A 55,545-nucleotide genomic window follows, 5' to 3' on the forward strand; every position below is an offset into this window, starting at 1 on the left:
AGCTGGAGGGCGGCGAGCGCTCGCACCGGCAGATCGAGCTGCTGGTGGAGTCCGGCATCCCGGTGATGGCCCACATCGGCCTCACCCCGCAGTCCGTGAACGCCATGGGTTACCGCGTCCAGGGGCGCGGCGAGGAGGCGGCCCAGCAGCTGCTGCGGGACGCGAAGGCCGTGCAGGACGCGGGCGCGTTCGCGGTGGTCCTGGAGCTGGTTCCGGCGGAGCTGGCGGCGGAGGTGACGCGGGTGCTGCACATTCCGACGGTGGGGATCGGGGCCGGCCCGGAGACGGACGCGCAGGTGCTGGTGTGGACCGACATGCTGGGTCTGACGGGCGGGCGGGTGCCGAAGTTCGTGAAGCAGTACGCCAATCTGCGTGACGTCATGGGGAACGCGGCGAAGGCGTTTGCGGAGGATGTCGTCGGCGGAACGTTCCCTCTTGAGGAGCACTCCGTCCACTGAGCCGCTCGTCCATTGAGCCGCTCGTCCACTGAGCCATTGCGGCACCATGGCAGCCCCGCCGATCTTCCCCCGTCGGCGGGGCTGTCCCCCTTTTTGCGCCTAAACCGGCGCCGCTCTCGCGGAGGTGGTTGCTCGCCGTCGTGGTTCCTCAATTGATGGTTGCGGTGGTTTGTCGGGGGGATGTCGGCGCTGTCGGTCGTCTGTCGGTGGTTTGTCGGTCCGCCCTGACACCGTCGTCCTCATGACGCGAATCGACAAGAATCCCAACGGCGCGGGCAGCGCCGTCTCCGTGCGGGGGCTGGTCAAGCACTACGGCGAGACCAAGGCGCTGGACGGGGTCGACCTCGATGTCCGGGAGGGCACCGTGATGGGGGTGCTCGGGCCGAACGGGGCCGGGAAGACCACCCTCGTACGGATTCTGTCCACCCTGATCACTCCCGACGCGGGCCATGCCGTCGTGGCCGGCCGCGACGTCGTACGGCAGCCGCGGCAGCTGCGCCGGGTGATCGGGCTGACCGGGCAGTACGCCTCCGTGGACGAGAAGCTCCCGGGCTGGGAGAACCTCTACATGATCGGGCGGCTCCTCGACCTGCCGCGCAAGGACGCCCGCGCGCGGGCCGACGAGCTGCTGGAGCGGTTCTCGCTCACCGAGGCCGCCAAGCGGCCGGCGGCGACGTACTCGGGCGGTATGCGGCGGCGGCTCGATCTGGCCGCCTCGATGATCGGGCATCCCGTGGTCCTCTTCCTCGACGAGCCGACCACCGGACTGGACCCGCGCACCCGCAACGAGGTGTGGACCGAGGTCAAGCGGATGGTCGGCGACGGGGTCACCGTCCTGCTCACCACCCAGTACATGGAGGAGGCCGAACAGCTCGCCTCCGAGCTGACGGTCGTCGACCGCGGCAAGGTCATCGCGGGCGGCGCCATCGAGGAGCTGAAGGCGAAGGTCGGCGGACGCACCCTGCGCATCCGGCCGGCCGACCCGACGCAACTACGGCCGCTCGCCGCCACCTTGGACGACCTGGGCATCACCGGGCTCGCCACCACGACCGTGGACGCCGAGCGCGGCTGCCTCCTGGTCCCGATCCTCAGCGACGAACAACTGACCGCCGTGGTCGGCGCGGTCACCGCGCGCGGCATCACGCTCTCCTCCATCACCACCGAACTGCCCAGCCTGGACGAGGTGTTCCTGTCCCTCACCGGCCACCGTGCCAGTGCCCCGCAGGACGCCACGCCCGCCGACGACCGCCAGGAGGTCGCCGTATGAGCGCCGCCACCACCACCGCCGCCACCACCACCGCCCCCACCACGGACGACGCCCGTATTTCGCTGCGCGCGCACCTGCGGCACACCGGCGCGCTCGTCCGCCGCAATCTGCTGTGGATCCGGCAGGACCCGGAGTCGATGTTCGACGCCATCCTGATGCCGGTCGTCTTCACGCTGCTGTTCGTCTACGTCTTCGGCGGCTCGATCGGGCAGGCCCTCGGCGGCGGACAGGACGGGTATGTTCAGTACGTCATCCCCGGCATGCTGGCGATGACGAGCATGACCTTGTCCCAGGGCGTCGGAACCGGCTTCAACCAGGACTTCAACAGCGGTGTCATGGACCGCTTCCGCTCCCTGCCGATCGGGCGCGGCTCTGTGCTGTTCGCGAAGATCTCGGTGGAGCTGGCGCGGATGCTGTTCGCGACGGCCGTACTGATGATCGTCGCGACCGCGGTCGGTTTCGAGATCACCAGCTGGCCGGGGCTGTTCGCCACCGTGGGGCTCGCCGCGGTGTTCGCCTCGTCGGTCATGTGGGTGTTCCTCACCCTGGGCGTGATCATGAAGAACGCCCAGTCCGTGCAGGCGATGGGCTTCCTGGTGCTGTTCCCGCTCCAGTTCGGCTCGTCGATCTTCACGCCGACCGACACGATGCCGGGCTGGCTGCAGAACTTCACCGACTACAACCCGCTGTCCTCGCTCGCGGACGCGGCGCGCGGACTGATGGTGGGCGGCCCGGTCGCGCACGACGTGTGGGTGACCCTCGGCTGGTCGGTTGCCATCACGGCCGTGATGGCTCCGATCGCGATCCACAAGTTCCGCACCAAGAGCTGACCCGTGGGCCGGCCCCCGCCCGGTATGCGTCAGATCAGGGCGACGGCCTCTTCCAGGGAGAGGCCGCCGCCTTCGGCGTATGCCGCCTCGTACGCCTCCTCGCCGAGCGCGGCGCGCGTCCGCGCCACGGCCCGGCCGAGGATCTCGCGCTCCATGCCCGACTTGATGTGGCCGGGCGGCAGCAGGGTCTCGGCGGTGCCGAGGCACCGGGCGGCGTCGCGGGCGCGGCGCCCGCCGTCGAAGCCGGCGAGGGCCATCGCGGCGGTGACCAGGTAGGCGGAGCGCATCTGCGGTGCGATGGCCAGGGACAGCGGGTCGTCGGCCCGCTCCAGGGCCCGCCGGGTCTTGGCGAGGGCCTCCTCGTCCTGGCCGTCGAGTGCCTCCAGCCAGCCCTCCGCCCCGAGGATGAAGGCGTCGAAGACGGCGAAGTGGGCGATGGCGAACTCCTCGCGCAGCAGGCGGAGTTGTTCGCGCGCCTCCGCGACCCGGTCGGTCATGCCGAGCCAGCCCGCCAGGAAGAGCCGGGCGGCGGGCAATGCCTCGTGGGACGAGTTGTCCTTGCGGTCGATCACCTCGCGCAGCAGGCGCTCGCCGCGCTCGGCGTCACCCGCCTCCAGCAGCGCGCTGCCCAGACGGGCGGTGAGCACCTCCGTCTGGGCGCGGGCGCCGATGCGTTCGGCCTGTTCGATCGCCGACTCGTAGTCGGCGGCGGCGAGTGGGTACTCGCCCTGCCGCTCACGGGCCTCGCCGCGCGCGGAGAGCGCCTCGGCGGTGCCCCAGAGGTCTCCGAGGCGCCGGTAGATCTCCAGCGCCCCGTCGGCGTCGCGGGTCGCGTCGCCCGCCCAGTCGGTGCGGTTGGCGAGCAGGTTGGCGCGCATCTGCAGGGCGGCGGCGAGTTCCCACTCGTAGTCGGGCGCGCCGCGGCAGGTGTCGACGGTGGCGTCGATGATCTCGCGCACCCGCACCATGTCGCCGGTCATCATGACGGCGAAGAACCAGAAGGATCCGGGGATGCGGCAGGTCTGCGGCAGGCCGGGCTCGTAGGTCTCGGCGATGATGCGCAGTTTCTCCTTCGCCCGCGGGGTCTCCCACGCCTCCAACTCCGTGTCCATGCAGGCGAGATGGATGAGATGAACGCCGCGCCGGGCCTCTTCCAGGACCTCGCCGGTCCATGGCATCGGCATCTCGGTGCAGCGCTCCCACAGCGGGGTGGCGCGGCGCGCGGGCGGGGCGAAGGGGTCGGGGCCGAGGGCCTGTGCCTCGCGGGACCAGTGGCGGGCCACCAGGCGCAGATCGCGCATCTGCCAGTACCACCCCATCGACAGCACGAGGCACAGCGCTTCCTGCTCGTCGCGTGCCGTGACGGCGTGTTGCAGGGCGGCGCGGATGTTCTCGTTCTCGCGCTCCAGCCGCTCGATGGCGGCGAGTTGGCCAGAGCCGCGCAGCAACGGGTCGGTGGCGCGGGCGAGTTCGCGGTAGTACGTCAGGTGGGCGCGTTCGGTGCTCTCGCGCCGCCCCGCTTCGTCGAGCCGTTCGCCCGCGTACTCGGCGACGGTCTCCAGGAGCCGGTAGCGCATCTCCCCGCCGTCGCCCGAAGGCGCGGCCACCACCAGGGACTTGTCGACAAGCGAGCCGAGCGCCTCCAGGGCGACGGGTCCGCACACCGCCTCGGCGGCGGCGAGGTCACAGCCGCCGGCGAACACCGACAGCCGCCGCAGTACGTCCCGTTCGTCCTCGTCGAGCAGGTCCCAGGACCAGTCGACGACGGCCCGCAGGGTCTGCTGGCGGGGCAGGACGGTGCGGCTGCCGGAGGTGAGCAGACGGAAGCGGTCGTCGAGCCGGTCGGCGATCTGACGTGGGGTCAGCATCCGTAGCCGGGCGGCGGCGAGCTCGATGCCGAGGGGCAGTCCGTCGAGGCGCCGGCAGATCTCGGCGCAGGCCTCCGGATCGTCCTCGACCCGGAAGCCGGGCCTGGCCGCGGCCCCGCGCTCGGCGAGCAGCCGCAGGGCGACCGGCTCGGGCAACGGCTCCACCGGTCGCAGCAACTCCCCCGGTACGCCGAGGGGTTCACGGCTGGTGGCCAGCACTGTCAGACCGGGGCAGCGCTCCAGCAGCTCCTCGACGAGCCGGGCGGCGGCATCGACGACATGCTCACAGTTGTCGAGGACGATCAGCATGCGGCGCTTGGCACAGTGCTCGGCGAGCCGCTCGACGGGTTCGTCATGCCGGTCGCCGCCCACGACCCGGATCCCCTCGGCACCGGCGCCGTACAGCACGGTCTCACGGGCCCCTACGGCGGTGAGTACGGCCTCCGGTACGGCGTCGGGGTCGTCCACGGGCGCGAGCTCGGCCAGCCAGACCCCGTCCCGGACCACGTCCCGCACGGCCTGAGCGGCCTCCTGCGACAGCCGCGTCTTCCCGGCCCCACCGGGCCCGAACAAGGTGACGAGCCGGGCCGCCGCGAGGTCACCCCGGATCGCCTCGATGTCGGCCTCCCGGCCTACGAAGGAGGTGAGGCGGGCGCGGAGGTTGCTGGGGGGTGGGGGGTGGGGGTGGTTGGGGGGTGGGGGGTGGTTGGGGGTGAGGGATGCGGCGGGGGTGGGGGTTGTGGAGGGGGTGGGGGTTGCGGAGGGGGTGGGGGTTGCGGAGGGAGGGGTGCTGGACGTGGGGGTGCCGGGGGTGAGGGGGCCGGGGGCAGGGGTGCCGGAAGCGGGAGTGCCGGACGCGGGGGCACTGGGAACCGGAGTGCCGGACGCGGAGGTACCGGAAGCGGGAGTGCCAGACGCGGAGGTACCGGAAGCGGGAGTGCCAGACGCGGAGGTACCGGAAGCGGGGGTGCCGGAAGCGGGGGCACCGGAAGCGGGAGTGCCGGACGCGGAGGTACCGGAAGCGGGGGTGCCAGAAGTGGAGGCGTCCGCGCCGGGGACGGACGGGCCGTCGGCCTCGGGGCTGTCGCGGCCGGGGACACGACCGCCAGAGGCGCCGACGGCGGAAGCACCCGTCCCGTGGCCCGGCAGACCGTGGGAAGTTGACCCCGGACCGGCCGACGGCACAGAGGCGCCCCCGTCGGCGGCACCGGGCGACAGGACGGGCTCGCCCGCCGGGCCGCCGTGGGAAGTTGGCCCCGGACCAGCCGGCAGCACAGAGGCGTCCGCGCCGACCGACCCGGGCGGCGGGACGGGCTCGTCGCCCCGGTGAGTCGGCGCGGGCGAGCCCGTCGTCCGCGCGCCGAGGCCTCGGTGACCGCCGCTTCCGTCCGCCGGGCGGAGCAACTCCACGTGCAGTGCGCGCAGTTCCGGTCCCGGGTCTGCCCCGAGCCGGTCCGCCAGCAGCTGCCGTACGTCCTCGTAGGCGGCCAGCGCCTCAGCTGTGCGGCCCGCTTCGCGCAGGGCGCGCAGGCGCAGGGCCTGGAGGGGTTCGTCCAGGGGGTGGCTGTCGCACAGGGCGGTCAGCTCGGGCAGGGACTGGTCGGCGTGGCCGAGGGCGAGGGCGGCGGTGTGCCGGGCGCGCAGCACGTCGAGGCGCCGGGTGTCCCAGCGGGCCGCCTCGGCGGTGCGGTCGGGCAGGTCGACGAGGGCCGGGCCGCTCCACAGGGCGAGGGCGTCGTCGAACACGACGGCCGCCTTGGCGGGGTCGCCGTCGGCCAGCGCGCGCGTGCCCTCGCCGGCCAGCCGCTCGAAACGGTGCAGGTCGACGTCGTCGGGCGCGGCGGTCAGGCGGTAGCCGCCGTCCACCGAGGCGATCGCGTCCGCGCCGAGGGCCCGGCGCAGCCGGCCGACCAGAGCCTGGAGCGCGCCCGGCGCGTCGGCGGGCGGCGCACCGTCCCACACCTCGTCGACCAGGAGGCCCACGGGCACGGTACGGCCGGGCCGCAGGGCGAGCACGGTCAGCAGGGCGCGCAGCCGCGCCCCGCCGACGGGGAGGGGCGTGCCGTCGGCGTGGAAGGCCTGGGTGGTGCCGAGGATGCGGTAGCGCACGGGGTCCATTGTCTCCGGTGACGTCGAGGCCGGTCACGGGGTTCCGGCGGTGAGGCGCGAAGCGCTGTGACGCGGACATCACATAGTGGCGCCGAGTCCGGCACCGTCGGACACGAACGCCGCGCGGCCGAGCACCACCGCCGCGGAAAGGAGACACCGACGGAAATGCGAGGCCGACGGGCGCGGAAAGGCCGGAGGTCGACGCGGCACCGGTGGCTCATGACGCCGATCGGCCCGAATCCGCCGCGACGCCCTCAGCCACACCCGGCACCTCCAGCGTCACCACGCCCACCTTGTACGGAACCACTGACCGCACGCGAGACGTTCTCTCCCTGCGCCCGGTACCGTCGGGCAGTCCCACCCCGTGCCCGACCTCGTGCCCGACCGTCCAGGGAGCCCCATGACCACCGCCACCACCCGCCACAGCGACCGGCGGGTCAGCCCCGTCTTCGTCGGGATCGTCGCCGTCACGGCGGTGACGGGCTGGGCCACCTGGACCGGCTTCGCCGAGCAGCCCGGTGTGGCCGTGTTCCTGTTCGTGACGGCCGCGTGGATCGTCTCGCTGTGTCTGCACGAGTACGCGCACGCGCGCACCGCCCTGCACAGCGGCGACATCTCGATCGGCTCCAAGGGCTATCTCACGCTGAACCCGCTGAAGTACACGCACGCCCTGCTGAGCATCGTGCTCCCTGTGATCTTCGTGATCATGGGCGGGATCGGTCTGCCGGGCGGGGCCGTGTTCATCGAGCGCGGGCGGATCCGGGGGCGGTGGCGGCACAGTGTCATCTCGGCGGCCGGACCGTTGACCAACGTCCTGTTCGCCGTCGTCTGCACCGCCCCCTTCTGGCTGGACGCGCTGGACGGCGTGCCGCGGGACTTCCGGTTCGCGCTGGCCTTCCTCGCCCTGCTCCAGGTGACGGCCGCGCTCCTGAACTTCCTGCCGGTGCCCGGCCTGGACGGCTACGGGGTCATCGAGCCCTGGCTGTCGTACAACATCAAGCGCCAGGTGGAGCCGTTCGCGCCGTTCGGCCTGCTGTTCGTCTTCGCGCTGCTGTGGGTGCCGTCGATCAACACCGCGTTCTTCGACGTGATCGACTCGCTCCTGAGCAGCCTCGGGATCACCGACGTGGAGACGTACTGCGGTCAGGAACTGTTCCGCTTCTGGCAGGGCACGAACGAGTACTGCTCGATCAGCCCGTGACGGACCTGCGGGCCGCCCGGTCCCGGCGCAGGTAGTACCAGCTCATGTTGGACGACAGCCCCGCGACCAGGACCCACACGATCCCGATCCAGCTGCCCTGGAGAAACGAGAGCACCGCCGCGGCCACGGCGAGCACGCACGCGAAGAGGGCGAGGAGAGCGAGGCGGGGCATGGGGTCGGCTCCTGTCGGGGGACACTGCTTGCGGTGAACCAGTGTCCCCCATCGACTCATACGTCCGTGACGCGCAGCCCCGCGTGCGCCTTGTACCGGCGGTTCACGGAGATCAGGTTGGCGACCAGGGACTCGACCTGGTGGGCATTGCGCAGGCGCCCGGCGAAGATGCCGCGCATGCCGGGGATGCGGCCGGCCAGCGCCTGGACGATCTCCACATCGGCGCGCACCTCGCCGAGGACCATCACGTCGGTGTCGATCTCCTCGACCTCCGGGTCCTGGAGCAGGACCGCCGACAGGTGGTGGAAGGCGGCGGTGACCCGCGAGCCGGGCAGCAGGGCGGCGGCCTGTTCGGCGGCACTGCCCTCCTCGGGCTTCAGCGCGTACGCGCCCTTCTTGTCGAAACCGAGCGGGTTGACGCAGTCCACGACGAGCTTGCCGGCCAGCTCCTCGCGCAGGGATTCAAGGGTCTTGCCGTGGCCTTCCCAGGGCACGGCGACGATCACGATGTCGCTGCGGCGCGCGGTCTCGGCGTTGTCGGCGCCCTCGACGCCGTGGCCGAGTTCGTCGGCGGCGGCCTGCGCGCGGTCGGCGGCCCGCGAGCCGATGATCACCTTCTGACCGGCCCTGGCGAGCCGGTAGGCGAGGCCCTTGCCCTGCGGCCCGGTCCCGCCGAGCACGCCGACGACGAGCCCGGAGACGTCGGGAAGGTCCCAGGGATCCTTGGCGGGGGCCTTCTGCGCGCTGTCGGAACCAGTAGAACCAGAACCAGTAGCACCAGAACCAGTAGGACCAGGAGAACCAGTAGGAGCGGCGGCATCGGTAGAAGCGGTGGGATCGGTAGAGGGTGTGGGATCGGTAGAGGTCATGGGCCGACTTTACGTCCCGCCCCGCACGCCTCCCTCGCTCAGGTGAGACCCGTCACGGGTACCCGCCGGAAGACGATCCGCTCGTTCGCGCCGAAGTCGCCGGTCTCGTGGAGGAGTCCGACGGTGTCGGCGTCGACGCGGACGAGGTCGGAGTAGGCGGCGGGCAGGCCGTCGGCCGTGAAGACCGGGCGCCAGGTGCGGCCGCCGTCGGCGGAGGCGCGCAGGGTCATCAGGGCGCGCCCGCCGGGGAAGGCGGGGCCGGAGAAGAGGAGTACGTCGGGGTCGCGCAGTTGCAGGACGCTGCCCTGGCAGACGGGGCCGTCGAGGCCGGCCTGCGGGCGGAAGGGGATCGTGAGCGTCCTGCCGCCGTCCTCGGAGTGGGCGTCGGCGCGGTTGCCGGGGGACGGGGAGTCGTTGCGGGTGTTGAAGTAGACGCGGCCGTCGGGGAGTTCGGCGGCGGTGGTCTCGTTGACGTTGATGCGGCCGTCGGTGTTCTGGTCCAGGTAGCCGAGGTACCAGGTCTGGCCGCGGTCGTCGCTGAGCAGGCAGTGGCCGCTGTTGTACTTGGCCTCGGTGCCGGTGTCCGCGCCGGTCGGCGGCAGCGTGTGGTTGGCGGGGACGACGATCCGGCCGGTGCTCAGCTGGAGGGCGTGGCCGGGGGTGGTGGCGTACCAGCGCCAGCCGGGCTTCTTCACGGACTCGGTGATCTCTCTGGGGCTCGACCAGGTGACGCCGTCGTCGTCGCTGTGCTGGACCCAGACGCGGCGGCCGTCGGCGTCGGGCACCTTGCCGCGCAGGATGGCGTCCTCCGAGGCGGAAGCGGCGGAGCGGACGTGGACGAGCAGGATCCGGCCGGTGTCGAGGACGACCGGGGCGGGATTGCCCGCGAGATGGGGGCCGTTGGTAGCGGCGGCCTTCAGCGGGCCCCAGGTTCGGCCGCCGTCCGTCGAGCGCTTCACGACGATGTCGATATGTCCCCAGTCGCGCGCGGACTCGACGCGGCCCTCGCAGAAGGCGAGCAGGGTGCCCGCGGCGGTGACGACGACCGCCGGGATCCGGAAACTCGCGTAGCCCTCGCGGCCGGCGCGGAAGGGGACGGTGGCTGTCGGCATAGTGAACTCCTCGCTGGGCAGACCCTGGGTTCGACCGATTGCCCAAGTTGGGCGAATTCGGGGTGAACTGGGAGTCACGAACGACTGATTACGGCAGGATGCGGGCGTATGGATGCCGTTAGGGTCGCGTTGTTGCGCGAAGTGCTCGCCGGGACCGAGTGGTTGGGGGCCGCGCGCCGGTTCGCGGGAGCGTTGCGGGGGTCCGTGGTGTCGCACGGCGGCGGGCTGCTGCTCGTCGGCACGCCGGAGTACGAGCCGTGGCATCTCGCGGCGCATCTGGTGGACGAGGCGGCGTGGTCGGGGACGCCGGAGCTGGCCCCGACCCTCGTACGGCATGGGGCGCGCGCGTCGGATCCGGCGCATCTCGCGGTCGGCCTGGGGCGGCTCGCCGCGGCGCGACGGGGCGAGACGCTGCTCGTGGTGTCGCCGCGGGGACCGGGCGCCGGGCTGCTGGAGCGGGTGCACGACGCCCGGCGGGCCGGGGCGACGGTGCTGGCGCTCGGGGCGGACGGGGCGGACGGGGGCGAGCTGACGGCGATGGCGCACGAGTCGCTGGGCGTGCCGGAGGGTGCCGAACTGGACCTGGACACCGTGCAGCACCTGGTGAGCGCGGCGGCCGGGGAGAACGTGGTGCCGACGCCGCGGGGACGCCGGCGCCTGAGGGACAGGCTGTCCCAACTGATGGACGAACTGACGGCACCGCCGCCTGCCCCCTGGTGACGATCACCCACCGCGACAGGCAAGACTCGGCCGGTTTCCACGTCCGTCGAGCACGGCGTTCGTAAAGCAGTTGTTCGTCGGGGGTTCGCGACCGAACATGACCCCTCGTGACCGCCCCTCCCTCCGGCCTCCGCGCCCTCCTCCCCGACCTCGCTCCCTGGCGGGCGTCCGTCGACTTCCGCAGGCTCTGGCTGTCGGGGCTGATCACGAACTTCGGGAGTTTTCTGACCTTCGTCGCGCTGCCGGTGCAGATCAAGGAACTCACGGGATCCGCGGCGGCCGTAGGAGCGATCGGGGCCGTCGAACTCGTACCGCTGATCGTGTTCGGTCTGTACGGCGGTGCGCTCGCGGACGCCTGGGACAAGCGGAAGCTGATCGTGTGGACGGAGGCCGGGCAGGGCGTGCTGGCCGTGGTGCTGTTGGTCAACGCACTGCTGCCGAGCCCGGCTCTCTGGCCGCTCTACCTGGTCGCCGCCTGCTCCTCCGCCCTCGGCTCGGTGCAACGGCCCGCACTGGACTCGCTGATGCCCCGCATCGTGGCCCACGAGCACCTGCCGGCCGCGGCCTCGCTCAACTCGCTGCGCTGGCAGGTCGGCGGCGTCGCGGGCCCGGCGCTGGCGGGCGTGGTCGTCGCGTACGCGGGGCTCGGCTGGGCCTACGCCGTGGACCTGGTCACCTTCGCCGTCTCGGTGGTGTTCTGCGTTCGCCTGTCGCCCTCCCCCGCCTCGCACGAGGCGCGAAAGCCCTCGCTCAGGTCCATCCTCGAAGGCGGCCGGTACGCCTGGAGCCGCAAGGAACTCCTCGGCACGTACGTCATCGACATCGCGGCGATGTTCTTCGCGATGCCGCTCGCCGTGCTGCCCTTCCTCGCGGACGAGCTGGACGCGGAGTGGTCGCTCGGCCTGATGTACGCGTCCATCCCGGCCGGGGCGCTGCTGGTGAGCCTGACCAGCGGCTGGACCTCGCGGATGCACCGGCACGGGCGGATCGTGGTCGTGTCGGCCGCGCTGTGGGGCCTGGCGATCGCCGCCGCCGGGGTCTGCGGGAACGTATGGCTGGTGCTGCTGTTCCTGGTCGTCGGCGGCGGCTGCGACATGGTCAGCGGGATCTTCCGGGGTGCCATGTGGAACCAGACGATCCCGGACGAGCTGCGCGGCCGGCTCGCCGGGATCGAGTTGCTGTCCTACTCGGTGGGGCCGCAGCTCGGTCAGGTGTGGGTGGGCGGCATGGCCGCCTGGCGCGGTGTGCGGACGTCCGTCTGGTCGGGCGGGCTGTTGTGCGTGGGCGCGGTGGGGCTGATGGCTCTGTGCCTGCCGAAGCTGATGACGTACGACGTGCGGACGAACGAGCACGCGGTGCGGCTGCGCGACCAGCGGACGGCAGCCGCACAAGCACAGACAGAGGCACAGACAGAGGGAGAGGCACAGACAGAGGGAGAGGCACAGACACAGACACGGACACAGACAGAGACCGCCTGATCAGTCGTCGTTCCCGTCCCGGCCCGCCGCCTGGGCGTCGTGCCACTTCGGGTCGTTCTCCCACTCGAGGTTGCGCTCGCGGGCCGTCTCCATGGCGTGCTCGGCCTCCTTGCGGGTGGCGTACGGCCCGAAGCGGTCCTTCGCCGGGCACTCCGGGCCCTCCTCGACCTTCTTGTGCTCCAGGCAGTAGTACCACTCGCCCGGTTTCCCGACGGTCCGCTTCTTGAACAGGGGCATGACCGGCTCCTCTCGCCAGGGACATGTTCCCCCATGGCCGCTGGTTAGACTCGCTGGCATGTCTGGCCAGTCGCTGCTTGTACCAGGGGAGCTGTCTCCCGTCCGTTCCGTGCCCGGAAACATCCGCCGTCCCGAATACGTCGGCAAACCCGCGCCGACGCCGTACACCGGGCCGGAGGTGCAGAGCCCCGAGACGATCGAGGCGATGCGGATCGCCGGGCGGATCGCCGCGCGGGCGATGGAGGAGGCCGCGAAGCTGATCGCGCCGGGGGTCACCACCGACGAGCTGGACAAGGCGGCGCACGACTACATGTGCGACCACGGCGCCTACCCCTCGACGCTCGGCTACCGCGGCTTTCCGAAGTCGCTGTGCACGTCCGTCAACGAGGTCATCTGCCACGGGATTCCCGACTCCACCGTGTTGCGCGACGGCGACATCGTCAACCTGGACGTGACGGCGTACATCGGCGGCGTGCACGGCGACAACAACGCGACGTACCTCGTCGGGGACGTCGACGAGGAGAGCCGGCTGCTGGTCGAGCGGACCCGGGAGTCCCTCAACCGCGCGATCAAGGCGGTCCGGCCGGGCCGGCAGATCAACATCATCGGGCGGGTCATCGAGTCGTACGCGAAGAGGTTCGGGTACGGGGTGGTGCGGGACTTCACGGGACACGGGATCAACTCGTCGTTCCACTCCGGGCTGATCATCCCGCACTACGACAGCCCGCAGGCGACGACCGTCATCCAGCCCGGGATGACCTTCACGATCGAGCCGATGCTGACGCTCGGCACGCACGAGTACGACATGTGGGACGACGGCTGGACGGTCGTGACGAAGGACCGGAAGCGGACGGCCCAGTTCGAGCACACGCTGGTGGTGACGGAGACGGGGGCGGAGATCCTGACGCTGCCGTAGCCCGCCGGCCCGGTTGTTCGCGGTTGTTCCCGGTTTTTCTGGTGGCCCGCTCTCCTCGGAGGGCGGGCCTTTCGTATGTGGGTTCGGTGGAGTTTCGGGGTAACGTTTTTACCGACAGAGGGTCGGCAAAAGCGTTGACTTAGGTAAGCCTAACCATAGAGAATCTGGGCTCATGGACTCCTTCTCGGCACTGATCCGTACCGCCTCTCACGAGCAGCACGTGGAGGCGAACTCCTCGACGTTCATGAGCGACATGCTCGGCGGCAGGCTCGGCGTCGACGCGTACGCGCGCTACACCGAGCAGCTGTGGTTCGTGTACGAGGCACTGGAGGCCGGTGCCGAGCGGCTGGCGTCGGACCCGGTGGCCGGCCCCTTCATCCGGCCGGAGCTGTTCCGCGGCGCCTCGCTGGAGCGGGACCTGGCGCATCTGCGCGGCTCGGACTGGCGCGCGGGCGCCGCCGCACTGCCCGCCACCCGGGCGTACACGGCGCGGATCGAGGAGTGCGCGCGGACCTGGCCGGCCGGTTACGTCGCCCACCACTACACCCGCTACCTCGGCGACCTCTCCGGCGGCCAGGTCCTCCGGGACACCGCCGAGAAGACGTGGGGCTTCGCCAAGAAGGGCGACGGGGTCCGGTTCTACGTGTTCGAGGAGATCTCCAACCCGGCCGCGTTCAAGCGGGTTTACCGGTCGCTGCTGGACGAGATCCGGGCGGACGACCTGGAGAAGCAGCGGATGGTGGCGGAGTGCAAGCGGGCGTTCGCCTCGAACATCGAGATCCTGCACGCCCTGGGCGAGGAGTTCTCCGTGCCGGCGTGAGCGCCTCCTCGCCTCACCGTTCTCACCGTTCGAGAAACACCCGGCCGCCGACCTCCACCCAGTCCCCCGGCTGGGGAGCCGTGAGGATCTGGGAGCCCGCGCCCTGTGTGATGTTGAGGGCGCGGCCCAGTTGGTGGGTGAGCAGCAGTGCCGCCGCGCCCGTCGCCTCGTCCTCCTCGATGCCGTCGTCGCGCCCGGGGAAGGCGCGGGCACGCACGCGGCCCGCGGCCTCGTCCTCCCAGGCCCAGGCGTAGATCCACTCCCCCGGCGGCGGGACGGCCAGATCGTCGACCTCGGCGGCCGTGGCGTACCGGCGCAGCGTGCGCGGCGGGACCCATTCCGCTCGCGCCTCGATCCAGCTGAACTCGCCGTCCAGGCGGGTGCCCACCACCCCGGCGGGGATGATCAGTTCGGGCACGTCGAGCAGCCAGGCCGTGCCGACGCAGGGGTGGCCGGCGAAGGGCAGGCGCAGGGTCGGCGTGTAGATGTCGATGACGCCGCGCTCGGGGTCGTCCACGAACACGGTCTCGCTGAAACCGAGTTTCGCGGCGAACGCCTGCCGTTCGTCCGGGTCGGGCAGCACGGAGCCCTCACGGACGACGCCGAGCTCGTTGCCGTATCCGCCGTTGCCTCCGCAGAAGACGCGGAGTACGTCGTAGTCAGTCACGCGGGCATTCAAGCATCACACGGGCGGCGAGGTCCTCGCGGATTGGTAAGGCTAACCTAAGCCAGGGTGGTATCGAGGGGGAGGCGCAATGACCGTACTGGAGAAGGCCGCAGCGAGGACCGCGGCCGAAGTCCCGCCCCACAGACGGCGTTCCGCCCCCTGGCTGCTGACCGTCGGGCTCGTCGTCGCGCTGCTCGTGCTCGTGCCGGTCGCGGCCGGGATCGGCGCCTATCCGGTGCCGGTCGCGGACGTGCTCGCCTCCGTGCGGCACAGAGTCGGGCTCGGGGGCGGGGAGTTGGACCGGGTCGCCGAGTCGGTGCTGTGGAACGTCCGCTTCCCGCGGATCGTGCTCGCGCTGCTCATCGGCGCCTCGCTGGGCTGCGCGGGGGCGCTGATGCAGGGGGTGTTCGGCAATCCGCTGGCCGAGCCGGGCGTCATCGGCGTCTCCTCGGGCGCGGCGGTCGGCGCGGTCGCCGCGATCGCGTTCGGCGTCGACTTCCTCGGCACGTGGACGGTTTCGGTCTTCGCCTTCGGGGCCGGGCTCGCCACCGTCTTCCTGGTGTACGCGATGTCGCGCGACGGCGGCCGTACGGAAGTGGTGACGCTGATCCTCACCGGCATCGCGGTGAACGCCTTCGCGGGCGCGGTGATCGGGCTGTTCCTGTTCTTCGCGGACACCGCCGCCGTCCAGCAGATCACCTTCTGGCAGCTCGGTTCGCTCGCCCAGGCGACCTGGCCGAAGGTGCTCGCGGTGCTGCCGTGCGCGGCGGTCGGGCTGCTCGTCGCGCCGCTGTACAGCCGCCGCCTCGACCTGCTGGCGCTCGGTGAACGGCCGGCGAGGCATCTGGGCGTGGACGTGGAGCGGCTGCGGATCCTGCTGGTCCTCGTCATCGCGCTGCTGACGGCGGCCGCGGTGAGCGTCGCCGGGATCATCAGCTTCGTCGGGCTGGTCGTACCGCACCTGCTGCGGATGGCGGCCGGCCCCGGGCACCGGTTCCTGGTGCCGGGCAGCGCGCTGCTCGGCGCGCTGGTGCTGCTCGCGGCGGATCTGGCGGCCCGCACGATCGCCGCGCCCGCCGAACTGCCGCTCGGTGTGTTGACCGCCCTGCTGGGCAGTCCGTTCTTCTTCTGGCTGCTGCGCAGGACGCGGCGCAGGCAAGGGGGTTGGGCATGAGGGTCCTGCGGGACATGAGGGTCCTGCGGGACATGAGGGTCTTGCGGGACATGAGGTTCCTGCGCAACCGTCCGACACCGCCGCCTCCGGCGCGGCCCGGTGACGTACTCGCCCGCGCCGAGGCGCTGAGTGTGCGCCTGGGCACCCGCGAGGTGCTCCACCGCGTCGACGTGACCGTCCGCGCCGGCGAGGTGCTCGCCCTCGTCGGCCCCAACGGGGCGGGCAAGTCGACCCTGCTCGGCGCCCTCGCCGCCGATCTGCCGCCCGCCGCCGGGGTCGTACGCATCCACGGCCGCCCGGCGACCGAGTGGTCCGCGCCCGAACTCGCCCTGCGCCGCGCGGTCCTCCCCCAGTCCGCCACGCTCTCCTTCCCCTTCCCGGTCGAGGAGGTCGTCCGGATGGGCCGGGCGCCCTGGGCCGCCCTCGGCCCGACGGACGACGACCCGACGGACGACGACCCGGCGGACAACGACCCGACGGACCACGACCTGGCCGTGGCCGAGGCGATGGCCGCGACCGAGGTGACCGCCTTCGCCCTACGGCCGTTCTCCTCGCTCAGCGGCGGCGAGCGGGCCCGGGTCGCGCTCGCCCGGGTGCTCGCCCAGCGCGCCCCCCTGCTGCTGCTCGACGAGCCGACGGCGGCCCTCGACCTCAAGCACCAGGAACTGGTGCTGCGGGTGTGCCGGGAGCGGGCGCGGGCCGGGGACGCGGTGGTCGTCGTCCTGCACGACCTCGGCCTCGCGGCGGCCTACGCGCACCGGGTCGCGATCCTGCACGCCGGCCGGGTCGTCGCCGACGGCCCGCCGGCCGAGGTCTTCTCCGACCGGCTGCTGACGGAGGTCTACGACCAGCCCGTCGAGGTGCTTCCCCATCCACGGACCGGAGAGGTTCTGGTGACGCCGCGCCGGGATGCTTGACGGACCCTTGACTCTCCCATGGGGTCCGTTTTAGGCCACCGTGACCGCGGCGTGCTCATACGGCGTCCATGAGAGCTGAATCACCGCATGCGTGGTTATCGCACAGGTAATCCTTAGCTACATTAGGCGAGCCTCACCTTACGTGAGGTGCGTCACGCGTACTTTCGGCCATTCCCTGGAGCCCGCATGCGAGCCGTCAGACTCTCCGTTCTCACCGCTGCCGCCACCGCGGCGGCGCTGGCCGTCGTCACCGGCTGCACCGAGAAAAGCAGCTCCGAAAGCGGCGACGGCGTCGTCAACGTGACGGCGACGGACGACAAGTGCGAGGTGTCCAAGAAGGAGTTCCCGGCCGGGCACGTGGAGCTCGCCATCGAGAACAAGGGCTCCAAGGTCACCGAGGTCTACATCCTCTTCCCGGACGACCGGATCGTCACCGAGCGCGAGAACATAGGCCCCGGCACCAAGCAGAAGGTCACCGCCGAGGTGAAGGCCGGCGACTACACGATCGCCTGCAAGCCCGGCATGAAGGGCGACGGCATCCGCCAGGACGTCAAGGCCACCGGCGGCACGGTCGCCAAGCGCGACCCGCGCCTGGACAAGGCCGTCGCCGCCTACCGCGCGTACGTGCAGACGCAGGCCGACGAGACGTTGCCGCTCGCCGAGACCTTCGCCAAGGCGGTCGAGGACGGCGACATCGAGGCCGCCAAGAAGGCCTACGCGCCCTCCCGCATCGGCTGGGAGCGCACCGAGCCGGTCGCGGAGTCCTTCGGAGACATCGACCCGAAGGTCGACGTCCGCGCGGACGGCCTGGAGGACGGCCAGAAGTTCACCGGCTGGCACCGCCTGGAGAAGGCCCTCTGGCAGGACAAGAAGATCGGCGCCGAGGAGAAGACCCTCGCCGGCCTGCTGATCACCGACCTGAAGGACTGGCAGAAGCGGGTCGGCAAGGCCGACATCACCCCGACCTCCATGGCCAACGGCGCCAAGGAACTCCTCGACGAGGTCGCCACCGGCAAGGTCACCGGCGAGGAGGAGCGTTACTCGCACACCGACCTCGTGGACTTCAAGGCCAACGTCGAGGGCGCCGAGAAGTCGTACGAGCTGCTGAAGCCGGTGGCGCAGGAGAACGACGCGGCGCTGGTCACCGAGCTGGACAAGCAGTTCGCCGCGCTGAACACGCTGCTGGACAAGTACCGGGCGGACAAGACGTCATACGACTTCACCTCGTACGACAAGGTCAGCAAGGCCGAGCAGAAGCAGCTGTCGGACGGCGTCAACGCGCTCGCGGAGCCGCTGTCCAAGCTCGCCGCCGCCGTCGTCGCGAAGTGAAGCGGGAGCACGGTCATGACGGACAACTCCAAGGAAACGGACAACTCCGAGGAAGCCGAGGCCGCCACGCCCTCCCGGCGCGCGCTGATCGGCTGGGGCGGTGCCGGGCTGGCGCTCGGTGCCGTCGCGGCAGGCGGCACGGTGGCGATGACCCGGACCGGTGACGATGCCGCCCCGGCCGGCGCCGAGACCGGTGCCGCGGTCGCCTTCCACGGCGACCAGCAGGCGGGCATCGCCACCCCGGTGCAGGACCGGCTGCACTTCGCCGCGTTCGACGTGACGACCGACGACCGTGCCGCCTTCGTGCGGATGCTGAAGGACTGGACGGAAGCCGCACGGAAGTTGACCGCCGGACGCGCGGTCGGCGAGGGCGCCTACGGCGGGCTCGCCGAGGCGCCGCCGGACGACACCGGCGAGGCGCTGGGCCTCAAGCCGTCGCGGCTGACGCTGACGATCGGGTTCGGGCCGTCGCTGTTCGGGAAGTTCGATCTCGCGGGCGAGCGTCCCGAAGCGCTGGTCGACCTGCCCAAGTTCGCCGGTGACAACCTCGACAAGAACCGCAGCGGCGGCGATCTGTGCATCCAGGCCTGCGCGGACGACCCCCAGGTCGCGGTGCACGCGATCCGCAACCTGGCCCGGATCGGCTTCGGCAAGGTCGTCATCCGCTGGTCGCAGCTCGGCTTCGGCAAGACGTCGTCGACCACGCCGGACGCGCAGACCCCGCGCAACCTGATGGGCTTCAAGGACGGCACCCGCAACATCGCGGGCACGGAGAGCGACCGGCTGAAGAAGTTCGTGTGGGTCGACGAGAAGGACGGTCCCGACTGGATGGCGGGCGGCTCCTACCTCGTCGCCCGCCGCATCCGCATGCACATCGAGACCTGGGACCGCACCTCGCTCCAGGAGCAGGAGGACATCTTCGGCCGCGACAAGGGCGAGGGCGCCCCGGTCGGCAAGGCCAGGGAGCGCGACGAGCCGTTCCTGCAGGCGATGAAGCCCGACGCGCACGTCCGGCTCGCACACCCGGACACCAACCACGGGGCGACGATCCTGCGCCGCGGCTACTCCTTCACCGACGGCACGGACGGCCTCGGCCGCCTGGACGCGGGCCTGTTCTTCCTGGCCTACCAGCGGGACGTCCGCAAGGGCTTCGTCCAGGTCCAGCGCAACCTGGCCACGGACGCGCTCAACGAGTACATCCAGCACGTGGGTTCGGCGGTGTTCGCCGTCCCGCCGGGCGTCCAGGACTCCGCCGACTGGTGGGGCAGCACGCTGTTCTCCAAGTCCTCCAAGTCGTCCGAGTCCTCCGAGTCCTCCGAGTCCTCCGAGTCCTCCGAGGAGGCGTAGTCCGTGTTCTCCAACTACCTGATCGGTCTGCGCGAAGGGCTGGAAGCCAGTCTCGTCGTCTGCATCCTCATCGCCTACCTGGTCAAGACGGACCGCCGGGACGCGCTGCGGCCCATCTGGATCGGCATCGGCGTCGCCATCGCCCTCGCTCTCGGCTTCGGCAGCGCCCTCGAATTCGGCTCCCAGGAGCTGACGTTCGAGGCGCAGGAGGCGCTCGGCGGCTCGCTGTCGATCGTCGCGGTCTGCCTGGTGACGTGGATGGTGTTCTGGATGCGGCGCACCGCCCGGCACCTGAAGACCGAGCTGCACGGCAAGCTGGACGCGGCCCTGGCGATGGGCACGGGCGCCCTGGTCGCCACCGCCTTCCTCGCGGTGGGCCGAGAAGGCCTGGAAACCGCCCTGTTCGTATGGGCGTCGGTGCACGCGGCGAGCGACGGCACCCCGCGCCCGCTGATCGGCGTCGCCCTGGGCATCCTGACGGCGGTGTTCCTGGGCTGGCTGTTCTACCGCGGCGCCCTGCGCATCAACCTCGCCAAGTTCTTCACCTGGACCGGCGGCATGCTGGTCGTCGTGGCCGCGGGCGTGCTGGCGTACGGCGTGCACGACCTTCAGGAGGCCGACCTGGTTCCGGGCCTGACCGACAAGGCCTTCGACATCAGCGACACCATCCCGCCGGACAGTTGGTACGGCACCCTTCTGAAGGGCATCTTCAACTTCCAGCCGGATCCGACGGTCCTCCAGGTCACGGTGTGGCTGCTGTACCTGATCCCGACGCTCGCGCTCTTTCTCGCCCCGGTAGGGTTCGCCTCCGGGAAGGGGAAGGTGAAGGAACCTGATGAGCAGGGATCGCGGCCCTCGAAGGCTCCGCAGGCTTGACCGGAGCGCACTGATAGCGGCCTCACTGACCGCTTTGTCGTTGACAGCGAGCGGTTGCATGGTGGTGCACGGAGAGCGGGAGGTGCTCCCCGCGACGACCCGCGCGGAGGCCGCCAAGGCGCTCCAGCAGTTCACCACCGCATACAACGCCGCCGACAAGGCGTACGACAGCTCGCTGGACGCCGACCATGTCACCGGCGCCCTCTCCGACATCGACAAGGCCCGGCTGAAGGCCGGCGCCGCGAACAGTCCGGACGGCAATCCGGCGCACACCCCGCTGGAGCTGTCGGACGCGAAGTACACGATTCCGAAGAAGGCGGGCTGGCCGCGCTGGTTCCTCGCCGACGCGGCCGGCAACAAGGGCGGCAGCGCCCGCTGGCTGCTGGTGTTCACCCGGGGCAGCCTGGACGAGCCGTGGGAAGTGGCGTATCTGACGCTGGTGGCTCCCGGCAACGTGCCGGAGTTCAAGCAGGACGCGGACGGCTGGGCCGAGCCCGTACCGGTGAACTCGACCCAACTGGCCGTCACGCCCAAGGACTTGAGCAAGGACTATTCGACGTACCTCAAGAGCGGCGGGGACACCTTCGCGCCCGGTACGCACACCAGCGACTGGCGTGCGCTGCGCCAGAAGGACTCCGAGCGGCCCGGCCTCGTCACGCAGTACATCGACGAGCCGCTGGCGAGCGGCGACTACGCGCCGCTCGCGCTGCGCACTGCGGACGGGGCGGCGCTGGTGTTCTTCACCACGCACCACTTCGAGAAGCAGACGGCCGCCCCGAGCACCTCGGTCCCCACCCCCACCAAGGACGTCCTCGCCCTGACGACCGGTGAGATCAAGCAGTCGCTCACCATGGAGTTCGTCTCCAACGAGGTGGCCCTGGACCCGGCGAAGGGCTCGGCCGACCAGCAGGTGACGGTCCTGGGCCGGATCCAGGGACTGACGGCGGCGCAGGGCGAGTAGGCAGTCGCGGGCTGGGCTTCGGAGGTCAGCCCAGCATGTCCTCGATGAGGTCGGCGGCCCGCGCGGTACCGCCCTCGGCCAGCGCGTCGGCCCTCAGGCGGGCCGAGCGACGGGCGACCTCCGCGTCGGCGACGAGTTCGGTCAGGGCCCTGCGCAGGGTCTCGGCGGTGGCGTCCGGGGTGTCGATACGGCGTGCCACGCCCAGCTCCACCAGCCGGTCGGCGTTGAGGAACTGTTCCGCGCCCTGCGGGACCGCGATCATCGGGACCCCGGCCAGCAGCCCTTCGCAACTGCTGCCCATGCCCGCGTGGGTGACGAAGGCGTCGGCCTGGTCCAGGATCGCCAACTGCGGTACCCAGGAGTGCACTTCGACGTTGGGCGGGATCTCGCCGAGTTCCTTCGGATCGGTGCGCTTGCCGATCTGGAGGACGACGTGCCAGCCGGGCAGGTTGCCGTACGCCGCCAGACACTGACGGTAGAACTCCGGTTGGTCGGTGTACGCCGAGCCCAGGGAGATCAGCAGGACGTGCTCCGCGCCGGCGGGACGTGTCCAGGTGTCCTCACTTCCCCGCGGGCGGGTACAGCGGCCGACGAAGGTCACGGTGTCGGTGTCGACCTGGTCCGCGTGCGGTTGCATCGCTCGCGGGATCAGGGCCAGAGTGTGCGCGGGGCGGCCGGAGAAGGCGTCCATGTCCGTGGTGGACGCGCCGCAGTCGGCGAGCCACCGCGCGAACCTCGCCCGGTAGGCGTCGGCGCCCGGCAGTCGCCAGATGTGTGCGGCGACGTCCTGGTCGTAGCCCTCCCAGGCCACGAAGGTCGGGGACAGCTGCATGAGCGGACGGCCCTGGGCCTCGGCGAGGGCGCGTCCGGCGTAGGCGCCGATGTCGTAGAGGTAGAGGTCCGCGGGGTCCTGGTCGTAGGTGGCGCGCAGGTGCGGGAGGACCTGTTCGGCCTCGTCGAGGAAGAGGGTCATCGCGGCGATGGGGTCCTCGGGCCAGTGGTTGTCGGAGACCGGCAACACCGTGGTGTACGGGACGAGTTCGGCGCCGGCGGCCGTGATCAGGTCGGCCCTGGCCGGGTCGTTGGCGTAGGTCACGCGGTGACCTCGGGCCACCAGCTCGCGGATGACCTCGATGCTGGGCAGGACGTGACTGACGGCGGGGACGCCGACCATCGTGATATGGGCACGGCGACGGGACACGGCAGGCATGCGAGAAATGGGAGAACACTCGTTTCAGGTCTACGGCACCAGGGCGCGGCCAACGGCGGCCGGGCATCTCGATTACGGCTGGCCGCTTACGGCTTACGGCTTACGGCGGAGGTCCGGGGCGGCGGCCTCCAGGTCCGCGATGCTGCCCGACATGATCGTGCGCACGTGCTCGGTGATATGCCCCACGGGCCAGTCCCACCAGGCCACCGCGAGGAGCCGGGCGATGTCCGGTTCGCGGAAGCGGGTGCGGATGAGCCGGGCCGGGTTGCCGCCGACGATGCCGTAGTCGGGCACGTCCGCGGTGACCACGGCGCCGGTGCCGATGATCGCGCCGTGTCCGATCCGGACGCCGGGCATGACGGTCGTGCCGTGGCCGAACCAGACGTCGTGGCCGACGACGGTGTCCCCGCGGTTCGGCAGACCGGTGAGCAGGTCGAAGTGGTCGGCCCAGGAGCCGCCCATGGTGGGGAAGGGGAAGGTGGAGGGGCCGTCCATGCGGTGGTTGGCGCCGTTCATGATGAACCGGACTCCCGTGCCCAGTGCGCAGAACCGGCCGATGACGAGCTTCTCCGGCCCGTAGTGGTAGAGCACGTTGCGCGTCTCGAACGCGGTGGGGTCGTCCGGATCGTCGTAGTAGGAGTACTCCCCCACCTCTATCAGCGGGGACTTCACCAGCGGCCTGAGCAGTACCACCCGGGGCTGCTCGGGCATCGGATGGAGCACGGTCGGGTCTGCGGGTAACGGCATGGCGAGCGATTCCTTGATGGGATGTGCCCAGGTCAGCGGCGCGAGGGCCAGGCCGCGCTCACGTGGTCGCGTCCCGGGTGCTCGCCGACGTGGCGGGCGCAGGCGTCAGTGAGGATTTCCAGGAGGGTCAGCGGGTCGGGCAGCGGGTGCTCGGGGCCGCGTACCCAGTGCACACTCTGGTCACCGGGGAGCCGGGCGGGCGGGACGAGGACGTAGGAGCCGCGGCAGTGCCAGCGCAGGCCCGGGTGCTCGTCCATCGTCTCGGGATGGCAGTCCAGCTCGCACGGCCACCACTCGTCCTCCTCCTCGGGGGTGCCGCGGGTGAGGGTGAAGAAGAGCAGGCGGCCGTCGTCGCTCTCGGCGACCGGGCCGACCTCGATGCCGGAGGCGAGCAGCCGCTCCAGCGCCTGGCGGCCGGCTTCGAGGGGGACGTCCAGGACGTCGTGCACCATGCCGGTCGCGGTGATGAAGTTGGCCTGCGGCTGGTGCCGGGCCCACCGCTCGATCTGGGCGCGGTCGGTGGTCGACTGGGTCTGCCAGGCGAACGACACCGGGTGCCGGGCGGGAGTGGGACAGCCGACGCGGTCGCAGGAACAGCGGTAGTCGGCGGCCGGGTAGGCGGCCGGCGCCAGCGGCAGGCCGGCTTCGGCGGAGGCGAGCAGCAGGGCCTCACGACCGCCGTCGCCGGCGGCCTCCTTGGGGCGGCGTCCGCGCAGCCACTGGGAGAGTTTGCCCTGCCGGCCGGTGCGATCGCCGAACTCCGCGCTCATCTATCCCCTCGCCTCGCTGTTGTGCGGAACAGCATGCCCTATGGTCCCACTATCCTGCGCTTCGGGGGGCCGGAGCCGGCAAGCGGGCCAGGTGGGACGGGGGTGCGGGGGGCGCTCAGCGGGGCGCGATGCCGTGGAGGGCGTAGTCGACGAGGGTGTCGGTGTACTCGTAGGAGATCGGGCCCGTGTACTGGAGCCAGCGCTGGGCCAGCGGTGAGATGAAGAACTCCAGGGCGATGCGCGGGTCGATGTCGGGGCGCACCTCACCGGCCTCCTGCGCGGCGCGCAGCCGGTCGACGTAGAGCTGGAGTGACGGTTCCATGAGCGTGGCCGCGCACCTGCGGCCGAGTTCTTCGTCGAGCAGCCCCTCGGCGGCCAGGGCCCGTGACGGCGCCGCGTACCGGGGGTCCTTCAACTGGTCGACGGTGGCCCGTAGTACGGCCTTGATGTCGGCGGCGAGGTCACCGGTGTCCGGGATGACGTACGGCTCCGCACCCGCCTCCCGCGATGCCTGTGCGAAGAGGTCGAGATACGCCTCCAGCAGGACGTCCGCCTTCGACGACCACCACCGGTAGATCGTCTGCTTGCCGACGCCGGCGCGGGCCGCGATGCCCTCGATGGTGGTCCGGGGGTAGCCGAGCTCGACGACGAGTTCGAGGGCGGCGTCGTAGATCGCGCGGCGGGACTTCTGGCTGCGGCGGGTGGTGTCCGGGGTGGACTTCTGGAGGGTCATGCGTCGAATTTAACAGGTTGACAAGACGGTGCGTCTCGCTCGACAGTGAGTCTCATGCAAGAGCGAGACGATACGTCTCGTCACTTCGATGGGCATCAATGGACATCAGGAGGAGGCTGTCATGGCCCGAGGCGGGGAAAACATGCTGGGCGTCGGCGGCACGCGGAGGAACCTCGGCCGCAAGGCCCTGCGGGGCAGCGCCCAGGACGGCCCGTTCGGCGGTGGAGTCGACCGCCAGGCCCAGAAGCAGGAGCTGCTGCGCAAGCTTCAGGAAGAACGCACGAGTAAGGGGAGCAAGGAGGAGCGTGCGAGTGAGGAGGGGCGTGCGAGTGACGAGTCGTCGTGACTAGGGCTGGCCCGCCGGCGGCCAGGCGTCGCCCCAGGCGGGTGGCTGCGACATAGGCGGGGCGTCTCGATGGTGGCGGGTGCGGGTCGTCGGGCGGGTTTTCTTCGCCACCGCCGCCCCTACCCGCCTCGGGCGGCGCGGACGTTTCGCATGCTCGTAGGCTCCCAGGGTGATTGAGACCATCGTGTTCGACATCGGCGAGACGATCACCCGCGACGATCGCTACTGGGCTTCGTGGGCCGACTGGTTGAACGTCCCCCGACACACCCTCTCCGCACTCGTCGGCGCTGTTGTCGCCCAGGGGCATGACAACGCCGAAGCCCTCCGGCTCGCACGTCCAGGCATCGATGTGGCCGCCGAGTACGACGCACGGGACGCCGCCGGCCGCGGCGAGCACCTCGATGAGAGCGACCTGTACGAGGACGTGCGCCCGGCCCTGCCCTCGCTGCGGGAAGCCGGTGTGCGCGTCATCATCGCCGGTAATCAGACACCGCGCGCGGCTGAGCTGCTGCGCGACCTCGACCTCCCGGCGGATCTCATCGTGACCTCGGGGGAATGGGGGGTGGCGAAGCCGCAGCCGGAGTTCTTCCGGCGGGTGCTGGAGGAGGCACAGGCCGCGCCGAGCGCGACGGTGTACGTCGGCGATCACCCGGCCAACGACATCTTCCCGGCGAAGGCGGCCGGGCTGCGTACCGCTCACATCCGGCGGGGCCCCTGGGGGCATTTGTGGGCGGATGCCCCCGAGGTCGTGGCGGCGGCGGACTGGCGGATCGACAGCCTCACACAGCTCACGACACTCATCGCGGACTGACCGTGGCGAAACGGCCCCATCAGTTTTGGCTGGTGGGGCCGTTCATGTACACGCTGCGTCTTGGCGCGGGTACGGTTCGGAGTCGACGCACCGAACTGGAGCCAGCATGCCCGCACTTCCTCATGGCGGGGTAGGCGCTCGGATCGCCTATTACCGCAGCGTCGTCCGTCCGAAGATGACGCAGAAGCAGCTGGCCGACGCAGCTTGCGTCGCGCTCGGCACCATTCGCAAGATCGAGCGCGGCGAGCGTGGCGTCACTGACGCCACCCTCGAAGCCGTCGCTGAAGCCCTCGGCGTCGACCCAACCCGTCTCCTGGCCGACCGCGGGCCGGCCCACACCCGCGTCCACGACGCCCTCCCCGCACTCTCTGCCGCGATCGCCGCCTACGACATCCCGGAGGACGGCCCGATCCGCCCCCTGAACGAACTCCGGGCAGCCGTCGACGAGGCCGTCACCTGGAGGCTCGCCGCCCAGTACACGCGCATCGTCCGCAAGCTCCCCGACCTGCTCACCGAGCTCGCGCGCGCCTACCACGAAGCAGCAACTCCCGAGCGCCGTGAGATGACTCAGCTTCTCGTCAGCGCATACCGATCAGCGGACGCCGTTGCCTTCAAGTTCGGTGCCCGCGACCTGTCCGCGCGCCTGGTCGAACTCATGAGATGGGTCAGCCCCGAGGCTCACGACCCGCTGCTGTCGGCGTCCGTTGCCTACGTACGGACGGAGACGTTCTTCGCGGCGCGCGCTCACGCCGCAGGGCTGCGCGCTCTGGAACAGGCACTGGATGCCGCACCCGCTCCCGACACGGTGCCCTTGATCGCAGCGCGGGGCGCACTTCACATGCGGGCCGCGGTCGTCGCCGGCCGGGCACGTAATGCTTCGGCAGCAGCTCTGCATCTGGACGAGGCTCGCACCCTCGCCGACCGGGTGCCGGAAGATGTGTACTGCGGCACCGCATTCGGCCCCGACTCCGTACGCATCCACGAGGTTTCGGTCGCCGTCAGTGTCGGAGACGAGCACGTCGGTCGTGCTCTCGACGTGGCTGGCGAGTGGAAGCCGCCAACGGACCTCCCGGCGGAGCGGCGCAGCAGCTTCTACATCGAACTTGCCCGCGCCCAGCTGTGGTCCGGGCTCGCGGATGACGCTTTCGAGTCCCTGAAGGTGGCCCGAAGGATCGCCCCGCAGCACACCCGCGAGCATCCGTGGGTACGAGAGGATGCCGCCACGCTCCGTCGGCTGAAGCGCGCCGACTCGGAGACCCTCACCAACTTCGCCGAATGGTGCGCTGCGACCTGATCAAAATCCCCAACTACCCCTTGCCGGGGTACTTGTGACTCTTGCCTGCCCCCACCATCTGTCGCACGCGTAGGAACCAGCAGATGGGAACCAGGGATGCCCGACGCACTCCCGCTCGCACCGACAGTCATTGACGGGCGCATGAGCATCGTTCGACTGCACGGTGAGGCCTGCTTCGACTGCGGTGCCGTCGGCAAGGCCCTACGCGCGGCTGGGCACGTGAGGCTGCGCGGCAGCACCCGTGTCTGGCTCATCGTCACGTGCGGATGCCGCAGTAGGGCAGCCGTCGCTTGAGCTCCGTAAAGACCAGCAGACCCCGGCGACCGCGGACACGGCCCCGGGGCGCGGCCAACCTGAGAGAGCAGGTCGACAATGAGAAACGCTACAGTCCCCGCAGGTCCCGCCACATCCCCACCCAGCCCGTCGCCCGGCGGCCCGATCGAAGGGTGGTTGGCCTCCGCCCACCCGTCACCCAGTGCGGTGCGGAACGAGTGGAGCAGCGCCGCGAAGCTCGCCCTCATCCCGCTGGGGAAGACCTTCGACACAGTCCGCATCCACGAGCCCGTCGTGCACAGCGCCGCTCAGAGCGACGAATCGTCCACCTTGGGCCCTTGGCTCGCTCGGCACCTGCGCGGTCCGGTCATCCACGACCCGGGATTCCGGCGCTACTACGTCCTCGTACCACCCGGCACAGCCCCCGCCTGGACGGCGCGGAACACAGAGTGCCTGAGCGATGGCACCTACCTGGGCGTTCCACGCACCGACCGCACCGAACTGGACGAGTACACGCGGGCCTCGTACTGGTCGGTGCCGATGGCCCGGCCGGGCGCCCTGTGCCAGGCCGCCGACGTACTGCAGGTCGTGCTCATGGGCCACGTCCTGACCGACGAGGACGAGTCGTGATCGCACCCGTGGCGGAGGCCCCACCCTCATCGGCGGAATGCACGCTCGCCCAGCGGCCCGAGTACAAGGATCTGCACGGCGACTGCCGCCAGACGAAGGACATCCCACTCCCCCACGCCTCCGGCATCCTGCTCCAGCGCCGCTGTGGCTGCGCCTGCCACAGCAACAACAGGCCCAGAGCCTGACCGCCCGCCCCGGTTGAGGGGCCCCATGGCGACCGCAGGGTCAGGGTCGCACCCCCAAGCGCCCGTACCGCCGAAGGACCGCAAGCCTCCCGCGGGACGGGTTCCAGACTCCCGCCCCGGCTCCCCCGAACCCTGGACAGGTCGAGCGGTCGGGGCGGGGGTCGGAGTTCGCCCCGCTGTCGGTGAACGGCAGCAGACCACGTAGGAAACCGGAAGAAGGAGAGCGCACCAGTGACGACAATCGCCCAAGGATTACCGGAACGCACCGTGACTGAGCTTCTGTGGCTGGACCTGACCCGGAAGTGCCAACTTGCCTGTACCCACTGCTACAACGAGTCGGGCCCGGACGGCACACACGGCAGCATGATCCGTGAGGACTGGCTCAGCGTTCTCGACCAGGCCGCCGCATGCGGCGTACGCGAAATCCAGTTCATCGGCGGCGAGCCGACCCTGCACCCTGACTTCGCGGACTTGGTCGACCACGCCCTGAACAACGGCCTCAACGTCGAGGTGTACAGCAACCTCGTCCATGTATCGGCCGAATGCTGGCAGTTGTTCGAGCGGAAGGGGCTCACCCTCGCTACGTCGTACTACTCCGACAGCAGCGCGGAGCACAACACGGTGACGGGCCGTCCCAGTCATGGCCGGACCCGGACGAACATCGCCGAAGCCGTACGGCGCGGCATCCCCCTGCGCGTCGGGATCATTGCGGGCAGCGAGGCACAGCGCGTCGGCGAGGCACGGCAGGACCTCGAATCTCTGGGCGTCAGCCGCGTACGCGTGGATCACGTCCGGCCATTCGGGCGCGGCGGGCAAGGGCAGGGGCAGGCGCCGGACATGGGCAGCCTGTGCGGCCGGTGTGGCACAGACCGAGCGGCGATCAGCCCCACGGGCGATGTCTCCCCGTGCGTCTTCTCGGCATGGCTGAGCGTCGGTAACGTCAGGGACGCCCCGCTGTACTCGATCCTCAACAGCCCCGCCATGGTCAAGACCAACGCATCCATCCGAAGCCGGCGCACCCCCCAGGGTTTCGACGCCTGCACGCCCGACACCGACGACGAATGCTCCCCGGGAACTCCGGGCAGTGAGTGCACCCCGAGGAACTGAAGGACGTATGAGCCTCTCCCTTCCCGCACCCGAGATTCAGGCACTGATCTATCCGCACACGGGGGAGCTGATCAGCCTTCAGCCCACCGAGCGTGGGTTCAGCTCGGATCTCACGGCCCTGGTCGACAGCGGGAAGGGAGGGTTCTTCGTCAAGGCCGTCCGCAATCGGCCCGGGGGGCGCCGCGACTCGCTCATCCGGGAGAGGCTGATCAATCAGTTCGTGCAACCGATCTCGCCTGCGTTGCGGTGGTATGCCGAAGACGAGCACTGGATCGCGTTGGGCTTCGAAGCAGTCGACGGGCGCTTGTCAGACTTCAGCCTGGGGTCTCCGGATCTGCACGGGATCGTCGAACTCGTGGACCGGATCGGGAGACTTAGTCTCCCCGAGGTAGCGCAGGGCTGGCGGGAAACCCGGTGGGACCGGTTCGCCCTCGACGAGACGGAAGCCGAGCTGTTCCGGGGTAACGCTCTGCTGCATACGGACATCAATCCGAGCAACCTGATCTTCGGCGAATGGAGCGTGTGGGCCGTCGACTGGGCCTGGCCAACTCGGGGGGCGGCGTTCATCGATCCGGCCCTGCTCGTCGTGCAACTCGTCGCGGCCGGGCACAGCATCGAGGACGCCGAATCGTGGGCATCGCACTGCACAGCGTGGACGAAGGCCGACCCGGAGGCAGTCGACGCGTTTGCCGCAGCCACCCTCCGCATGTATCGCGCGTTCGCTGATCGGAAACCCGATGCGCCATGGCTCAAAGCCATGGAGGCAGCGGCCCAGACATGGGCAGATCACCGGCGCGTGACAGTGGCGTGTTAGTGGCCTGCATGATCGGCCCCGCACGTCCGCTGCCCCCGTGGCGGATCGGCGGGACCTTCCGTTTCAGTCCACGAGGGCCGAGATCCGCTGCTCGTCTGGCGAGGATGCCGTACGCCGTCGATGCCGGGATTGGGCTGCATGCAAGCCTGAGGGCACCCAGCCGGTGGGAATCGGTCGGCGTCACGGCGGCCAGGCATCGCCCCAGTCCGCGTCGCGGGCCGCCTTGTACAGGTCGCCGTGGCGTTTGGTGATCGTGCGGCGGGTCAGGTGCTCGTCGGCCTCGCACAGGTCGAGGAGCACCTGGCCCTTGCGGATCTGCGGGCGCCGGATCACGCGGGCGGGGGCCGGTGCGACGGGGAGGCGGGTGGCGGCGACGTAGGCGAACTTCTCGTCCTCGTAGGCGAGGGAGCCGCCCTTGACCTGGCGGTGGAGGGAGGAGCGGCTGACCCTCGCCGAGAAGTGGCACCAGTCCTCGCCCGGGACGATGGGGCAGGCGGCGCTGTGCGGGCAGGGGGCCGCGATGCGGAATCCGGCGTCGATCAGGCGGTCGCGGGCCTCGATGACGCGGGTGTAGCCGTCGGGGGTGCCGGGCTCGACGATCACGACGGCCTGCGCGGCGGTCGCGGCGGCGTCGACGAGGGCGGCTCGGTCGGTGGCGGTGAGCTCGTTGAGGACGTAGGAGACGGTGACGAGATCAGTGCTCTCGATGGTGAGCGCCGCTCCGATCCGAGAGCGCTGCCAGCGGGCGCCGTGCAGCGCCGGGTTGGCGGCGGCGATCTCCCGGCCGAGGGCGAGCGCGGGCTCGGACCAGTCGAGCACGGTGACGCTGCGCTCGCCGGGCCAGGTGGCGGTGACGGCCCAGGTGGCGGCGCCGGTGCCGCCGCCGATGTCGATGTGGCCGGCGGGGGTCCAGTCGGGTACGGCCGTTGCGAATGCCTGCAGCGCCGAGTGGACCGCCTCGAAGGTCGCGGGCATGCGGTAGGCGGCGTATGCGGCCACGTCGGGGCGGTCGCGGAGGATCGGGGCGTTGGTAGGTGTGGTTCCCCGGTAGTTGGCGATCAGCCGGTCGACTGCCTGTGCGGCCTGCCGGGGCGGGAGGCCGTCGAGGATGGCGGCAAGGCTGCGGCGCAGGGTGTCCGCTGGGGAAACAGGGTCGTTCACGTGGCGATTGTATGTTTGCCGCCGTGTGCCGGTGCGGGCGTTGCTGGGGGCTCCGCCCCCAGACCCCCGGGCCTATGCCCACCCTGCCACCCGTCTCGGTTGGTCGAGAGGCGGAGCTTGTCCTGGGGGCTCGGTTGGTCGAGAGGTGGCCCCCGCTACGTCCCCCGCACCGCCCGCGCCACCCTCGTCCCCACCGCCGCCCGCGGGCGGCTGTCCGGGCCCCGCCTCCTCGGATGCACCGTATTCGCCAGCAGCACCACGAACGTGTCCGTCGCCTTGTCCAGGACCAGCGACGTGCCCGTGAAGCCCGTGTGGCCCGCCGCGCCCCGCCCCGCCAGCTTCCCCATGAACCACGGCTGGTCCACAGCGAAACCCACCCCCGGCGGGGTCAGCATCAGCTCCACGAGATCCGGGCCGAGGATGCGGGCGGGGCCGTAGGAGCCGCCCGCGAGGAGTGTGCGGCAGAAGATCGCCAGGTCGCGGCCCGTGGAGAACAGGCCCGCGTGGCCGGCCACGCCGCCCAGCGCCCAGGCGTTCTCGTCGTGGACCACGCCCCGCAGCATGCCCCGGTCCGCCTTGGCCCAGGGCCGTCGCTGGTCCTCCGTCGCCGCCGCGCCGGGGCACGGGCCGAAGCTGGTCGCCGTCATGCCCAGCGGGCGGGTGATGCCGTCGTGGACGAGGACGTCGAGGGTGCGGCCGGTGATGCGTTCCAGGAGGTGCTGGAGGAGGAGGGGGTTCAGGTCGGAGTAGGTGTGGGTGCCGGGTACGCCCACCGGGGGTTCCGAGCGGAGCCGCTCCAGGCGCTCCGCGTCGTCGGCGCAGTCGTACAGCGGGAGTTCGGGACGTAGTCCGGACGTGTGGGTGAGCAGCTCTCGTACGGTGATGCCGTGCTCGGCGGCCGCGCGGAAGTCCGGCAGGTACGCGCCCACGTGGGCGTCGATGCCCAGGGTGCCCCGCTCGACCTGCTGTACGGCGGCGACCGCCGTGAACAGCTTGGTGAGGGAGGCCAGGTCGAAGGGGGTGTCGACGGTCGCCGGGACGCGGGCCTCGGGCGGCAGTTCCACGCCCGCGTCCGCCTCGGGGTCGTAGGACGCGTAGCGGACGGCCCAGCCCGCCGCCTCCTCCACCGCGATCACCGGGCCGCGCCCGGCGACCACGACGGCGCCCGCCGCCCAGGGGCGCTCGCCGTCGGTGAGGTCGCGCACCTCCTGGACGAGGTGACGGAGTTCCTCGGGGTCGAGTCCGGCCCGTTCGGGCGTGTCGTTGCGCAGTCTCGGTGCGCTCAGCTCTCCGCTCCCTCCGATGTCGCACGTTTGTTCCAGGGACGGCACATTCCCATGAAGCAGGCGAGTGCCACCAGTGCGGCGGCCAATTGGACGACGGCCATCGGGACGGCGGTGTGCTCCCCGGCGATGCCGACGAGCGGGGAGGCGATGGCGCCGATGAGGAAGGAGGACGTACCGAGCAGGGCGGACGCGGAGCCCGCGGCGTGCTTGACACGCATGAGGGAGAGCGTCTGGGTGTTGGGCAGGGTGATGCCCATCGCCGACATCAGGACGAACAGCGCGACGGCCACGGGGGCGAGGCCGACCTCGCCGAAGACGTCCAGGGACATCAGCAGCAGGGCGGTCGCGGCGGCGATGACGATCGCGAGGCCCACGGCCAGGACGCGGTCCAGGCTCACCCGTCCGACCAGCACCTTGCCGTTGATCTGGCCGACGATCACCAGGCCGACCGAGTTGACCCCGAACAGCAGGCTGAAGGTCTGCGGGGAGGCGCCGTAGATCTCCTGGATCACGAACGGCGAGGCCGAGACGTAGGCGAAGAGGGCGGCGAAGGTGAAGCCGCCCGTGAGCATGTAGCCGGAGAAGGCGCCGTCGGCGAGCAGGCCGCGCATCGCGCGCAGGGCTTCGCCGACCCCGCCGGAGTGGCGTTCGGCGGGCGCGAGGGTCTCGGGGAGCTTCGCCCACACGACCCCGGCCAGCAGCAGCCCGACGACCGTGAGGACGACGAAGACGCCCCGCCAGTCCGTGATCCGCAGGATCTGCCCGCCGATGAGCGGCGCGACGATCGGGGCGACCCCGGAGATCAGCATGAGGGTGGAGACGAAGCGGGCCATGGCCATGCCGTCGTAGAGGTCGCGGACGACGGCCCGCGCGATCACTATTCCGGCCGCGCCCGCGAGGCCCTGGGCCAGCCGGAAGGCGACCAGGAACTCGACGGTGGGGGCGAGGGCGCACAGGGCGGTGGTGACGATGTAGACGGCGAGGCCGATGAGCAGAGGACGCCTGCGGCCCCACCGGTCGCTCATCGGGCCGACCACCAGCTGTCCGAACGCCATGCCGGCCAGGCAGGCGGTGAGGGTGAGCTGGGCGGTCGCGGCGGGGGCGGTGAAGGACCTGGTGACCTCCGGGAGGGCGGGGAGGTACATGTCCATCGCCAGCGGGGGCATGGCGGCGAGGCCGCCGAGGATCAGGGTGACGAGCAGGCCGGTGCGGCGCAGGGCGCGGGCGGCCGGTTCCGATCTCGGTACGGCCGCCCGCGTCGTGTCCGGTATGTCTGATGTTGCCGATGCCTTTGATGCTGCTGCTGTCGCCGGTGCCGCTGGTGCCGCCCGCGTTGCCCCGTGCTCGGGCATGCGCCCCTCCCTTTCCGAGTGATCCGCCACCTATGCTCTCAGTTCGTACAGAGTGCCGAGGGTCACGTGAGCGAGGGTGGGGCCGGAATGACGGAGCAGAGCGTGCGCTGGGGGATTCTGGCGACGGGCGGGATCGCCGCCGCCTTCACGGCGGATCTGGTCGATCTGCCGGACGCGGAGGTCGTGGCGGTGGCCTCGCGGACGCAGGAGTCGGCGAAGGTGTTCGCCGAGCGGTTCGGGATACCCCGGGCGTACGGCGACTGGGACGCGCTCGCACAGGACGAGGACATCGATGTCGTCTACGTCGCCACCCCGCACTCGGCGCACCGCACGGCCGCCGGTCTGTGTCTGGAGGCCGGGCGGAACGTGCTGTGCGAGAAGGCGTTCACGCTGAACGCGCGGGAGGCCGAGGAACTGGTCGCGCTTTCCCGGGCACGCGGGAGCTTCCTGATGGAGGCCATGTGGATGTACTGCAACCCGGTGATCCGGCGGCTCGTCCAGCTGGTGCGGGACGGCGCGATCGGTGAAGTGCGCCATGTGCAGGCCGACTTCGGGCTGGCCGGGCCCTTCCCGCCCGCGCACCGACTGCGGGATCCGGCGCAGGGCGGGGGCGCGCTGCTGGATCTGGGTGTGTACCCGGTGTCGTTCGCGCAGTTGCTGCTCGGGGAGCCGTCGGACATCGCGGCGAGAGCGGTGCTCTCCGACGAGGGCGTCGATCTCCAGACGGGAGCACTGTTCTCCTGGGAGAGCGGCGCTCTCGCTTCGGTGCACTGCTCCATCATCGGCGGCACCCCCACCATCGCCTCCGTCACCGGCTCCGAGGGCCGCATCGACATCCCGAACGGCTTCTTCCACCCGGACCGCTTCGTGCTGCACCGGGACGGCCGCGACCCGCAGGAGTTCGCGGCCGACCCGGCGGACGGTCCCCGGGCCAGCCTCAAGCACGAGGCCCGCGAGGTCATGCGGGCCCTGCGGGCCGGCGAGACCGAGTCCCCGCTCGTCCCCCTCGACGGCACGCTCGCCGTGATGCGGACGCTCGACACGGTCCGCGACCGCATCGGCGTCCGCTATCCCGGCGAGCCCTCTCAGGACGCGCTTACGCCGGCTTGAGCCCCTGCTCCCCCACCTCCGTCACGAAGGACGCGGCCGTCGCGATCGGCGCCCCGGGGGTGAGCACGTACGGCACCGTCTTGAAGTCGGCCCGTGCCCGCTCGCGGTCCAGCGCGACCGTCACATAGCCGCGCCGTCCGTTGTAGAACTTCAGGTGCGGGTTGGCGGTCATGTAGGTGTCCCAGGTCGCGGGCTTGTCCGCGCCGTCCCGGCCGCTGGAGATCGAGGTCGCCACGATCTCCGTGCCGAGCGTCGCGGAGGCCAGGTCGTCGAAGTCGTCCTTGATGTCGAAGGCGTACGCCGAGTGCACGTCCCCGCTCAGCACCATCAGGTTCTCGACGCCGGCCGCCTTCGCTCCGTCGAGGACGCGCCGCCGCGAGGCCCGGTAGCCGTCCCAGGCGTCCATCGACACCCGTGACGGCGTGGTCAGGTCGACGTGCCGCTGGGCGAACATGACCTGCTGCGGTACGACGTGCCACAGCGCCCGCGAGGCGTGCCAGCCGTCGAGCAGCCACCGCTCCTGCGTCTCGCCGGTCATCGTGCGCGCCGGGTCGTCGGACTCGGGGCCGGGGACGTGCGCGACATCGCCGTACGCCTGGTTGGAGCGGTACTGGCGGGTGTCGAGGACGTCGAACTGGGCGAGCCGGCCCCACTTCAGGCGCCGGTAGAGCCGCATGTCGGGGCCGGCGGGCCGCTGGGGGCGGCGCAGTGGCTGGTTCTCCCAGTAGGCGCGGTAGGCGGCGGCGCGGCGCAGCAGGAACTCCTCCGGCGGGACGCTGTTCTCCGGGATGTCGTCGGCGTAGTTGTTCTCGGTCTCGTGGTCGTCCCAGGTGACGACGAAGGGGTGCGCGGCGTGGGCGGCGCGCAGGTCGGGGTCGGACTTGAAGAGGGCGTAGCGCAGGCGGTAGTCCTCCAGCGTGACCGTCTCCCGGTTGAACAGGGCGGGGAGCGTGCGGTCGGTGTAGTTGCGCCGGCCGCCGACCGCGTCGACCGCGTACTCGTACAGGTAGTCGCCGAGGTGGAAGACGACGTCGACGTCGTCCTGGGCGAGATGGGCGTACGGGGTGTAGTAGCCGTCGTGGTACGCCTGGCAGGAGACGGCGGCGAGGGTGAGCGCGGAGGCGGTGTCCCCGGTGGGCGCGGTGCGGGTGCGGCCGGTCTCGCTGGCCCAACTCCCCACCCGGAAGCGGTAGTAGAAGACCCGGCCGGGATCGAGGCGGCTCACCTCGACGTGCACGGCGTGGTGGAACTCGGGGTGCGCGGTGACCGTGCCGCGTCTGGCGATCCGGCGGAAGCGGTCGTCGTGGGCCAACTCCCAGCGGACCGTGACCCGTTCGGCGGGCAGGCCGCTGTCGGGCTGGTACGGCGCGGGAGCCAGCCGGGTCCACAGGAGCACGGACGTCGGCAGCGGGTCACCGGAGGCGACGCCGAGCGTGAACGGGTTCTCGGTGATCCGCGCCGCGTCGAGTTCGGCCGCGGCGGCGATGCCGGCGGACGGCAGATTGGTCGCGAAGGCGAGCGCGGCGGCTGCCGAGGTGACGGTAAGGAAGCGACGGCGGTTCAGGTGGCGTGCGGCGGCGCGGAGTTCGGGGGCGTGCTGGGACGGGCGTGCTGCGGGTGTCATCCGGTCCTCCCCTGACGAATGGGTCCAGGGAGCATTCGAGTGGGCGGGGACGACGTGTGATTGGCGCGTGCACAACAGCCGAATGGCGGATGGATGAGTTCCGCATGGCGGGACGTCCCCTAACTCCGCAACTTGCACAAACGGAATGGAAACTTCCGGTCCATCAGAGCCGGTGACAGGCTTATGCTCATCACCATCTCCATCAGAGCTTCACATTTGGAGCACAGGACTTCCGTGGCCACACCGAGGGGGAGGCGGCAGTCGTTCCACCGCACCGGGTGGGGGTGGATCTCGCGTGGGACCGCGAGATACGCACCGGTGCGGGGAACGGCTGCCAGGTAGCTGCTTACGTCAGCCCCGGTGCCGCCCGCCGGTCGCCCGGTCGTCCGACCGGCGCCTGCGCAGCGCGTACGCCCCGCCCGCCAGCAGCGCGACCGTGCTCGCCGCCCCTTCCAGCAGCCGCCAGGGCGAAGGGTTCCCCGAAGTCGCGCCCGGCGCACCGGCCCCGGCTTGCGCCGTCTTCCGCGTGGGCGGCGACGGGCTCGCGGCCCCGCCCTCGCTGACCGGCTCGGCCAGCTTCTCCGCCGACCGCGCCGAACTCCCCTTCCCGAAGCCCCAGTCGAGCAGCGCGGCGGCCTCCTCGTAGACGGCGTTCACGCGGCTCCCCGGATGCATGACGGTGACGAGGAGGGTGCGGCCGTCGCGGGTGGCGGCACCGGTGAAGGTGTTGCCGGCGTCGGTGGTGTAGCCGTTCTTCACCCCGATCAGGCCCTTGTACGTCCGTGTGCCGTACACGCCCGTCAGCAGCCGGTCGGTGTTCTGGATCTGGAAGGTCTTCTTGCCGCCCGCCGGGAAGTCGGCGGTCCTCGTGGCGCAGTAGGCGCGGAAGTCGGGGTTGCGCAGCCCGTGGTGGGCGAAGAGCGTGAGGTCGTACGCCGACGACAGCTGGCCCTTGTGGTCGAAGCCGTCCGGGCTGACCACGTGCGTGTCCCGTGCCTGGAGGTCCGCGGCCCTGGCCCGCATCTCGGCGACCGTCCTGTCGATCCCGCCGTTCATGTGGGCGAGGACATGCACCGCGTCGTTCCCGGAACGCAGGAACACGCCCTGCCACAGCTGCTCGACGGTGTACGTGAGGCCGGCCCTGATGCCGACGAGGCTGGAGCCGGCCGGGATCCCGGCCAGGTCGGCGGCGGTCACCGTGTGCCGCTCGGTCCGCTCGAACCTGCCCAGCACGGTGTCGGCGAAGAGCATCTTCAGCGTCGAGGCGGGCGCCAGGCGCCGGTGGGGCTGGAAGGAGGCGAGCACCTCCCCGCTGTCGTGGTCGGCGAGCAGCCAGGCGCGGGCGGTGAGCTTCTGGGGCGGCCCCGAGGCAGGGGCAGCCGCGACCACCGGAAGGGCGGCCGCGGCCAGGCCCAGAGCGGCACGCCGGGTGAGTGGAGAGGAACCGTGCATTCCGGGACCGTACAAAGGGATGCCGTGAAGGAGGGTGAAAGGTCCGCAAAGGAATTAGCTCAATCGCAACTGTGGCTCACACGAACGCGCCAGCTGGTCAGGCGGCGGGCTGCAGTCGGACGCAGCATCGTCCCGGGCTGGGCGCCAGGCGTGCCTCGAGTCCGGCCTCGTCCAGACCATTGAGGACACCGCGTAGCAAGTTGAGGTTCATGCCGCACACCGTCTCGGTGTGCTCCCGGGCCAGCGCGTGGAAGGGGCAGTTGGCCAGAACGATGGCATCGCCCTCGCGGCGTGGCTCGAAGCCGTACCGCTCCAGAAGGTCGAAGACCTCCGTCTTGTTCTGCTCACCCAGGTGGGTACCGAGTTCTTCGGCCTTGCGGTGCAGGACCGCGCGCACCGGCTCACCGGTCGCGTCGGACTCCTCCACGGCCTGCGCGAGCAGCCGGCCGGCCAGCTCGTAGCGGCGGTCCGGCAGGTTGACGGCGACCTGCTTCGCCGAGCGGCGGTAGAGCTTGGCCGGCCTTCCCGCGCCCGGTCCGGAGCGTCCGCTGCGGCGCTCGAAGACGACGTCGAGCAGGGATTCGCCGGCGAGCCGGTCCAGGTGGAACGCGGCGGTCTGCCGCGCCAGGCCGAGGGCGGCGGCCGCCTCGTCCCGGCTGACGGGGCTCGGTTGGCGCACCACGTGGTCGTACAGCCTCCTGCGGGTCGGCTCATCGAGGGCGGCGATGGCGGAGACGTTGGGGTCGCGTACTTCCTTCGAGGTGTCCACGAACACCAGTGTAAAACCCACAGCCATTGACTAAAGAGCGAAGCTGGACTTCTATTGTTAATGAACCTTGTCGATAGAAGGAGAGGGCCATGTCCTCCGTAACCACAAGCACTACCTCCGCCGCCCCGCGGCGGGTGATGCTCACTGATCCCGGCTACCAGGCGTTCGTGATCCTGCGTATCGGCTTCACGGTGGCGCCGATCCTGTTCGGGCTGGACAAGTTCGCCAACCTGCTCGTGGACTGGCCCACCTACCTCGCGCCGTGGATCGACGACATCGTCCCCGGCAGCGCCCAGGCGGCCATGTACGCGGTGGGGGCGATCGAGATCGTGGCCGGCATCGCCGTGGCGCTGGCTCCGCGCTTCGGGGGCTGGCTCGTCGCCGGCTGGCTGGCGGGCATCATCGTCAACCTGCTGACCATCCCGGGCCACTACGATGTCGCGCTGCGCGACTTCGGACTGCTCCTCGGCGCCGTCGCGCTCGCACGGCTCGCCCAGCGCTACCACGCCAAGCGGCAGCGGTGAACGGGCGCGGAGCGCACTGAATCCACCCGGCGGGTGGAGCCTCACGGAGAGAGTTCTCCCCCGGCCCGCAGAGGATCCAGACGAAACCTGGAGACGGCATCCCGCGACGACGCAGGGGAGAAGATCATGAGTGAGAACCTGGACCGGCTGGCCGCCGAAGGCGTAGCGGTCTGGCTCGATGATCTGAGCCGGGAGCGGCTCACCGGTGGCGGGCTGGCCGACTTGGTACGTCACCAGCAGGTGGTGGGTATCACCAGCAATCCGACGATCTTCGCCAAGGCGATCCGTTCGGGTGCCCGCTACGACGCGCAGGTCGGTGATCTGGCCCGGCGCGGAGTACGGGTGGAGGAGGCCGTCAGGCTGCTGACCGCGTTCGACGTGCGGTGGGCCTGCGACGTGCTGCGGCCGGTGTACGAGGCCAGCGACGGGGTGGACGGACGGGTATCACTCGAGGTGGACCCGCGCGTCGCTCACGACACGGCGGCGACGATCGCGGAGGCACGGGCCCTGTGGTGGCTGGTGGACCGGCCGAACCTGTTCGTGAAGATCCCCGCCACCCAGTCCAGCCTGGAGGCGATCAACACCGCGCTTGCCGAAGGCATCAGCGTCAACGTGACGCTGATCTTCTCCCTCAACCGCTACGACCAGGTGCTCCGCGCCTTCCTGGACGGCATGGGTAAGGCCCATGCGGCGGGGCGTGATCTGGCGTCCATCGCATCGGTGGCCTCCTTCTTCCTTAGCCGGGTGGACACCGAGGTCGACAGCCGGCTGGACAAGATCGGCGCACCGGAGGCGCTGGCGCTGCGGGGGCGGGCCGCGATCGCCAACGCGCGCCTGGCCTACCAGCACTTCGAGCAGGCCACCGCATCCGAGGAATGGCAGGTTCTGGCCGCGGCCGGGATGCGCCCACAGCGCCCGCTGTGGGCCTCCACCGGCGTCAAGGACCCCTCCTACGACGACACCCGCTACATCGACGAACTGGTGGCGCCCGGGGTGGTCAACACCATGCCCGAGCAGACCCTGCGTGCGGTCGCGGACCACGGCCGTATCCGGGGCGACACCATCCACGGCACCTACGCGTCATCCCAGCAGGTACTGGATGACCTGGAGACGGTCGGTGTGTCCTATGACGACGTGGTGCGTGTGCTGGAGGACGAGGGCATCGCCAAGTTCACCGCCTCCGGCAACGAACTGTTCGAGCAACTGGAGGCCGAACTGCACACCAGGCGCACCGCCGCCTGACGCAGCCGGCCGCCGGCCGCCCGCTGCCGACGAACGGTCCCAGCGGGTAGTGGATCGCCATTCGCGTGCGGGCCGAGTCAACGCAGCAGAGGAGAGAACATGGCCGCGAACACGGCATTCGTGATCGTCGGAGCCAGCCTGGCCGGTGCGAAGGCAGCACAGACCCTCCGGGAAGAGGGCTTCGACGGCCCCGTAGTCCTGCTCGGAGAGGAAAACGAGCGCCCCTACGAACGGCCGCCGCTGTCGAAGGGCTATCTGCTGGGCAAGGACGAGCGTGACACCGTCTACGTCCATCCCCGCCAGTGGTACTCCGAGCACGACGTCGACCTGCGCCTGGGCACCACCGCCACCGCGGTCGACCCTGCCGGACACGAGGTGACGCTCGCCGGCGGCAGCCGCATCAGCTACGGGAAGCTGCTGCTGACCACCGGCTCCTCACCACGTCGCCTGACCGTGCCCGGAGCCGACCTCGACGGAGTGCTCTACCTGCGCCGGCTCGCCGACAGCGACCGCATCAAGGAATCCTTCGAGTCCGCATCGCGCCTCGTCGTGATCGGCTCCGGCTGGATCGGTCTGGAGACCGCGGCCGCCGCCCGCGCGGCCGGCGTGGAGGTCACCGTGCTGGGGATGGCGGAGCTGCCGCTGCTGCGCGTGCTGGGCCGCGAGGTCTCCCAGATCTTCGCCGACCTGCACACCGACCACGGGGTCGACCTGCGCTTCGGTGTCCAGGTCGCCGAGATCACGGCGGACGGCGGACGGGCGAACGGTGTGCTGCTGGCCGACGGCAGCCGCATCACTGCCGACGCGGTCATCGTCGGGATCGGCATCACCCCCAACACCCAGCTCGCCGACACTGCCGGCCTGGAGGTCGACAACGGCATCCGCGTCGACGCCCACCTGCGCACCTCGCACCCGGACACCTACGCCGCAGGCGACGTCGCAGGCGCCTTCCACCCACTGCTCGGCAAGCACATCCGCGTCGAGCACTGGGCGAACGCCGTCAACCAGCCGCAAGCCGCGGCCAAGGCGATGCTCGGCCAGGACGTGGCCTACGACCGGGTTCCGTACTCCTTCACCGACCAGTACGACCTGGGCATGGAGTACACCGGCTACGTGGAGCCCGGCGGCTACGACCAGGTGGTCTTCCGCGGCCGGAGGGACACCCGCGAGTTCATCGCCTTCTGGCTGGCCGAGGGCCGGGTACTGGCCGGCATGAACGTCAACGTCTGGGACGTCACCGACCCGATCCGCGCCCTGGTGACCTCCGGGGGCCCGGTCGATGCGACGAGGCTCGCTGACCCCGACGTCCCGCTGAGCGACCTTCTCGACCGCCCCGACTCGACTGGGTGACAGCCACGCCTCCCGCGTCCGGCCGCACATTCCAGGCCCCGGATGCGGCGCAGCCGGTGCGGGCAGACCGGTATGCGCAGTCGATAGCAACACCGTCGTCAAGCCGGAACAAGCGCCCTCAACGCCCTCAACGCCCGAGGATGCGGTCGACCTCGGTCAGCTGCTCGGCGGTGAGCGGGCCCTTCTCCAGCGCGCCCGCGTTCTGCTCGGCCTGGGCGACCGAGCGGAAGCCGGGGATCGGGACGGTGCGCGGGCTGCGCGCCCACAGCCAGGCGAGGGCGCCCTGGGCGAGGGTACGGCCGCCGCTGGTGAGGACCTCCGTCAGCTCGTCGACCCGCGCGAGCCACTCGGGATCGGCACCGGAGCCGGCCGCGAAACCCTGGAGCCAGGCGGGCGGGCGGTTGCGGATGTCCCCGGCCGGCAAAGGCCCCTGCCGCTTTCCGGTCAGCAACCCCATGGCGAGCGGGCTGCGGTTGACGCTCGCCAGGTCCGACCCCTCGCACAGGGCGAGCATGTCGGGCGCGTCCTGGAGCACGTTGATCGCATGCTGTACGGCCGTACAGTGCTCCCCTTCCGCGAACACGGCGGCGCGGGCCGGGTCGTCGGTGCTCCAGGCGTAGGCCCGGATGAGCCCCTCGCGTACGAACTCCTCGCAGGTCTCGCGGAGTTCGGCCGCGCGCTCGGGGTCGGCGTCGGAGAGGTGCAGCTGGTAGAGGTCGACGTGGCCGGTGCCCAGGCGCTCCAGGGATGCCGTCAGCGCGCGGCGGGCGTGGGCCGGGGTGTCGTCGCCGCCGGTGCGGGTGCGGGTCTCCTCGTCGAAGAGGTTGCCCCACTTGGTGGCGAGGACCACGTCGTCCCGGCGCTTGCCCAGGGCGCGGCCGAGGACGCGTTCGCTGTGGCCGGCGCCGTAGGTGTCCGCCGTGTCGAAGAAGGTGACGCCCAGGTCGAGGGCGCGCCGGATCGCCCGTACGGACTCCTCGTCGTCGACCTTGCCCCAGCCGAGCGGCCGTCCGTCGGCGTCCTGCCACTCCCCGCCGATCGCCCAGCAGCCGAAGCCGAGCGCGCTGACCTCGATACCGCTGCGGCCCAGTGTCCGTGTTCGTTTCCGTGTGGGGTCCATGCCGAAGGACGCTAGGCGTTGGAGTGCGCGCGAAGGCAAGGGGGCGTATGGGCCGGTCAGGCCTGGCCCGTCTCGAAGCGGGCGATCCTGCCCTCCGGGTCGACCGTGAAGCTCCAGCGGGTGCGCATCTCGCCCCAGGTGTCGTTGCTGTAGCGGGCGACGAGGGCCCGGCCGCCCTTGGACTCGTTGTCGACCTCCATGTGACCGTGGGAGGCGAAGATCTCCCGGTCGGTCCACTCGTCGAGGTCGCGGTCGGACCCGTCGTCCGCCATGGTCGCGCCGGGCGCGAGGACCTTCATGAAGGCGTCGCGGTCATGGGCGTTGACGGCGGTGACGAACGCGCGGACGGCCGGGTCGCTGAGCTTGGCTGGCTGAATCGTCATGCCAGTCAGCGTCACACCGCGCCCGGGGCTCCGCCACCCGAACGGCGCCGCGAGGGGGCCACCGGGTGTGAGGGGTGCGACGTTGGAAACGCGTGGGGTGTCCCTTCTGTCTGTCTGTTCCGGGAGTCATGGTGAGCTGTTACGACCGACGTGATCTGGGCCTGCTGCTGCTTCGGCTGAGCGCCGGCGGGGTGCTGGTCGCCCACGGTACGCAGAAGTTGTTCGGGTGGTTCGGCGGCCACGGGATCGAGGGGACCGGCCAGTTCATGGAGTCCGTCGGGTACAGGCCCGGCAGGCAGAGCGCCATGGCCGCGGGGCTGGCCGAGACCGGCGGCGGCACGCTGCTGGCGCTGGGGCTGGCGACCCCGGCGGCCGGGGCGGCGGCGGCCGGAGCGATGGGGGGCGCGGCCGCGGTGCACACGCCGAACGGCTTCTTCAACCAGAGCGGCGGCTACGAGTACGCGGCGACACTGGGCCTGGCCGCGACCGGCCTCGCGGTCGCGGGCCCCGGCCGGCTCTCCCTCGACCACGCGCTCGGCCATGTCTTCGACCGCGGCTGGATGGTCCCGGCGGCGCTGGGGGCGACGGCGGCGGTCACGGCGCTGGTCGTGGGGGCGCGGAGCAAGCGGCTACAGGATGCCGAGAAGGAGGAGCAGGCAGCCTTGTTCGAGGAGCAGGAGGCGCTGTTCGGAGAGTAGGGGGACCGGGTCTACCAGGACGGACCTACCCATTCGGGATCAGGACCACGTGTCGTGCGCACGGGCCGGCGTGCCAAGCTGCCCGCATGACTGATCAGGCCACTCCTCCCGAGACCCCCGCCGACCTCTGGGCCGCCGTCGACGACCTGTGGACCTGGCTGGAAGCGAACGGGCCGATCAGCGGCGAGCAGGGCCTGCTGCTGCGCATGCTGAAGCTGTCGGAGGAGGTCGGCGAGGTCGCCCAGGCGGTGATCGGGGCGACCGGCCAGAACCCGCGCAAGGGGGTCACGCACACCTGGGAGGACGTCGAGGCCGAGCTGTGCGACGTCGTGATCACGGCCCTGGTGGCGCTGCGCACGCTCACCCCGGACGCCCGCGAGGTCTTCACCCGGCACCTGGCCCGCGTCACGGAACGCTCGCTCACCCGGCCGACGTGACGCCCTGGTGAACATCACCGAGGCCGGCGCCAAAGCCATCGACGACCTCTTTCCCCGCCAACTGGGAGAGGGGCCGTGCCGCCGTGCCAGAATGGATGCGCCGTTCATCCTGCGGCGTCACCCCTACCGACGCGCTGATCCCAAGTACCGATCCGATGAGGTTGTCGTCTTGAGCAAGTCCGTGGCCCGCGAGCCGATGAGACGCAACTCGCGGTCCAACCGGGCGCGCATCCTCGCCACCGCCCGCCAGGAGCTCGGGCGGAACCCGGACATCACCCTGGAGGAGCTCGCGCGGGCCGCCGGTGTCGTACGCCGGACGCTGTTCGGTCACTTTCCCGGGCGGGCCGCCTTGCTGGAGGCGCTTGCCGAGGAGGCGTCCGAGACGTTGCGGGGTGCGGTGGCGGGCGGGGTGAAGCCGGAAGATCCGGCCGAGCGCGCCCTCGCGCGGTTCGTGATCTCGATGTGGCCCGTGGGAGACCGTTACCGGATGCTTCTGGCGTTGGCCCGCCGGGACCTGGGGATGGACAGGGTGGCCGAGATCCTCTCCCCGGCCCGTGCCGCGGTCACGGCCATCCTGGAGCGGGGACAGCGGGACGGCGTCTTTCACACGCATGTGCCGTCGGCCGTACTCAGCGCGGGGCTGGAAGCTCTGACCCTCGCCCTGCTGGAGAGTGTCAACACCGGGGAGTGGGAGGACGACGGAACCCGCATCGCCGTCGCCACGCTGATCGCGGCCGGGGTGCCGGAGCAGCGGGCGAGTGCCATCGTGACCGACATCGCGACGATGATGGGCGCGGATCAAGGCGCGGTCCCTGTCGCCGACGTCTGAGCTGGATCGGCTTCGCCTGCCGGGTCGGGATGGAAGGTGACCGAGCGGCCCGAGAAACGGGCGCTCAGGCCCGTTGCCGTCGTGGTGATCGTGCGCAGATGCAGGCCCGCGGGGATGTTCCGCAGCTGGATCGGCTCTTCGAAGGCCTTGTCGAGCAGGTCTTCTCCGACGGCCGGGAGCCGGTCGCCCGTGACATGGAAGTCCTTGAAGGCGACGCGGTTGCCGAAGGCCGCCGAGACGCTCGTCGTCACGGTGACCTCGTTGCCGAGGGGCAGCAGGACGGCCGCACTCACCTGGCCGGGACGGGTGCCTTGGGAGATCTCCAGGCCGAGGGCGTTCGACACATCCGCGTACGACAGGTGAGCGACGGCCTCCGCCGAGCGGGCGTGTGCCGCGCTGTCGTCGTCGGACTTGCGCAAGTCGTCGAGGCGGAGGGTGAGTTCGCTCACCGGTAGCGGGCGGTCGGTTCCCCGGGCCGGTATGTCGTGCGCCGTGACGTCCACGTGGCGCAGGGTGCCGACGGCCAGCTGGGGCAGGACGGGAAAGCCGCGCACGTGAACCGCGGGCGGCGCGGGAGTCTCCATGCCGTCCTGGATCGCCTTGGCCGTACGGGCCTCCGCCCAGGCGGTCGCCAAACGGTCGGCCGAGACGGTGAGAAAGGCCAGCGTGAGAAGGGCCGCGACGGCGATGACGTCCGTTCGCATGAGCCTTTGACGCACGGGGTGTTGACGCATGGGGAGATGCACGGGGACTCCTCGGGAGGTGGGGTGCTCTTACCGTGTGCCGGGCTGGGTGCCGCGAGCGCCACGAGTGCCGCGAGTGCTACGCAGGCGGCGGACCGTTGAGGCCGCGACGCCGGTGTCGACGCCCGCGGCGATCAGCGCCGCGGTGGCCGCGCTCGTGCCGTCGTCGGCCCAACTCCCGGACTTGACGCTGTCGAGCAGGGCCAGCAGGTGTGCTTCGAGGGCTCTGCTGAGCGGGCCGGACGGCACGCCGGCGTGGAAGACGCCTTGGTGCTGGCCGCGGGCGAGGATCTCGGCGACCGTGTCGCGGGCCGGGGCGAGCAGCTCACTCACTCGCTGCGCCCCGAGGTCCTGATGGGCGAGCCCGATCAGGGTGCGGTAGCGGTCGCCGACCGGCCAGAGAGTGAGGACGAAGCGCGCCAGCGCGGTTGCCGGGTCCGCGTCAGGGTGCGAGTCGGAGTCCGGGTGCTCGTGCTCGTGCTCGTGCGGGGTGCGGCTGACGGCGGTCGCGAGCCGCACCGCCTCCGCCGCCTCGGCGGTGAGTCCCTCGATCAGCGCGGCCCGGCCGGCGAAGTGGACGTAGACGGTACGACGTGCCACCCCGGCGGCCTCGGCGATGGCACCGAGGCCGCTGTCGGGGTCCTGGCCCAGCACCTGGCGGGCCGCTTCGAGGATGCGGGTCCGGGTGGCGCGCGACCTGGGGAGGCGTGGTCGGTGCGGGGCCGGGGGGCCGGTCATGTCGTACCTCGGTGCGGGAGGGGGCGGTGGACCATCGAGATATTTGCACACCCCTGGGCAATAAACTAGTCTGCACATCAATGTGCAATTAACTCGCTCCCCTGCGCGTCTATCCGTCCAACCCGTCTCCTTAGGAGCCTCGGATGTCCCTCCTCGCACAGACCCCTGTCGAGAAAATGACCGGGCCGTACACACGGCGCTGGTGGGCCCTGCTGGTCCTGTGCCTGAGCCTGCTGGTCGTGGTCATGGCCAACACCTCGCTGATCGTGGCCGCCCCCGACATGACCCGGGACCTGAACCTCAGCAGCAGCGATCTGCAGTGGGTCATCGACGGCTACACCGTCCCGTACGCCGCGCTGATGCTCGTCCTGGGCGCGATCGGCGACAAATACAGCCGGCGTGGCGCCCTGATCGCCGGTCTGGTGATCTTCGGTGGCGGTGCGGTGATGGGCAGCCTGGCCGACGGGACCGGACTGGTGATCGCGGCCCGGGCCGTCATGGGCGTCGGCGCCGCCGTGGTGATGCCGGCCACGCTGTCCCTGCTGGTCGCCACCTTCCCGCGGGCCGAGCGGGCCCGCGCCATCACCGCCTGGACGGCCACCTCGGGCCTCGCGATCGCCGTCGGCCCCCTGGTCGCCGGCCGGCTGCTGGAGGACCACGCCTGGGGCTCGACCTTCCTGATCAACGTCCCGATCGTCGCCGTCGCCATCGTCGGCGCGCTGCTCCTCGTACCCCCGTCCAAGGCCAGGGACATGGGCCGGATCGACTACGTGGGCGGCCTGCTCTCCATCGTCTCCGTCGGCTGCCTCGTCTACGCGACCATCGAAGGCCCGCACTTCGGTTGGGGCGCCGGACCGGTCACGGCAGCCGTGGTCGCCGCCGTCGGCCTGCTGGCCTTCGTCTGGTGGGAGCTGCGGCACCCGCGCCCCATGCTGGACGTGCGCAAGTTCCGGCTGCGGCCCTTCAGCGGGTCCATGCTCGCGGTGCTGTTCTTCTTCTTCGGTACGTTCGGCGCGATCTACTACTCCACCCAGTTCCTCCAGTTCGTCCTGGGCTACGGCCCGCTGGAGACCGGCGTACGGCTGCTGCCGCTGGCCGGCGCGGTCTTCGTCGGCGCCGCTCTCACCGGGCGGCTGACCCCGCTGCTGGGCATGAAGGCGTCGGTCGTCGCCGGCATGGCGATCGGCACCGCGGGGGTCCTCCTGCTCACGCAGGTCGACAAGGGCTCGACGTACACCGACTTCCTGGCGCCGATGATGATGCTCGGCTTCGCCATCGGGCTGAGCGTCTCCCCGGCCACGGACGCCATCATGGACTCCTTCCCCGAGGCCGAGCTGGGCGTCGGCGGCGGCGCCAACGACACCGCGCTGGAACTCGGCGCCTCCCTCGGCATCGCGGTCCTCGGCTCACTCCTCGGCACCAGCTACCGGGACGAGCTGACGGACCTGGCCGGCGGGCAGCTGCCGGCCGCGGCCCTGGACACCGCCAAGGACTCGGTGGGCGGCGGCCTGGCCGTCGCCGAGCAGGTCGCGAAGGACCCGACCGCCGGACCGCAGCAGGCCCAGGCCCTCGTCGACGCCGTCAATCAGGCGTTCGCCCATGGTGTCGCCCAGACCAGCATGGTCGGCGGGATCGTCATGGCCGCCGGTGCCCTGATCGTCCTGGCGGTCCTGCCCGGCCGTTCCGGCGGGAGGAAGCGCCGGTCGAAGGGTTCGGCCACGGAAGGAGCGGAGGGGGCATCCGTAGAAGCGGACGGTTCATCCGTAGAAGCTGAGGGTTCATCCGTAGAGGGAGTGGACGCGACAGAGGGAGTGGGCGCGACGGGAGAGAGCCGCACCGGCGTCCGCTGAATCCCGGCGCCCGCACCCCCTGCCCGAGCGACCCCGACCGGCACCCGCGGTCGGTCCAGCTCGGGCAGGGGGTGACGGGCGATGTCGCGGGCGCGTCAGCCGGGCAGCCGGTTGAGTTTGCGGATCTGCTGGTCGAAGACGCGGACGGGGGCCAGGCGGCGCCCCGTGCTGACGCGTGCGGCCGTGGGGCCGGCGGTGTAGCGCAGTTTCGGCTTCTTGTCGGTGGCCGCTGTGACGATCACCTTGGCGACGACGGCGGGGTCGTCGCCCTTCTCCATCGCCTCCGCCATGGCCTCGTCGAAGGCGCGCCGCCGCTCCGTGTACAGAGGCATCGGGGTGTCGGGCTCCGCGACATTGGCATCGAAGCTCGTCTTGGTGATGGCGGGCTGGACGAGGAGGACCCGGACGCCGTGCTCGCGGACCTCGTGGTCCAGCGACTCGGAGTAGCCCTCGATGGCGTGTTTCGCCGACGAGTAGAGGGCCATGAAGGGCTGGGGGATGATCCCGAGGACGGACGAGATGTTGATGACGCGTCCGCTTCCCTGGGCGCGCATGTGGGGCAGGACGGCCTTGGTCATACGGATGACACCGAAGACGTTGACGTTGAAGATGGTTTGGGCCTGGGCGACGGAGTTCTCCTCGCCGGCACCGGATGAGCCGATGCCGGCGTTGTTGACGAGGACGTCGATCCGCCCGAACCGTTCGATCACCTGCTCGACCAGGGTGGCGACGGAGTCGTCACTGGCCACGTCGAGGTCGAGATACGTCACCCCGGCGGGCGGGGTGAGTCCCGAGGTCTTGCGGCCGGTGCCGATCACCTCGAATCCCGCTGCGGCGAGGGCGCGGGCCGCCTCCTTGCCGATACCCGATGAGGCACCCGTCACGAGTGCTACCGGCCGTGCTGTCGCCATCAGGGGCTCCTCGAATCATTGGATTACGACCGTTTACCTTATGGCCGTAAGGCTATAAGAGGAGAGTGGCGAATGGCAAGTGGTCCACTTGCTCCGCCGGACAGTCCCTAGACGTCGAAGGCGTGCTGGGAACAACAGGGTTCGCGGCGCAGCTCTCGGCTGACGGTGAGCCAGTCGGTGCGGTCCGCGGTGCGTTGTTCAGCCGACTTGGAGGCGAACGCGCCGACCAGGTCGTCCTGGCGGTGCACAAGGCCGTCGCGCATGACCCACGAGGTACGGATCAGGTCGTCGAAGTCCTGGAAGGGGTTGCCGTCGATCGCCACGAGATCGGCGAGCTTTCCCGGTTCCAGGGTTCCGAGGTCGTCGCCGACCCCGAAGAGTTCCGCGGGGACGGAGGTGGCCGTGCGCAGCGCTTGTGCGGCGGACAGGCCGGCGGATTGGTGCAGGGCGCGCAGGCCGAGATGGAGTTGCAGGCCGAGGGGGGTCAGGGGGGCGTCGGTGCCCAGGGCGAGTGTGCCGCCGTCGGCGACGATCTTCCGGAAGACGGCCGCGTCCTGCTGGAGGGCGCGGGCAGCGGCATCGCTGGGCGGGGTCGCCGCGATTCCCTGGACGAAGGCGGTGTCCCATGGGGGCATGAGCGTGGTGACGCGTGGGTCCTTGGCCGGCGAGGGGTCTGTCATGAGCAGCGCCAGAGCGATGAACGGCGTGACAATGATCTTGAAGTCGCCGCCCGCGTACATCTCGTGGACGTCCTGGTAGGCGTGCCCCGTCGGGGAGAAGGAGTGTCCGTATTCGGCACGCTCGGTGGCCTGAAGGTGAGAGGTGAGGTCCTGGCCGACGGCCGCGCCCGGTGACAGGAAGTGGCTTCCGGAGAGGACTCCGAGTTCCTCGTGAGCGGTTCGGACGGCCTCTCGCATGATCCAGGCAGGGGCGCGTACGTAGGTCTTGACGAAGTCGTAGTCGAGGTCGACCGCCCGTTCCAGGGATCGCCTGACGCCGTCCCGGGTCCGGTGGGCCCTGCCCATGCTGTAGGCCACCCGGCTGCCGTCGATCAGCTCGCCGGTGGCGAACAGACGCGGTCCGGTCATGCTGCCCGCGGCCACGGACTCGCGGATGCGCACCGCCTCGTGGGCGAAACCGCCCAGCGAGACGCTGCTCGTGATGCCGTAGGCGAGCATCAGGCTGTTCTGCCGGCCGCCGTAGGTGTACTGCCACGGGTGCGTGTGAGAGTCCCACAGTCCCGGGATGACGGTGGAGCCGGACGCGTCGATCAGCTTCTCGCCCGTCGCTGCCCGTGCGCGGTGGGGTTCGACGGCGGCGATGCGGTTGCCGCGGACAACGATGTCGACGTCCTCGCGGACCGTCTCGCCGGTCCCGTCCCACAGGCGTCCGACGTGCACCCTGGTGACGTCGGAACGGGCGGGCAGGCGGCGGCGGTACCGCAGCGGCACGGGGATGGTGCGTCGGCCGGTGCCGTCGCGTTCGATGAGCCTGAGCCGACCGCTCGATTCGTAGAGCAGGCTGCCGGAGTCGCCCGACCAGGAGGGGTGGTCGGCCGCCTCGTCGGTGAGGCGCGAGGGATCACCGGCGGGTGTGCCGTCGGCGTGCACCGGCATCACCCACAGCGCGGACTCCATGATGAACGCCATCGCCGAGCCGTCCGGCGACCACACCGGGCCGCCGTGACCACGGTCGGACAGGGAGGCGTGCGGTGCGGGCTGGTGGGCGGTCCACTGCCCGGTACCGGTGTCGACGACGCGGATGACGTTGTATCCCTCGCGGAACCGGGCGTTGAGCCGGTTGCGGTCGCAGAACGCGATGTACTTGCCGTCGGGCGACCAACTCGGCGGACCGGGCAGGCCGTTGGCACCGAGCGGCGCGACGAGCGTCTTCTCGCTCCCCGTGGCCAGGTCGCGGATGAGGAGGTTGCCCGTGGAGTCGTGGCAGGCGAGTGTGGAGCCGTCGGGGGAGAGCACGGGGTGCAGGCGGCCTCCGGTGGCCAGCACATCGGCGCGATCGCTGCCCAGCCACTGACGGTGGACGTTGATCAGGCTGTTGCCGTCCGCGCCTCCCTCACAGGAGAACAGGACGCTCTCTCCGTCCGGTGCCCAGGACGGCATCTGCACATAGGCGGACGCATGCGCCTGCACCAGCTTCCGGGGACGACCGCCGATCGGCATCACCCACAGGGCATTGAGTGCGGCGAAGGCGACTGATTTCCCGTCGGGCGAGAGCACCGGAAGGTGGATTCCCCGCACCTCACGGTCTCCCAACGAGTCGAAGTCGTAGCGCTTTTGGCGGTACTCCGGCCGGGAGAGGCTCAGTGACGCCGTGAAGGGGATCTGTTCCGGGGCGGACCGCGCGGTGCCCGGACGCCGGACCTTCATCTGCCCGTCGGCGGCATAGAAGAGCTCACCGTCCGGGGTCCAGCAGGGCGGGAACGGAGAGACGTCCTCACCGTCGGTCAGGGCCTCGCCGTCCACCATGAGGACGGAACTCGCCGCATTGAAGGGCGCGGCGAAATCGCCCACGTGGACGTAGGCCACCCGGCCGTCCGTGGCGAGAGCCGGACCCACCAGCGTGCCCGCGTCCACCGTACGTTCCACCGATACCTCCCCGCCCCCGGCCGGGACAGAGGCCAGGGTCCGTCCGCCCTTGGCTCCGGCTCTGACGAACACCAGCCGGGTGCCGTCCGGGTGCCAGGCCGGGTCGTAGTCCTCCGCATCGGCATCGCCGGTGAGCTGCGCCAACTCACCCGACCGCACATCCACCGTCCAGATGCCGTAGGAGCTTCCGGCTACCGGATCCCCGCCGCGCTCGGACGAGAACGCTATCCGCGAACCGTCGGGCGACCAGGCCACGCCCCGGTCGTCCCAGGGGCCGGATGTCAGCTGACGCGGACGGGAACCGTCCGCCGCCATCGTCCACACATGGAACCCGCCCCCCTGATACGCGCAGACGGCGATCCGCGAACCGTCGGGCGACCAGGCCGCACGAGCCGGTTCCAGGTCCGCCGAGGTCAGCGCCGTCGCCGTCCCGCCCGCACGCGGAACCGACCACAACACACCCTGCACCGCGGCGATCAGCGGGCCGCCGACGGGCGAAGCGGACACGAACGCATTGGTGCCGGCGGTGAACTCATAAGTCCCGGCCGGTGCCGAAAGCGCAGACGCGCCGTTGGCGGAGGAGGAAACAGACGATGCCGAGGCTTGTCCTGAAGGCAGCGAAACGGCTGCGCCGGCCAGCCCGACCAACCCGGCCTTCAGAGCGCCTCGACGAGACAATTCGTGCTGTTCCATCAATCCTCGCAAGTAATCGGGAAGTACCGTGCTTTGAGAGGGCCCGGCGGTCGTTCCCGTGACAGGGACAGGGAATCGGCCGCCGGGCCCGTCGAGCGCGCCGATCCCCGTCCCCACGGGTCGGCACGCGAGGGGCCGTCCTCCCCGCTCTGGGATACGGCCCCTGTCTTTTCCTGTGGACGCATATGAACTTGCCGCGCGGGCTGCGCCGTAGTGGAGTGATCACGTCCGACGCTACGGAGGGAGGCCCGGAAGCGGATCCGTCACCGTATCTGTCAGGAGTCACCAGATGGGGATGAAAGCCTCGGCATGTCGCCCAGCGCGGCGCGCAGTTGGGCGCGGCCGGTGATGCCCAGCTTGGGGAAGATCTTGTGCAGGTGGAAGCCGATGGTGCGCGGAGACAGGTACAGGCGGGCGCCGATGTCACGGTTCGTCAGGCCTTCCGCGGCCAGTTGGGCGATCTGTAACTCCTGCGGCGTCAGGTCGGCCGGGGCGTCGTGCCCGGCCGGGGCCGCCACGGGCACGCCCGCCGCGCGGAGTTCGGCGGTGGTGCGCTCGGCCCAGGGGCGTGCGTCCAGTCGCTCGAAGATGTCGAGGGCGGTGCCGAGCAGCCCTCGTGCCTCGGCGGTACGCCGCCGGCGGCGCAGCCACTCGCCGAAGTCCAGGTGGGCGAGGGCGTACTCGAACGGCCATCGGGCGCCGTCCGGGTCGCCGGTCGCCGCCCGGAACCGGGGCTCCGCGTCGTCGGGGTCGCTCAGCAGGGCCGACGCACGGTGCACGACCGCGGCCAGGCGGGCGGAGCGGGACTTCTCCAGCGTCCGCTCGGCGGCGTGCAGCACGGTGCGGGCGTCGTCCGCCCGTCCGGCGCGGACGGCGGCCGCGGCGAGGTCGGCGAGGTAGTAGAGGGAGGCGTGGTAGTGCACGGGTGCCGGGCGGGGGCCCTGGGTGAAGACGCGGCGCAGTTGCTCGTACGCCTGCTCGTGGTCGCCCTCCGCGAGGGCCGCCATGCCGAGCGCGTGGCGGTGACGCACGTACAGGCTGCGGGACGTGCGCAGGTCCCGGCCGCGCACGGCGTCGTCCACCTGGGCGCGCGCGCCCGCGTGGTCGCCGCGGACGGCGCGCAGCGTGGCCCGAAGGAGCGGCGATCCCACGGTGACGTTGTCCGCGCCCGCCTCCGTGGCCAGCCAGAAGGCCTCCTCGGCGGCGGACTGGGCCGCGGTCCAGGCTCCGCTCTCGAACAGGGCCAGGGCCAGGGCCTGTGCGACGGTGCAGTTGGCGCCTGCCGTCGCGGCCCGGCGCAGCTGGTCCATGGCCCGGCCGAGCAGGCGTACGGCCTCGTCGGTCTCGTCCAGGATCCAGGCCGCGCCGCCGAGCGAGACGAGCTCGGACAGGGAGCCGTCCGGCAGGCCGTCCACCGCGTGGGTCAGGCGCTTCAGCAGCTGCTGCCGGTCGGTGAACGGATGGCCGGCCGCCTGTTGCCAGACGCGGTCGGTCTCGTCGGGCTGCGGCGCGATGAGACCGCTGATGCGCTGGATGTCGTGCCGGTAGCGGGGATCGCCGGAGTTGTACGCCGGGGTCGCGGCCGTTCCCAGGGCGCTCAGCGCGAGGCCGGGTGCCTGGGTGGCCATGGACTCGGCCGCGGGCAGCAGGAAGGCCAGGGAGTCGTCGTGGCGCAGGGTGACGGCGAGTGACCACCCGGCGCGCAGGGCGGCCTCGGCGAGGAGTTGGGGGTCGTCGGTCAGGGTGTCGACCCGGCCCGCGATCTCCCCGACCCACTGCGGATGTCCCGCGTACATGGCGGATGTGGCCGCGGCGAGCAGCCGGCGGGCCCGCTCCCGCGGCTGTGGTGTGAGTTCGGCGGCGCGTTCCAGCGCGGTCGCCGCGGCCGCGTGTCCGCCGCGGCGCTGGAAGCGTTCCGCGCTCTCGGCCAGGGCGTGGGCGACCTGTTCGTCCGGGCCGAGGGCGGCCGCGGCGAGATGCCAGGTACGGCGATCGGGTTCGTGCGCGAACGCGTCGGCGAGCGCCAGGTGGGCCTCGCGGCGTTCGGCGAAGGAGGCGGCCTGGTAGACGGCGGAGCGGACCAGTGGGTGACGCAGCCGCACCTGGCCGCCTTCGACGCGCACCAGCCCTGCCTGTTCGGCGGGTTGCCAGACCTCCGGCCCCTGTGCGCCGGGGGCGGCGTGCAGCACGTCCGAGACGCGTGCGGCGCCCGTGGCTGCCGCCAGGAGCAGGACGCGTCGGGTGGTGAGCGGCAGGGTGGGCAGGTCGGCGGCGAAGATGTGCTCCAGCCGGGCGGTGAGAGGGAGCGAGCCGATGTCACTGGCGCCCGGGTCCTTGGCGAAGGCCCGCGTGAGTTCGATGAGCGCCAGGGGGTTCCCGGCGGCCTGCTGAAGGATCTGGGTCCGCAGCCGGCCTCGTG

52 protein-coding genes (2 of these 52 cut by a window edge) are annotated in these 55,545 nt (G+C 71.0%); 29 read left to right on the top strand and 23 right to left on the bottom strand.

The window, feature by feature from the left end; all coding sequences use genetic code 11:
• The 3 genes from panB to AB0I77_RS12845 all read left to right on the top strand — a co-directional run.
• On the top strand, nucleotides 1-458 hold the 3' portion of the coding sequence (panB, locus tag AB0I77_RS12835; protein ID WP_363282513.1) for a 3-methyl-2-oxobutanoate hydroxymethyltransferase. 421 nt of this gene lie to the left of the window's left edge; only the last 458 of its 879 coding nucleotides appear in the window; its start codon lies off the left edge, out of view; its stop codon occupies nucleotides 456-458.
• Between the two features lie 241 nt (nucleotides 459-699).
• Nucleotides 700-1,725: an ATP-binding cassette domain-containing protein gene (locus AB0I77_RS12840; protein ID WP_363282515.1), complete on the top strand. Its 1,026-nt coding sequence runs from the start codon at nucleotides 700-702 to the stop codon at nucleotides 1,723-1,725.
• Nucleotides 1,722-2,555 carry an ABC transporter permease gene (locus tag AB0I77_RS12845; RefSeq protein ID WP_363282516.1) on the top strand — a complete coding sequence of 278 codons (834 nt, stop codon included), beginning with the start codon at nucleotides 1,722-1,724 and terminating at the stop codon, nucleotides 2,553-2,555. The genes AB0I77_RS12840 and AB0I77_RS12845 overlap by 4 nt, the downstream gene beginning before the upstream one ends.
• A 29-nt stretch (nucleotides 2,556-2,584) precedes the next feature.
• Here the strand turns inward: AB0I77_RS12845 and AB0I77_RS12850 are convergent, their stop codons facing one another.
• Nucleotides 2,585-6,541 (bottom strand): BTAD domain-containing putative transcriptional regulator, encoded by a 3,957-nt coding sequence (locus tag AB0I77_RS12850; RefSeq protein ID WP_363282518.1) that lies wholly within the window; start codon nucleotides 6,539-6,541, stop codon nucleotides 2,585-2,587.
• Nucleotides 6,542-6,932: 391 nt separating this feature from the next.
• Here AB0I77_RS12850 and AB0I77_RS12855 point away from each other — a divergent pair, with 391 nt between their 5' ends.
• A complete protein-coding gene (locus AB0I77_RS12855; protein ID WP_363282519.1) occupies nucleotides 6,933-7,733 on the top strand; it encodes a site-2 protease family protein in 801 nt (266 codons plus the stop codon).
• Here AB0I77_RS12855 and AB0I77_RS12860 read toward each other — a convergent pair.
• The 3 genes from AB0I77_RS12860 to AB0I77_RS12870 are packed head-to-tail and all read right to left on the bottom strand — an operon-like array spanning nucleotide 7,723 to nucleotide 9,886.
• Nucleotides 7,723-7,905 carry a hypothetical protein gene (locus tag AB0I77_RS12860; RefSeq protein ID WP_363282520.1) on the bottom strand — a complete coding sequence of 61 codons (183 nt, stop codon included), beginning with the start codon at nucleotides 7,903-7,905 and terminating at the stop codon, nucleotides 7,723-7,725. The genes AB0I77_RS12855 and AB0I77_RS12860 overlap by 11 nt on opposite strands.
• 56 nt (nucleotides 7,906-7,961) lie before the next feature.
• The gene (gene npdG, locus AB0I77_RS12865) at nucleotides 7,962-8,774 is read right to left on the bottom strand and encodes an NADPH-dependent F420 reductase (protein WP_363282521.1); all 813 of its coding nucleotides are present in this window, start codon (nucleotides 8,772-8,774) and stop codon (nucleotides 7,962-7,964) included.
• 38 nt (nucleotides 8,775-8,812) lie between these two features.
• Complete coding sequence (locus tag AB0I77_RS12870) at nucleotides 8,813-9,886, bottom strand: sialidase family protein (RefSeq protein ID WP_363282522.1); 1,074 nt, start codon at nucleotides 9,884-9,886, stop codon at nucleotides 8,813-8,815.
• 108 nt (nucleotides 9,887-9,994) lie between these two features.
• On the opposite strand from AB0I77_RS12870, the gene AB0I77_RS12875 reads away from it, so the two are divergent.
• A complete protein-coding gene (locus AB0I77_RS12875) occupies nucleotides 9,995-10,606 on the top strand; it encodes a hypothetical protein (protein WP_363282523.1) in 612 nt (203 codons plus the stop codon).
• A gap of 107 nt (nucleotides 10,607-10,713) precedes the next feature.
• Nucleotides 10,714-12,084 carry an MFS transporter gene (locus tag AB0I77_RS12880; RefSeq protein ID WP_363282524.1) on the top strand — a complete coding sequence of 457 codons (1,371 nt, stop codon included), beginning with the start codon at nucleotides 10,714-10,716 and terminating at the stop codon, nucleotides 12,082-12,084.
• On the opposite strand, the gene AB0I77_RS12885 is transcribed toward AB0I77_RS12880, so the two are convergent.
• Complete coding sequence (locus AB0I77_RS12885) at nucleotides 12,085-12,321, bottom strand: hypothetical protein (RefSeq protein WP_363282525.1); 237 nt, start codon at nucleotides 12,319-12,321, stop codon at nucleotides 12,085-12,087.
• Nucleotides 12,322-12,379: 58 nt separating this feature from the next.
• Here AB0I77_RS12885 and map point away from each other — a divergent pair, with 58 nt between their 5' ends.
• Nucleotides 12,380-13,237, top strand: coding sequence for a type I methionyl aminopeptidase (map, locus tag AB0I77_RS12890; RefSeq protein ID WP_363282526.1), 858 nt, complete (start codon nucleotides 12,380-12,382; stop codon nucleotides 13,235-13,237).
• Nucleotides 13,238-13,409: 172 nt separating this feature from the next.
• Nucleotides 13,410-14,057 (top strand): biliverdin-producing heme oxygenase, encoded by a 648-nt coding sequence (locus tag AB0I77_RS12895; protein WP_363282527.1) that lies wholly within the window; start codon nucleotides 13,410-13,412, stop codon nucleotides 14,055-14,057.
• 22 nt (nucleotides 14,058-14,079) lie between these two features.
• Here the strand turns inward: AB0I77_RS12895 and AB0I77_RS12900 are convergent, their stop codons facing one another.
• Entirely contained in the window at nucleotides 14,080-14,724 is a 645-nt protein-coding gene (locus AB0I77_RS12900; protein WP_363282529.1) for a PhzF family phenazine biosynthesis protein, read from the bottom strand.
• Nucleotides 14,725-14,812: 88 nt separating this feature from the next.
• On the opposite strand from AB0I77_RS12900, the gene AB0I77_RS12905 reads away from it, so the two are divergent.
• The 6 genes from AB0I77_RS12905 (at nucleotide 14,813) to AB0I77_RS12930 (ending at nucleotide 21,328) form a co-directional block, all read left to right on the top strand.
• Nucleotides 14,813-15,898: an iron ABC transporter permease gene (locus tag AB0I77_RS12905; RefSeq protein WP_363282530.1), complete on the top strand. Its 1,086-nt coding sequence runs from the start codon at nucleotides 14,813-14,815 to the stop codon at nucleotides 15,896-15,898.
• 32 nt (nucleotides 15,899-15,930) lie between these two features.
• The gene (locus AB0I77_RS12910) at nucleotides 15,931-16,815 is read left to right on the top strand and encodes a heme ABC transporter ATP-binding protein (protein ID WP_363282726.1); all 885 of its coding nucleotides are present in this window, start codon (nucleotides 15,931-15,933) and stop codon (nucleotides 16,813-16,815) included.
• A gap of 186 nt (nucleotides 16,816-17,001) precedes the next feature.
• On the top strand, nucleotides 17,002-18,144 hold the full coding sequence (gene efeO, locus AB0I77_RS12915; protein ID WP_363282531.1) for an iron uptake system protein EfeO: 1,143 nt from the start codon (nucleotides 17,002-17,004) through the stop codon (nucleotides 18,142-18,144).
• A gap of 15 nt (nucleotides 18,145-18,159) precedes the next feature.
• Nucleotides 18,160-19,491 carry an iron uptake transporter deferrochelatase/peroxidase subunit gene (gene efeB / locus AB0I77_RS12920; protein WP_363282532.1) on the top strand — a complete coding sequence of 444 codons (1,332 nt, stop codon included), beginning with the start codon at nucleotides 18,160-18,162 and terminating at the stop codon, nucleotides 19,489-19,491.
• A gap of 3 nt (nucleotides 19,492-19,494) precedes the next feature.
• Complete coding sequence (gene efeU / locus AB0I77_RS12925) at nucleotides 19,495-20,367, top strand: iron uptake transporter permease EfeU (protein WP_363282533.1); 873 nt, start codon at nucleotides 19,495-19,497, stop codon at nucleotides 20,365-20,367.
• Complete coding sequence (locus AB0I77_RS12930) at nucleotides 20,327-21,328, top strand: hypothetical protein (RefSeq protein WP_363282534.1); 1,002 nt, start codon at nucleotides 20,327-20,329, stop codon at nucleotides 21,326-21,328. The genes efeU and AB0I77_RS12930 overlap by 41 nt, the downstream gene beginning before the upstream one ends.
• A 25-nt stretch (nucleotides 21,329-21,353) precedes the next feature.
• On the opposite strand, the gene AB0I77_RS12935 is transcribed toward AB0I77_RS12930, so the two are convergent.
• From AB0I77_RS12935 to AB0I77_RS12950, 4 genes are all read right to left on the bottom strand, one after another.
• On the bottom strand, nucleotides 21,354-22,529 hold the full coding sequence (locus AB0I77_RS12935) for a macrolide family glycosyltransferase (RefSeq protein ID WP_363282728.1): 1,176 nt from the start codon (nucleotides 22,527-22,529) through the stop codon (nucleotides 21,354-21,356).
• A gap of 102 nt (nucleotides 22,530-22,631) precedes the next feature.
• Complete coding sequence (locus AB0I77_RS12940) at nucleotides 22,632-23,285, bottom strand: CatB-related O-acetyltransferase (RefSeq protein WP_363282536.1); 654 nt, start codon at nucleotides 23,283-23,285, stop codon at nucleotides 22,632-22,634.
• A gap of 32 nt (nucleotides 23,286-23,317) precedes the next feature.
• Complete coding sequence (locus tag AB0I77_RS12945) at nucleotides 23,318-24,055, bottom strand: bifunctional DNA primase/polymerase (RefSeq protein WP_363282538.1); 738 nt, start codon at nucleotides 24,053-24,055, stop codon at nucleotides 23,318-23,320.
• Nucleotides 24,056-24,170: 115 nt separating this feature from the next.
• The gene (locus AB0I77_RS12950) at nucleotides 24,171-24,788 is read right to left on the bottom strand and encodes a TetR/AcrR family transcriptional regulator (RefSeq protein ID WP_363282539.1); all 618 of its coding nucleotides are present in this window, start codon (nucleotides 24,786-24,788) and stop codon (nucleotides 24,171-24,173) included.
• Between the two features lie 121 nt (nucleotides 24,789-24,909).
• Between AB0I77_RS12950 and AB0I77_RS12955 the strand changes: the two genes are divergently transcribed.
• From AB0I77_RS12955 to AB0I77_RS12985, 7 genes are all read left to right on the top strand, one after another.
• Complete coding sequence (locus AB0I77_RS12955; RefSeq protein WP_363282540.1) at nucleotides 24,910-25,134, top strand: DUF6243 family protein; 225 nt, start codon at nucleotides 24,910-24,912, stop codon at nucleotides 25,132-25,134.
• Between the two features lie 169 nt (nucleotides 25,135-25,303).
• Nucleotides 25,304-25,945: an HAD family hydrolase gene (locus tag AB0I77_RS12960; protein ID WP_363282541.1), complete on the top strand. Its 642-nt coding sequence runs from the start codon at nucleotides 25,304-25,306 to the stop codon at nucleotides 25,943-25,945.
• A gap of 106 nt (nucleotides 25,946-26,051) precedes the next feature.
• Complete coding sequence (locus AB0I77_RS12965; protein ID WP_363282542.1) at nucleotides 26,052-27,239, top strand: helix-turn-helix transcriptional regulator; 1,188 nt, start codon at nucleotides 26,052-26,054, stop codon at nucleotides 27,237-27,239.
• Between the two features lie 480 nt (nucleotides 27,240-27,719).
• Nucleotides 27,720-28,142: a hypothetical protein gene (locus AB0I77_RS12970; RefSeq protein WP_363282543.1), complete on the top strand. Its 423-nt coding sequence runs from the start codon at nucleotides 27,720-27,722 to the stop codon at nucleotides 28,140-28,142.
• Nucleotides 28,139-28,327 carry a hypothetical protein gene (locus tag AB0I77_RS12975; protein ID WP_363282544.1) on the top strand — a complete coding sequence of 63 codons (189 nt, stop codon included), beginning with the start codon at nucleotides 28,139-28,141 and terminating at the stop codon, nucleotides 28,325-28,327. The genes AB0I77_RS12970 and AB0I77_RS12975 overlap by 4 nt, the downstream gene beginning before the upstream one ends.
• A 267-nt stretch (nucleotides 28,328-28,594) precedes the next feature.
• Nucleotides 28,595-29,434 carry a radical SAM/SPASM domain-containing protein gene (locus AB0I77_RS12980; protein WP_363282545.1) on the top strand — a complete coding sequence of 280 codons (840 nt, stop codon included), beginning with the start codon at nucleotides 28,595-28,597 and terminating at the stop codon, nucleotides 29,432-29,434.
• A 7-nt stretch (nucleotides 29,435-29,441) separates the two neighbouring features.
• A complete protein-coding gene (locus tag AB0I77_RS12985; RefSeq protein WP_363282546.1) occupies nucleotides 29,442-30,248 on the top strand; it encodes a protein kinase in 807 nt (268 codons plus the stop codon).
• Nucleotides 30,249-30,428: 180 nt separating this feature from the next.
• On the opposite strand, the gene AB0I77_RS12990 is transcribed toward AB0I77_RS12985, so the two are convergent.
• From AB0I77_RS12990 to AB0I77_RS13000, 3 genes are all read right to left on the bottom strand, one after another.
• Nucleotides 30,429-31,409 carry a small ribosomal subunit Rsm22 family protein gene (locus AB0I77_RS12990; RefSeq protein ID WP_363282547.1) on the bottom strand — a complete coding sequence of 327 codons (981 nt, stop codon included), beginning with the start codon at nucleotides 31,407-31,409 and terminating at the stop codon, nucleotides 30,429-30,431.
• A 155-nt stretch (nucleotides 31,410-31,564) separates the two neighbouring features.
• A complete protein-coding gene (locus AB0I77_RS12995; RefSeq protein ID WP_363282548.1) occupies nucleotides 31,565-32,740 on the bottom strand; it encodes a serine hydrolase domain-containing protein in 1,176 nt (391 codons plus the stop codon).
• Nucleotides 32,692-34,047 (bottom strand): multidrug effflux MFS transporter, encoded by a 1,356-nt coding sequence (locus tag AB0I77_RS13000; RefSeq protein WP_363282549.1) that lies wholly within the window; start codon nucleotides 34,045-34,047, stop codon nucleotides 32,692-32,694. The genes AB0I77_RS12995 and AB0I77_RS13000 overlap by 49 nt, the downstream gene beginning before the upstream one ends.
• An 87-nt stretch (nucleotides 34,048-34,134) precedes the next feature.
• On the opposite strand from AB0I77_RS13000, the gene AB0I77_RS13005 reads away from it, so the two are divergent.
• Nucleotides 34,135-35,157, top strand: coding sequence for a Gfo/Idh/MocA family oxidoreductase (locus tag AB0I77_RS13005; protein ID WP_363282550.1), 1,023 nt, complete (start codon nucleotides 34,135-34,137; stop codon nucleotides 35,155-35,157).
• On the opposite strand, the gene AB0I77_RS13010 is transcribed toward AB0I77_RS13005, so the two are convergent.
• The 3 genes from AB0I77_RS13010 to AB0I77_RS13020 all read right to left on the bottom strand — a co-directional run bounded on the left by AB0I77_RS13010 (nucleotide 35,144) and on the right by AB0I77_RS13020 (nucleotide 39,008).
• Nucleotides 35,144-36,781, bottom strand: coding sequence for an alkaline phosphatase D family protein (locus AB0I77_RS13010; RefSeq protein ID WP_363282551.1), 1,638 nt, complete (start codon nucleotides 36,779-36,781; stop codon nucleotides 35,144-35,146). The two genes, AB0I77_RS13005 and AB0I77_RS13010, sit on opposite strands and share 14 nt — an antisense overlap.
• A 351-nt stretch (nucleotides 36,782-37,132) precedes the next feature.
• A complete protein-coding gene (locus AB0I77_RS13015) occupies nucleotides 37,133-38,233 on the bottom strand; it encodes a D-alanyl-D-alanine carboxypeptidase (protein ID WP_363282553.1) in 1,101 nt (366 codons plus the stop codon).
• A gap of 97 nt (nucleotides 38,234-38,330) precedes the next feature.
• Nucleotides 38,331-39,008 (bottom strand): helix-turn-helix domain-containing protein, encoded by a 678-nt coding sequence (locus tag AB0I77_RS13020; protein WP_363282729.1) that lies wholly within the window; start codon nucleotides 39,006-39,008, stop codon nucleotides 38,331-38,333.
• Nucleotides 39,009-39,091: 83 nt separating this feature from the next.
• Between AB0I77_RS13020 and AB0I77_RS13025 the strand changes: the two genes are divergently transcribed.
• From AB0I77_RS13025 to AB0I77_RS13035, 3 genes are all read left to right on the top strand, one after another.
• Nucleotides 39,092-39,526, top strand: a complete 435-nt coding sequence (locus tag AB0I77_RS13025) for a hypothetical protein (RefSeq protein WP_363282554.1) — start codon at nucleotides 39,092-39,094, stop codon at nucleotides 39,524-39,526.
• 126 nt (nucleotides 39,527-39,652) lie between these two features.
• Nucleotides 39,653-40,768, top strand: coding sequence for a transaldolase (gene tal / locus AB0I77_RS13030; protein WP_363282555.1), 1,116 nt, complete (start codon nucleotides 39,653-39,655; stop codon nucleotides 40,766-40,768).
• 99 nt (nucleotides 40,769-40,867) lie between these two features.
• Nucleotides 40,868-42,118: an FAD-dependent oxidoreductase gene (locus AB0I77_RS13035; RefSeq protein ID WP_363282556.1), complete on the top strand. Its 1,251-nt coding sequence runs from the start codon at nucleotides 40,868-40,870 to the stop codon at nucleotides 42,116-42,118.
• 127 nt (nucleotides 42,119-42,245) lie between these two features.
• On the opposite strand, the gene AB0I77_RS13040 is transcribed toward AB0I77_RS13035, so the two are convergent.
• Nucleotides 42,246-43,238 (bottom strand): aldo/keto reductase, encoded by a 993-nt coding sequence (locus tag AB0I77_RS13040; RefSeq protein WP_363282557.1) that lies wholly within the window; start codon nucleotides 43,236-43,238, stop codon nucleotides 42,246-42,248.
• Between the two features lie 56 nt (nucleotides 43,239-43,294).
• Complete coding sequence (locus tag AB0I77_RS13045) at nucleotides 43,295-43,621, bottom strand: nuclear transport factor 2 family protein (protein WP_363282558.1); 327 nt, start codon at nucleotides 43,619-43,621, stop codon at nucleotides 43,295-43,297.
• Nucleotides 43,622-43,752: 131 nt separating this feature from the next.
• Between AB0I77_RS13045 and AB0I77_RS13050 the strand changes: the two genes are divergently transcribed.
• From AB0I77_RS13050 to AB0I77_RS13060, 3 genes are all read left to right on the top strand, one after another.
• Nucleotides 43,753-44,319: a DoxX family protein gene (locus AB0I77_RS13050; RefSeq protein WP_363282730.1), complete on the top strand. Its 567-nt coding sequence runs from the start codon at nucleotides 43,753-43,755 to the stop codon at nucleotides 44,317-44,319.
• 86 nt (nucleotides 44,320-44,405) lie between these two features.
• Nucleotides 44,406-44,756 (top strand): MazG-like family protein, encoded by a 351-nt coding sequence (locus AB0I77_RS13055; protein ID WP_363282559.1) that lies wholly within the window; start codon nucleotides 44,406-44,408, stop codon nucleotides 44,754-44,756.
• 169 nt (nucleotides 44,757-44,925) lie between these two features.
• Nucleotides 44,926-45,585: a TetR/AcrR family transcriptional regulator gene (locus AB0I77_RS13060; protein WP_363282560.1), complete on the top strand. Its 660-nt coding sequence runs from the start codon at nucleotides 44,926-44,928 to the stop codon at nucleotides 45,583-45,585.
• Here AB0I77_RS13060 and AB0I77_RS13065 read toward each other — a convergent pair.
• Nucleotides 45,555-46,289, bottom strand: a complete 735-nt coding sequence (locus tag AB0I77_RS13065; protein ID WP_363282561.1) for a DUF2993 domain-containing protein — start codon at nucleotides 46,287-46,289, stop codon at nucleotides 45,555-45,557. The two genes, AB0I77_RS13060 and AB0I77_RS13065, sit on opposite strands and share 31 nt — an antisense overlap.
• Before the next feature lie 69 nt (nucleotides 46,290-46,358).
• The gene (locus AB0I77_RS13070; protein WP_363282562.1) at nucleotides 46,359-47,066 is read right to left on the bottom strand and encodes a TetR/AcrR family transcriptional regulator; all 708 of its coding nucleotides are present in this window, start codon (nucleotides 47,064-47,066) and stop codon (nucleotides 46,359-46,361) included.
• Between the two features lie 143 nt (nucleotides 47,067-47,209).
• On the opposite strand from AB0I77_RS13070, the gene AB0I77_RS13075 reads away from it, so the two are divergent.
• Complete coding sequence (locus AB0I77_RS13075) at nucleotides 47,210-48,916, top strand: MFS transporter (protein WP_363282564.1); 1,707 nt, start codon at nucleotides 47,210-47,212, stop codon at nucleotides 48,914-48,916.
• A 95-nt stretch (nucleotides 48,917-49,011) separates the two neighbouring features.
• Here the strand turns inward: AB0I77_RS13075 and AB0I77_RS13080 are convergent, their stop codons facing one another.
• The 3 genes from AB0I77_RS13080 to AB0I77_RS13090 all read right to left on the bottom strand — a co-directional run.
• Complete coding sequence (locus tag AB0I77_RS13080; RefSeq protein WP_363282565.1) at nucleotides 49,012-49,827, bottom strand: oxidoreductase; 816 nt, start codon at nucleotides 49,825-49,827, stop codon at nucleotides 49,012-49,014.
• Nucleotides 49,828-49,934: 107 nt separating this feature from the next.
• Entirely contained in the window at nucleotides 49,935-52,940 is a 3,006-nt protein-coding gene (locus AB0I77_RS13085; RefSeq protein WP_363282566.1) for an amidohydrolase family protein, read from the bottom strand.
• A 461-nt stretch (nucleotides 52,941-53,401) separates the two neighbouring features.
• A protein-coding gene (locus tag AB0I77_RS13090; RefSeq protein WP_363282567.1) for an AAA family ATPase crosses the window boundary here: on the bottom strand, nucleotides 53,402-55,545 show its 3' portion. It continues 679 nt past the right edge of the window; the window shows 2,144 of its 2,823 coding nt (coding positions 680-2,823); its start codon lies beyond the right edge, outside the window — the gene reads right to left on this strand; its stop codon occupies nucleotides 53,402-53,404.

Origin of the sequence: Streptomyces sp. NPDC050619 (assembly GCF_040654815.1) — a bacterium.
Classification (GTDB): Bacteria; Actinomycetota; Actinomycetes; order Streptomycetales; family Streptomycetaceae; genus Streptomyces.

What these genes read in the sequence shown, in the direction of transcription:
- AB0I77_RS12840 (WP_363282515.1), top strand. Translation starts at nt 700, where the DNA reads ATGACGCGAATCGACAAGAATCCCAACGGCGCGGGCAGCGCCGTCTCC.
- AB0I77_RS12845 (WP_363282516.1), top strand. Translation starts at nt 1,722, where the DNA reads ATGAGCGCCGCCACCACCACCGCCGCCACCACCACCGCCCCCACCACG.
- AB0I77_RS12850 (WP_363282518.1), bottom strand. Translation starts at nt 6,541, where the DNA reads ATGGACCCCGTGCGCTACCGCATCCTCGGCACCACCCAGGCCTTCCAC.
- AB0I77_RS12855 (WP_363282519.1), top strand. Translation starts at nt 6,933, where the DNA reads ATGACCACCGCCACCACCCGCCACAGCGACCGGCGGGTCAGCCCCGTC.
- AB0I77_RS12860 (WP_363282520.1), bottom strand. Translation starts at nt 7,905, where the DNA reads ATGCCCCGCCTCGCTCTCCTCGCCCTCTTCGCGTGCGTGCTCGCCGTG.
- npdG (WP_363282521.1), bottom strand. Translation starts at nt 8,774, where the DNA reads ATGACCTCTACCGATCCCACACCCTCTACCGATCCCACCGCTTCTACC.
- AB0I77_RS12870 (WP_363282522.1), bottom strand. Translation starts at nt 9,886, where the DNA reads ATGCCGACAGCCACCGTCCCCTTCCGCGCCGGCCGCGAGGGCTACGCG.
- AB0I77_RS12875 (WP_363282523.1), top strand. Translation starts at nt 9,995, where the DNA reads ATGGATGCCGTTAGGGTCGCGTTGTTGCGCGAAGTGCTCGCCGGGACC.
- AB0I77_RS12885 (WP_363282525.1), bottom strand. Translation starts at nt 12,321, where the DNA reads ATGCCCCTGTTCAAGAAGCGGACCGTCGGGAAACCGGGCGAGTGGTAC.
- map (WP_363282526.1), top strand. Translation starts at nt 12,380, where the DNA reads ATGTCTGGCCAGTCGCTGCTTGTACCAGGGGAGCTGTCTCCCGTCCGT.
- AB0I77_RS12895 (WP_363282527.1), top strand. Translation starts at nt 13,410, where the DNA reads ATGGACTCCTTCTCGGCACTGATCCGTACCGCCTCTCACGAGCAGCAC.
- AB0I77_RS12905 (WP_363282530.1), top strand. Translation starts at nt 14,813, where the DNA reads ATGACCGTACTGGAGAAGGCCGCAGCGAGGACCGCGGCCGAAGTCCCG.
- AB0I77_RS12910 (WP_363282726.1), top strand. Translation starts at nt 15,931, where the DNA reads ATGAGGGTCTTGCGGGACATGAGGTTCCTGCGCAACCGTCCGACACCG.
- efeO (WP_363282531.1), top strand. Translation starts at nt 17,002, where the DNA reads ATGCGAGCCGTCAGACTCTCCGTTCTCACCGCTGCCGCCACCGCGGCG.
- efeB (WP_363282532.1), top strand. Translation starts at nt 18,160, where the DNA reads ATGACGGACAACTCCAAGGAAACGGACAACTCCGAGGAAGCCGAGGCC.
- AB0I77_RS12930 (WP_363282534.1), top strand. Translation starts at nt 20,327, where the DNA reads ATGAGCAGGGATCGCGGCCCTCGAAGGCTCCGCAGGCTTGACCGGAGC.
- AB0I77_RS12940 (WP_363282536.1), bottom strand. Translation starts at nt 23,285, where the DNA reads ATGCCGTTACCCGCAGACCCGACCGTGCTCCATCCGATGCCCGAGCAG.
- AB0I77_RS12945 (WP_363282538.1), bottom strand. Translation starts at nt 24,055, where the DNA reads ATGAGCGCGGAGTTCGGCGATCGCACCGGCCGGCAGGGCAAACTCTCC.
- AB0I77_RS12950 (WP_363282539.1), bottom strand. Translation starts at nt 24,788, where the DNA reads ATGACCCTCCAGAAGTCCACCCCGGACACCACCCGCCGCAGCCAGAAG.
- AB0I77_RS12955 (WP_363282540.1), top strand. Translation starts at nt 24,910, where the DNA reads ATGGCCCGAGGCGGGGAAAACATGCTGGGCGTCGGCGGCACGCGGAGG.
- AB0I77_RS12965 (WP_363282542.1), top strand. Translation starts at nt 26,052, where the DNA reads ATGCCCGCACTTCCTCATGGCGGGGTAGGCGCTCGGATCGCCTATTAC.
- AB0I77_RS12985 (WP_363282546.1), top strand. Translation starts at nt 29,442, where the DNA reads ATGAGCCTCTCCCTTCCCGCACCCGAGATTCAGGCACTGATCTATCCG.
- AB0I77_RS13000 (WP_363282549.1), bottom strand. Translation starts at nt 34,047, where the DNA reads ATGCCCGAGCACGGGGCAACGCGGGCGGCACCAGCGGCACCGGCGACA.
- AB0I77_RS13005 (WP_363282550.1), top strand. Translation starts at nt 34,135, where the DNA reads ATGACGGAGCAGAGCGTGCGCTGGGGGATTCTGGCGACGGGCGGGATC.
- AB0I77_RS13010 (WP_363282551.1), bottom strand. Translation starts at nt 36,781, where the DNA reads ATGACACCCGCAGCACGCCCGTCCCAGCACGCCCCCGAACTCCGCGCC.
- AB0I77_RS13015 (WP_363282553.1), bottom strand. Translation starts at nt 38,233, where the DNA reads ATGCACGGTTCCTCTCCACTCACCCGGCGTGCCGCTCTGGGCCTGGCC.
- AB0I77_RS13025 (WP_363282554.1), top strand. Translation starts at nt 39,092, where the DNA reads ATGTCCTCCGTAACCACAAGCACTACCTCCGCCGCCCCGCGGCGGGTG.
- tal (WP_363282555.1), top strand. Translation starts at nt 39,653, where the DNA reads ATGAGTGAGAACCTGGACCGGCTGGCCGCCGAAGGCGTAGCGGTCTGG.
- AB0I77_RS13035 (WP_363282556.1), top strand. Translation starts at nt 40,868, where the DNA reads ATGGCCGCGAACACGGCATTCGTGATCGTCGGAGCCAGCCTGGCCGGT.
- AB0I77_RS13040 (WP_363282557.1), bottom strand. Translation starts at nt 43,238, where the DNA reads ATGGACCCCACACGGAAACGAACACGGACACTGGGCCGCAGCGGTATC.
- AB0I77_RS13045 (WP_363282558.1), bottom strand. Translation starts at nt 43,621, where the DNA reads ATGACGATTCAGCCAGCCAAGCTCAGCGACCCGGCCGTCCGCGCGTTC.
- AB0I77_RS13055 (WP_363282559.1), top strand. Translation starts at nt 44,406, where the DNA reads ATGACTGATCAGGCCACTCCTCCCGAGACCCCCGCCGACCTCTGGGCC.
- AB0I77_RS13065 (WP_363282561.1), bottom strand. Translation starts at nt 46,289, where the DNA reads ATGCGAACGGACGTCATCGCCGTCGCGGCCCTTCTCACGCTGGCCTTT.
- AB0I77_RS13070 (WP_363282562.1), bottom strand. Translation starts at nt 47,066, where the DNA reads ATGACCGGCCCCCCGGCCCCGCACCGACCACGCCTCCCCAGGTCGCGC.
- AB0I77_RS13075 (WP_363282564.1), top strand. Translation starts at nt 47,210, where the DNA reads ATGTCCCTCCTCGCACAGACCCCTGTCGAGAAAATGACCGGGCCGTAC.
- AB0I77_RS13080 (WP_363282565.1), bottom strand. Translation starts at nt 49,827, where the DNA reads ATGGCGACAGCACGGCCGGTAGCACTCGTGACGGGTGCCTCATCGGGT.